This window comes from Sphaerotilus sulfidivorans (genome assembly GCF_013426975.1).
Taxonomy (GTDB): Bacteria; Pseudomonadota; Gammaproteobacteria; order Burkholderiales; family Burkholderiaceae_C; genus Sphaerotilus; species Sphaerotilus sulfidivorans.
The window spans coordinates 1-55,492 of record NZ_JACCPY010000024.1 but is presented as its reverse complement, the minus strand read 5'-3'; the positions used below and the strand labels follow the sequence as shown (position 1 = coordinate 55,492).

Below are 55,492 nucleotides of genomic sequence, written 5' to 3'. Positions count from 1 at the left end.
CTTCATCAGCGCACGCGCGCTGCGCCGCGCCTCCCGGGCGCGCTCGCCCGGCGCGCTCAGCACCACCCAGGTCAGGTGCAGCTCGGGCACCTCGGCCAGCCAGCGCAGCAGCACGCCGCCGCAGCCGATCTCCAGATCATCGCTGTGCGCCCCCAGGCACAGCAGATGCAGCCGCTGGCGCCCGGCGGCTGGATCGAGCCTCAGCATCAGGCCGCCCCCTGCAGGCGCTCGTCCTTCCAGACCATCCACGGGCACTCGCCGCGGCCTTCCATGCGGTCGTAGGTGATCTTGTCCTTGAAGGTGTCCATCGCCTGCCAGAAGCCGCGGTAGCGGAACACGCCCAGGCGGCGCTGCGCGATCAGGCGCTGGAACGGCGCCTCCACCAGCTCGTCGCCCTCCTCGATCAGATCGAAGATCTCGCGGCGCAGGCAGAAGAAGCCGGCGTTGATCCAGAAGGGGCTGGCCTCGCTCATCGGGCCGAAGGAGGTCACCAGGCCGTCCTCGTCGCCGTGCAGCGTGTGGAAGCTCTGCGGCGAAGGCACCGCGACGAAGCTGGCGGCGGCACCGCGCGCGCGGAACTCGGCGATGTGGCGGTCCAGCGGCAGGTCGCTCAGGCCGTCGGCGTAGTTGGCCAGGAACTCCTCGTCGTCGCCGAGGTGCTGGCGCACCCGCAGCAGGCGCTGGCCGATGTTGGCGTGCAGGCCGGTGTCGACGAAGGTGATCTTCCAGTCCTGCAGGTCGCTGCGCATCAGCTCGATGCGCCGGCCGCCCTCGCTGAGCACGAAGTCGTTCGACAGGCACTCGTTGTAGTTCAGGAAATAGTCGCGGATCAGGTCGCCGCGGTAGCCCAGGCAGAGGATGAATTCCTTGTGGCCGAAGTGCGCGTAGTAGCGCATCAGGTGCCACAGGATCGGCCGCACGCCGATGTTGACCAGCGGCTTGGGGATGGTGTCGGAATGCTCGCGCAGCCGCGTGCCGAGTCCGCCGCAGAACAGGACGACTTTCATGTCGGAGTGCCTTTCGGGGTCTGGGAGCCAGGGATCGTGAAGGCCGGAGCGGGCTCGTCCGGCGCGAGATCGCGCAGCAGCCCGGCCTGCTGCAGCGCCTCGGCGGCGGCCTCGATCGCCTCGAAGGGCAGCCGCGCGCGCTCGGCGATGGCCAGCAGGTCATGCGCGCCGTCGGACTGGCTCAGCACCCACAGCAGCGCGTGCTCGAAGGCGCCCGGCGCGTGGCCGCCGGTGCTGCGGTAGAGCCCGCGCCGGCCCAGCCGCGGCTCGCCGAAGGGGCTGAGGTTGAGCAGGCGGCGGTTGCCGTCGAGCACCTGCGCCAGCCGCGCCAGCGCCTGCAGCGCGCCGGCCAGCGCCTGCGGGCGCAGCAGCGTCATGTCGTCGGCGCTGCAGTGGTATTCGGGGTAGCCGCCGTTGACCGAGCGGGTCAGCCGGCCCACCGGCAGGTCGAAGCCGGGCGAGCCGTACTGGCGCTCGTCGTAGCCGTAGGGCTCGAAGTCGAGCAGGCGCGCGCCCTCGATGCCGGCCAGCACATGCGCGGCGGCGCGGTCGGTCAGCGTGTCGCCGCGGCGGCTGCGCTTGTACTGCAGCGGCGCGCCGTCGCCCAGCAGGCCCAGCACCAGGCCGGCGCGCACCCGCGGCAGCACTTGCGGGCGCAGCGCCAGCCAGGTCAGCGAGCCGATCGTGCCGGGCGCGAAGATGAAGCGCCAGGTGTGGCGCGGCCGGCTGCGTCCCAGCGCCCGCGCCAGTTCGACCGCCACCGCGATGCCGGCGAGGTTGTCGTTGGCCAGCGAAGGATGGCAGACATGGGTGTGGACCAGGATCTCGTCGTCGCTCTGGCCGGGCACGACGAACTCGGCCAGCGTCAGGTGGCCCGGCGCCAGCGTGCTGTCGACCACCACCTCGTAGGGGCCGGGCCCGAGGCGCTCGCGGTCGCGGTGGCGCAGGCAGAAGGCCCAGTGCTCGCGGTAGTAGCTGGTGCGGTAGGGAATGTCGTCGGGCCGATCGGGCAGCGAGTGCAGGTGCGGCTGCAGTTCCTCCAGCGTCATCTGCCGGCGCACCGGCACCGAGTAGCTCATCAGGTGCAGGTTGTGGGCGCGGAAGTCGACGACCCGCCGGCCGGCGGCATCGGCGATCCAGGCGTCGCGCACATTCCACTCGAGCGGCACCTCCCAGTCGTGCACCGGCGTGCCGCTGGGCACCTCGGTGCGCTGCAGCGGCAGGCCGCCCTGCGTCTCGATCAGGTCGAGCGTGGCGCGCACGCCGGCGCCCGTCAGGCTGCGGCACAGCGGATACATCGCCTCGGCCAGGCGCCAGGCCTGCGCGCCGGCCTCGGCGGCGCCGTCGGCCGAGCGCAGCTCGTCGAGCAGCAGCGCCATCAGCGGCCCTCCCCGCCGGCCGACCAGCGCCGGCGGTGCGCGTCGGCGTCGAAGTCGGGCGCGTCGCGGTCGCGCTCGGAGATCGCCGCGACCGGCAGCGGCCAGGCCACGCCGAAGGCCGGATCGTCCGGGCGCACGCCGGCGGCGCAGTCCGGCCGCCAGGCCTCGTTCATCATGTAGTGGACCTCGGTGTCGTCGACCAGGGTCTGGAAGCCGTGCGCGACGCCCGCCGGCACCACCAGCGATTGACGGGTGTCGGCATCGAGCTCGACCGCGACATGGCGCAGCCAGGTCGGCGAGCCGGGCCGCAGGTCGAGCAGCACGTCGAGCATGCGCCCGCGCGCGCAGCGCACCACCTTGGCCTCCTGCGCCGGCGGCCAGGCGAAATGCAGGCCGCGCAGCGTGCCGGCGCGGCGGTTGAAGGACGCGCTGGTCTGCATCACCGCCAGCCGCGCCTCGTCCAGGCCGGCCGCGCGCAGCGTGTCGCGGCACCACAGCCGCGCGAAGCCGCCGCGCTCGTCCTCCAGCGGCTGCGGCTCGAGCCGGAAGGCGCCCTCGATCGCCAGCGCGACGCAGCGCAGCGTGCTCATCGCGGCACCTCCGCGCCGACATGCACGCCGACATCCAGCCCCAGATGCGCCAGGAAGGCGTCGATCTGGTCCAGGCAGATCCGGCGTGCGCCCTCGCCCGCCTGGTGGCGCAGATGCCACTGCGCGACCCAGTCCAGCGCCTGCGGCGTCGCCAGCCGGCAGCGCCAGCCCAGCTGGCGCGCGGCCTTGCTGCAGTCCAGGCGCAGCTCGGGCTCCTCGGGCGGACGCTCGCCCGGCGCCTGGGTCCAGGCCGGCGACAGCGCCCAGTGGCGGGCGACGCCCTCGGCCACCTGCGCGACGGTGACCACCTCGTCGGAGGGCGGTCCGAAGTTCCAGTCGCCGGCCGCCCGATGCGGCTCGCGCAGCAGCCGCTCGGCCAGGCCGAGGTAGCCGTGCAGGCAGTCGAGCACATGCTGCCAGGGCCGCACGCCGGCCGGGTTGCGCAGCGCCACCGGCTGCCCGGCCTGCGCCGCGGCGATGATGGCCGGCACCAGCTGGTGCGGCGTCCAGTCGCCGCCGCCGATCACGTTGCCCGCGCGTGCCGAGGCCACCGCGACGCCGTGCTCGGCCCACCGCTCCGGCGGGAAGAAGGAGGCGACGAAGGACTGGGTCACCAGCTCCGAGCAGGCCTTGCTGTTCGAGTACGGATCGCGCCCGCCCAGCGCCTCGTTCTCGCGGTAGCTCCAGAGCCAGCGCTGGTTGTGATAGACCTTGTCGGTGGTGACGTTGACCAGCGCCAGCGGCCGCGTCAGGCCGGCGCGGCGCACCGCCTCGAGCAGGTTCGCGGTGCCCATCACATTGGTCGAGTAGGTGCCCAGCGGATCGGCATACGAGTCCAGCACCACCGACTGCGCGGCCATGTGCAGCAGCACCTCGGGCGCGAAGTCGTGCACCGCCGCCGCCAGCGCCGCGGCATCGCGCACGTCGCCGGTGACGGTGCGCAGGTCGGCGCCGACGCCGGCCAGATCGAACAGGCTGGGCGTGGTCGGCGGCGGCAGCGAGAAGCCCAGCACCTCGGCGCCGAGCCGGTGCAGCAGCAGCCCCAGCCAGGCGCCCTTGAAGCCGGTGTGGCCGGTCAGCATCACCCGGCGGCCGCGCCAGAAGGCGGGATCGATGACGGCTGCGTTCATGGCGTGATCACCTCGAGCTGCGGGATCGGCACGATGAAGCGCCCGCCCCATTCGCGGATGTAGCCGTGCTGCGCGACGATCTCGTCCTTCAGGTTCCACGGCAGGATCAGCACCTCGTCGGGCCGCGCCTGGCGCAGCGCCTCGGGCGCGAGGATCGGGATGCGGGTGCCGGGCGTGTACTTGCCCTGCTTGTAGGGATTGGCGTCGACGGTGAAGTCGAGGAAGTCGCTGCGGATGCCGCAGTAGTTCAGCAGCGTGTTGCCCTTGCCCGGCGCGCCGTAGCCGACCACCTTGCGGCCGGCCGCCTTCGCCTCGATCAGATGGGCCAGCAGCCGGTGCTTGACCTGCCGGACCTGCTCGCCGAAGCCGAGATAGCGCTCGATCGCGTGATAGCCCAGCGCCCGCTCGCGCTCGCGCATCTCGGCCACACGTTCGCCCACCGGCAGCGCCGCGTTCGTGGCGTGGTGCGCGTGGATGCGGATCGAGCCGCCGTGCGTCGGCAGCTCCTCCACATCGTGCAGCACCAGGCCGTGCGCGGCGAAGATGCGCTCCACCGTCGAGAACGACAGGTAGCTGAAGTGCTCGTGGTAGATGGTGTCGAACTGGTTGCGCTCGATCAGCCGCATCAGGTGCGGGAACTCCATCGTGATGACGCCCGCGGGCGCCAAGAGCGCGCGCAGCCCGCGCACGAAGTCGTTGATGTCGGGCACATGGGCCAGCACGTTGTTGCCCAGCACCAGGTCGGCGGCGCCGAACTCGGCCGCGATCGCCCGGCCGGTGGCCTCGCCCAGGAAGTCCACCCGGGTCGGCACGCCGCGGGCCTCGGCGGCGCGCGCGACATTGGCCGCCGGCTCGATGCCCAGCACCGGCACGCCGGCGGCGACGAAGTGCTGCAGCAGGTAGCCGTCGTTGCTGGCGACCTCGACGACGCGGCTGTGCGCACCCAGCCGGTAGCGCTCGGTCATCTGCGCGGTGTAGCGGCGCGCATGCTCGACCCAGCTCGACGAGAAGGACGAGAAGTAGGCGTACTCGCCGAAGATCTCGTCCGGCGCGACGAAGGCCGGCAGCTGCACCAGGAAGCACTGCTCGCACACGCGCGCATGCAGCGGATAGAAGCGCTCCATCTCGCCGAGCTGGTGCGCCTCGATGTGGGTCTGGCACAGCGGGCTCAGGCCCAGGTCGACGAAGCTGGTGCGCAGCGGCGTGCCGCAGAAGCGGCAGGCCGGCAGCAGGCGGTCCGCCCTCGTCGGATCGTTCGTGTCGTCAGTCGTGTCGTCGTTCATGGCGGACTTCTTCTCGGCAATCGGATCAGGAAATGGAGCGGCGACGCCAGCGGTCCAGCGCCTCGCGCAGCGGCTGCGCGCCGTTCATCACCGCACCGGCCATCGGCGCGGGCAGGAAGAGCGCGCCGGCCGCCCAGGCCAGCAGCGCGGCGCGCTGCGCCTCGCCATAGCCGGGACAGTGCTGCAGCGACGCGCGCATCAGCGCCCACAGGCTGTCGGCGCTGTCGTCGGGAAAGGGATGGGACTCGCGCGCCCAGCGCCACGAGGTGATGCGGTGGCGCACATGCGTGGGCAGCATCAGCGCCGGCGCGTCGATGCAGAAGCCCGAGCGCTGACGCAGCAGCTCGAGCGTGCGCTCGCGGCTGTCGACCACCAGCCGCACCTCCTGGCCAACGCTGCCGCTGTAGTTGCCGCGGTAGCCCGGCGCATCGCGGTCGGCCGGCTTGCGGTGCAGCCGGTAGCTGCCCAGCGGACGCTCGACATGGACCACACGGCCGTGGAAGGGCGCGGTCAGGAACGGCACGGTGTCGGTGCAGATCGGCCAGTCCTTCGGATCGACCGGGAAATAGGGCGCGACCGCACGCAGCCGATAGAGATTGCCGCTGCCGGGCGGGCCGGCGTAGTGGCCGAGCCGGCGGATGATCGGCACCACATCGCCGTGGTGACTGAGATAGGGCATGGTGCCGCCGAGCGGCCGGCCCTCGGCGTCGATCAGGCGCAGCGCGTACTGGACCTTGGCGGTGTGGTCGTCGGCCGCGGCCAGGCAGGTGGCGATCGCGTCAGGATCGAGCAGGTCGTCGGCATCCAGCCAGACGATCCACTGGCCGCGCGCCGCCGCGATGCCGAGGTTGTAGCCCTGGCCCTGGCCGATGTTGACCGGCTGGCGCACCACCCTCACCCGGTCCGCATAGCGCGCGATCACCTCGGCCGAATCGTCGGTCGAACCGTTGTCGACGACGATCACCTCGCAGCCCGGCGCGGTCTGCGCCAGCGCGGATTCGATCGCTGCGGCCACGAAACGGCCGTAGTTGTAGTTCAGGACGACGATCGAGACCGCCGGACCGGACACGGCGGCCGCAGAGGCGGAAGCAGAAGCGGAAGCAGGCATCGGGGACTCTCTGATGGCACTCATGGTAACCGTGTGTTACTCATGAATCATTATCTTCAGAGACTGTCCACAGGGAAGCCATCCCGCGACAGAGTCCCCCGGTTGACGGGGCGCGGCGGTGCCGGAAGTCCAGAAAGCGGCAGGGCGCCCGACCGCGTCAGCAGTCGGGCGCCCTGCCCAGGAGATCAGATCAGACCGGCAGCGCCACGCCGGTCAGGCCGGCGTGGCGATCTGGCCGTCCGACACTCAGTCGTCGTTGCCGCCGAAGATGCCCAGCAGCGACAGCAGCGACTGGAACACGTTGTACAGGCTCAGGTAGATGCCCAGCGTGGCGGTGATGTAGTTGGTTTCCTCGCCGTTCTCGATGCGCTTGAGGTCATAGAGGATGAAGGCCGAGAAGATGCCGATCGTCAGCACCGACAGCGTGATCATCAGCGCGCTCGACTGCAGGAAGATGTTGGCGATGCCGGCCACCAGCACCATGATCATGCCGATGAACAGGAACTTGCCCATCGACGACAGGTCGCGCTTGATCACCGTCGACAGCGTGGCCATGCCGAAGAAGATCAGGCCGGTGCCGGTGAAGGCGGTCATGATCAGGCCGGCACCGTTGGACAGGCCCAGCACCGTGCCGATCAGGCGCGACAGCATCAGACCCATGAAGAAGGTGAAGGCCAGCAGGATCGGCACGCCGGCGGCCGAGTTCTTGGTCTTCTCGATCGCGAACATGAAGCCGAACGCGCCGGCCATGAACACGATCAGGCCGACCAGCGGCGACATCGCGCGGGTCAGGCCGGTGGCGACACCCAGCCAGGCGCCCAGCACGGTCGGGATCATCGACAGCGCGAGCAGCATGTAGGTGTTGCGCATCACGCGGTTGCGCTCGGCGGCGCTGGGCATCGCGACAGACGCGAAACCGTGGTTCTGGAACAGGTCGGACATGGCAGTAGCTCCTTCGGAGACAGCGGAAAGACAGGAACCGATCACGACGGATCAGTGGATGCAGAGGCGACCCGGAAGGATGACGGACCCCGGGCGGTCACGGCGATCAGCGTCGGGCGTGCGGCGCGCCGGCGGATCGCGGCTCAGGCGCTCAGGCGGGGTGGACGCAAGGGCCCGTCGAGATAGGGCGAAGCCTGGGGTCGGCCCTCGGCCGGGTGCAGCGCCCGCTGCAGTCCGCGGCAATGCGGCTGCGGCAACAGCCCCGGCAGCGGCGGGACATCGGCCAGTTCGGCCACCGGGTCGGACTCCTGGGCCGGATCGGTGCGATCCGGCAGCGCGGCCGGCGGCGTGCCCTCGTCGGCCCGCAGAGGGCGGTCGGCTTCGGCACGGCAGTCGGCATCGGCCTGGGCGACCAGCGTGACGGTCGCGACTGCAGCCTGTGCCCCGCCAAGCAGGCCGGCGCACAGCAGCATCAGCACAGCGAACAGGGACATCAGTCGACGGAACATGGGATCAAGTGTAGCGGAGCCGCGCTCACCGTGTCGGCGCCGGGGCTGCAGCCAGCACCGGAGAAGCGGTCGCCGCGTCCGGGTGTTCCCAGCGACGGCGCGCGGCCATCACCATGTTCGGATAAGGCGCCTTGCCCCGGCTGCCGTTGTAGCGCCCCAGCGCCATGAAGAGATCGCCCCGCTCGCGATCGAGGTAGTGGCGCAGGATCACGCAGCCGAAGCGCAGATTGGTCTGCATGTGGAACAGCCGCGAGGCGTCGCCGTCGCCGATCGTGCGCGCCCAGAAGGGCATGACCTGCATGTAGCTGCGCGCGCCGACCACCGAGATCGCGTACTTGCGGAATCCGCTCTCCACCTCGATCAGCCCGAGCACCAGCGCGGTATCGAGGCCGGCGCGCCGGCTCTCGTACCAGACCGTCTCGAGGAATTCGCGGCGGACGTTGAAGTCGGGCTTGCGCCGCGCCAGCCGCTCGCTCATGGCGCCCAGCCAGCGCAGATGCGCCAGCCGTGCCTCGGTCGAGACGAACTCGAGCCGGGGCGGTGCGCCGTTGCCGGCCACCGCCGCCGCCAGCGCGGTGCGCACCGAATCGGCCAGCGGCTCCTCGAGCTGGCCACCAGCCTGCGCGGTCGGGCTGATGCCCAGCCCGGCCAGCGCCGGTCCGGCACCGATCAGCCAGGCGCGGCGGCGACAGCTCATGCCTTCAGGCGACCCTTCACGAAGGCGACGACCTCGGCGGCCGCCACCTTGGTCGCGGCCTCGTCGCGCCGGCCCTGGTACTCGACCTGGCCTTCCTTCAGGCCGCGGTCGGACAGCACCACGCGGTGCGGCACGCCGATCAGCTCCCAGTCGGCGAACATCGCGCCAGGGCGCTCGCCGCGGTCGTCGAGGATCGCGTCGATGCCGGCAGCCTGCAGTTCCTCGTGCAGCGCGTCGGCGGCGGCCTTGACGTCGGCCGAGCGGTCGTAGCCGATCGGGCAGATCGCCACGGTGAACGGCGCGATCGCGTCCGGCCAGATGATGCCGCGCGCGTCATGGCCCTGCTCGATGGCCGCGCCCAGGATGCGGGTCACGCCGATGCCGTAGCAGCCCATCTCCATCAGCGCCGGCTTGCCGGTCTCGTCCAGGAAGGTCGCGTTCATCGCCTTCGAGTACTTGGTGCCGAGGTAGAAGACATGGCCGACCTCGATGCCACGCTCGATCGCCAGCACGCCCCGGCCGTCCGGCGACGGATCGCCCTCGACGACGTTGCGCAGGTCGGCCACCAGATCGGGCTCGGGCAGGTCGCGGCCCCAGTTCACGCCGGTCAGGTGGTAGTCCTCCTCGTTGGCGCCGCAGCAGAAGTCGCTCATCGCGGCCACCGAGCGGTCGGCGATGATCTTCACCGGCTTTTTCAGACCGACCGGGCCCAGGTAGCCCGGCTTGCAGCCGAAGTGCTCGTCGATCTCGGCCAGCGTGGCGAAGCGGAAGCCGTTCTTCAGGCCCTCGATCTTGCCGACCTTGACCTCGTTCATCTCGTGGTCGCCGCGCAGCAGCAGCAGCCAGACGGTCGAGCCGACGATGTCGCCCTGCTCGTTGCGCGTGTCGGTGGCCAGCACCAGGCTCTTGAGCGACTTCGTCAGCGGCAGGCCCAGGAAGGCGGCGACATCCGCGCAGGTGCTCTTGCCCGGCGTCAGCGTCTTGACCATCGCGGCAGACGGTTCGGCGCGCGGCGCGGCCGGGGCCACGGCCTCGGCCAGCTCGATGTTGGCGGCGTAGTCGCTGGTCGGGCAGTAGATGATCGCGTCCTCGCCGGTCTGGGCGATGACCTGGAACTCGTGGCTGAGGTCGCCGCCGATGGCGCCGGTGTCGGCCGCCACCGCGCGGTAGGTCAGGCCGAAGCGATCGAAGATGCGCTTGTAGGCGGCGAACATCGTCTCGTAGCTCCTGGCCGCGGCCTCGGGGCTGCGGTCGAAGGAGTACGCGTCCTTCATCGTGAACTCGCGCCCGCGCATGATGCCGAAGCGCGGCCGGCGCTCGTCGCGGAACTTCGTCTGGATGTGATAGAAATTCTTGGGCAGCTGCTTGTAGCTGCGCAGCTCCTGGCGCGCGATGTCGGTCACCACCTCTTCGCTGGTCGGCTGGATGATGAAGTCGCGGTCATGCCGATCCTTCACCCGCATCATCTCCGGGCCCATCTTGTCGAAGCGGCCGGTCTCCTGCCACAGCTCGGCCGGCTGCACCACCGGCATCAAGAGCTCGACGGCGCCGGCGCGGTTCATCTCCTCGCGGATGATGCCCTCGACCTTGCGGATCACCCGCAGCCCCATCGGCATGTAGTTGTAGATGCCCGCGCCCAGGCGCTTGATCATGCCGGCTCGCATCATCAGCTTGTGGCTGATCACCTCGGCATCGGCGGGCGCTTCCTTCAGGGTGGCGATGAAGAACTGGGAGGCTTTCATGGGGTGGTCGGTACGCGGACGGGTACTGAGTGGAACCTCTGGACGGGCGACGGGAGCCCTTGTCCCTGCTCGGGTGATCCGCGGGCTTGCGCCAATCGGACCCGGTGCAATAATGGGTTCAACGTGAAAATTGGGGTCTGATTATGCTCGACCGAGAAGGCTTCCGGCCCAACGTCGGCATCATCCTGCTCAACCAGCGGAACCAGGTGTTCTGGGGCAAGCGCATTCGCACCCACTCCTGGCAATTCCCGCAGGGCGGCATCAAGCATGGCGAGACGCCGGAGCAGGCGATGTTCCGAGAGCTCCACGAGGAAGTGGGGCTGCATCCTGAACATGTGCGCATCATCGCGCGCACACGAGACTGGCTGCGCTACGAGGTGCCCGAGCACTACATCCGCCGCGATGCACGCGGTCACTACAAGGGGCAGAAGCAGATCTGGTTCCTGCTGCAGCTCATGGGCCGGGACACCGACATGAACCTGCGCGCGTCCACGCATCCGGAGTTCGACGCCTGGCGCTGGCACGACTACTGGGTGCCACTGGATGTGGTGATCGAGTTCAAGCGCAATGTCTACCAGATGGCGCTGACCGAGCTGGCGCGCTTCATCCCGGCGCGCCCGAACCATCACAACCGCTATCTGCGCCACGGCATGCGCTCGATGCGCCGCGAGGACGGCGCCGAGCCTCGCGCCAGCACGGCCCAGCTGCAGGGCGACACCGCGATGAGCGATCTGCCGCCGCTCGAGTTCAAGCTGGGGACGTCCTGACCGGCGGGCGCCGGTTCAGCAGCACCAGCCCCAGGCAGATGCCAACCAGCGCCAGCAGCAGGGCTGGCGTGATCGGCTCGTCGAGCAGCAGCCCGGCGCTGAGCGTGCCGAACACCGGCGTGAGCAGCACGAAGGCCTGGACCTGGGTCGCGGGATAGCGGGTCAGCAGCCAGAACCACAGCAGATAGCTGGCGAAGGTCACGATCACGCCCTGATAGACCATCGAGCCGATCGCCAGCAGGCTCCAGGACTGCGGCCAGGCATCGCCATGGACCAGAGCGGCCAGCGGCGACAGCAGTGCCGCCACCCCGAGCTGCCAGGCCAGCGTGACCTCGGACGGCGCGCTGCGCAGCACCGACAGCCGGATCGTCACCGTGGTCAGCCCCCACAGCACCGCGGCCACCAGGATCATCAGGTCGCCACGCCAGGTGGTGCCGGCTGCGGTGAGCGAAAAACCCTCCCCGAAAGCCGCCGCCAGCGCAGCAAAGGCGATCAGCAGCCCGACGGACTGCAGCGGCATCAGCCGCTCGCCCCGGTGCAGCGCCGCCAGCACCAGCGCGACGACGAAGGGCGAGGTATTGATGAAGACCACGCCGCGCGCGGCGGTGGTGTGCTGCAGGCCGACGAAGGCCAGCGCGAACTCGGTGGCGAACAGGAAACCGGCCAGCAGCCCCGGCCGCAGGCTCGGGCCGAGCCCGTCCCAGCGCAGGCCGCGCCAGCGCATCCAGCCCAGCAGCAGCACGAAGGCGACGATGCTGCGGATCGAGACCTGCACCAGTGCCGGCACCTCCGGCAGCGCCAGCTTGATCGAGACCTGGTTGAGCCCCCACAGCATGCAGCACAGCAGCAGGCTCAGGACGGCGACAAGATCGAGATGGGAGCGTGCGGGCATGGGCAAACGACAGAAAAGTGTGGAGTCAGCCGATAGGCCGGATTCTGTGCGGCGGGTTGCCCCGCCGTGACCGCCATTCCTCTGGGCCGCCCGTCACCGGAACGGCTCGATGCCACCTACCCGCCAGCTCAGCGGGCCGCGTCATAGCTGGCCTATTTGGTGTTGCTGCGCGCAGAGATTGCCCGTTTCACCCGGACCGAACCGGCTCGTCTCTGTTGCTCTGATCCTCACCTCGCGGTGGAGAGGTGTTACCTCCTGCGCTGCCCTGTGCAGTCCGGACCTTCCTCCAGTGCGACCTTTCGATCCTTGCACCAGCGGCGGTCTGGCTGACTCCACGGCCGGGATTGTCCCACAAGCGCAAGACAAGGGCGGGCGAGGCCGGACACAGGCGCGCCGGCCGCCGCGTGGCGCTCAGTAGCGCCGCGTGCGGGACAGCGCGTCGACCCGCGCCTGGCAGGCCGCGATCACGCGGCGCAGTTCCTCATGCTGCGCCGCGCAGCGCTGCAGCTGCTGGCGATCGGCCAGATGGGCCTCGAGCAGCTCGCGGTAGGTCAGGCCGGCCTTGAGCGGCTGCGGCGTCGGGCAGGCGCTGTCGACGCCGGTCGGCAGCACGCACTTCGGTGCGACCGGCGCAGGCGGCACCGACGGACTCGAGGCGCAGCCGCCCAGGCCCAGCGCGGCCAGCAGCACGAGAGCCGAAGCAGGCGACAGCATGGCGGCTCTCATCAGCGCGCCCGGCTGCCGTTGCCGGCCACGCGGTTGAGCGTGCGCAGCGCCTCCGGCGGCACCGGCGCCGACAGGCAGCTCATGCCGGCCGCGTTCTGGCGCAGCTGGCCCTGCAGCAGCACCAGCTGCAGCTCGCGCTCGCGCAGCTCGTCGCGCAGGCGGCCGGAGCCGCCGCCGCCAGCCGCCGCCAGCGCCTTGCGCACCCGCAGCAGCTCGGCATCGGTGTCGCGGCGACGCTGGGCCAGATCGGCCAGCTGGGCCTGGCTGTCGTCGAGTGCCTCGATCATCTCGACCTTCTGCTCGTCGAAGGACACCTGCAGCTCGCGCAGGCGCACTTCGAAGGCGGCCTCGCGCGAGCGCAGCTCCTCGGCCAGTGCGATCTGCGCCTGGCGGTGGCGTGCCTCGCTGTCGCGCATCTGGGTCTCGAGCCGGGCGGCGCGGTGCTCGGCGGCCTGCCGGTCGGAGGAGCCGATGCCATGGCCGATCCAGCCGGACACCAGCAGGGCCGCGGTCGTCGCGATCAGACGCAGCTTGTCGGACATCGATGAACTCCAGAATGATGATTTTGCATTTCAGGTCGGATTGTCATCCCGGCCGACGGGTGCGCATGGTAGGCAAGACCCGGAACCGCAGCGGTGACGATTCGTGAGAGGCCGCGCCGCTCAGCGCTCCTTCGTGAACGACTGCCCGAGTGCGGCCGGCGCCTGCGCGCGGCCGAAGAAGCCCGCCAGCAGCACCACGGTGAACAGATAGGGCAGCGCCTGGATCAGCTCGACCGGCACTGCGCCCAGACCCGGCAGGACCGTGCCCTGCAGCCGGATCGCCACCGCATCGAGCAGGCCGAACAGCAGACAGGCCCACAGCGCGCGCACCGGATGCCAGTGGCCGAACACCATCGCCGCCAGCGCCATGAAGCCGCGGCCGGCGCTCATGCCGGGCGTGAAGCTGGCGTTCTGCGCCAGCGTCAGGAAGGCGCCGCCGATGCCGCACAGCACGCCGGCCAGCAGCACCGCGCGCCAGCGCAGCCCGGCCACCGAGATGCCGGCGGCGTCCACCATCGCCGGGTTCTCGCCGACCGCACGCAGCCGCAGCCCGAAGCGGGTGCGGTAGAGCAGCCACCACACCGCCGGCACCAGCGCGAAGGCCAGCCAGGTCAGCAGCGTGTGGCGCAGCAGCGCCTCGGCCAGCAGCGGTCCGATCAGCGGCCAGTCCTGCACCGCACGCGCCGCCTCGTCGAACAGCACGCCGAAGCGCCCTTCAGGCGGCACATCGGGCGTGCGCCCGCCGCGCTGGAACAGGTGCAGGCCGATGACCGCGGTCAGCCCGAGCGCCAGGATGTTGATCGCCACGCCGGAGACGATCTGGTCGCCGCGGAAGCGGATGCAGGCCAGCCCGTGCACCGCCGACAGCGCCATGCCGGCCGCGACCGCCGCCAGCAGCGCCGCCCCGGCCGGCCAGCCGAAGGCGCCGGCCACCGCCGCGGCGAAGGCCGCCGCCAGCAGCTTGCCCTCCAGGCCGATGTCGATGACGCCGGCGCGCTCGCTCAGCACCCCGGCCAGCGCGCACAGCACCAGCGGCACGCTGATGCGCAGCGTCGCGCCCAGCACCGAGGCGACGACGGTCGCCAGCTCCTGCAGCTCGCTCATGCGCCCTCCCCGGCCGGGGCGACCCGCCGCGCCCGCAGCGTCCACAGCGCCCACAGGCGCGCCACCAGCGGCCGCAGCATCAGCGCCAGCGCGCCGCAGAACAGCACCACCAGGCCCTGCACCGCGGTCACCATGTCGCGCGAGAAGGTCGGGATCTCGAAGGCCAGCTCGGAGCCGCCCTGCACCAGCGCGCCGAACAGCAGCGCCGCCAGCACGATGCCGGCCGGGTGGTTGCGCCCCATCAGCGCCACCGCGATGCCGGTGAAGCCCGCGCCGGCGACGAAGTCCAGCAGCAGCCGGTGGTGCACGCCCAGCACCTCGTTGATGCCGACGCCGCCGGCCAGTGCGCCCGAGCCCATCAGCGCGATCAGCGTCAGCCGCACCGACGACAGCCCGGCATAGTGCGCCGCGCCCGGCGCGTGGCCGAGCGTGCGCAGCGCGTGGCCCAGCCGGGTGTGCCACAGCAGCACCCACAGCCCGGCCGCGCACAGCAGCGCCAGCCCGAGCGCCGCGTTCAGCGGCGTGGCCGGCGCGTTCACGCCCAACGCGGCCAGCAGCGCCTGCGCCTTCGGCAGGCCGACGCCCTCGGCCAGCGCCCGGCTCTCCACCGACGGATTGCCCGGCACCGCCAGCACGTTCACCAGCAGCCAGACCAGCAGCGCCGAAGCCAGAAAGTTGAACATGATCGTCGTGATGACGATGTGGCTGCCGCGGCGCGCCTGCAGCCAGGCCGGCACCGCCGCCCAGGCCGCGCCGCCCAGGGCGGCCGCCGGCATCGCCAGCAGCAGCACCGCCCAGCCCGGCAGCCAGCGGTCCAGCGCCAGCGCGACAACGCAGGCCAGCAGCCCGCCGACCGAGGCCTGGCCCTCCGCGCCGATGTTGAACAGCCCGGCATGCGCGGCCAGCGCCACCGCCAGACCGGTGAAGATGAAGTTGGTCGCGTAGTGCAGCGTGTAGCCCCAGGCCAGCCCGGAGCCGAAGGCGCCCTCGACCAGCAGCCGCATCGCCTGCGCCGGGCTGTGGCCGAGCAGCGCCACCAGTGCACCCGCCACCGCCAGCGCCAGCAGCGCGTTGAGCAGCGGCAGCACGCCGAAGTCGATCCAGCGCGGCAGCGGCGCCCCGGCGGCTGCGGTCGATCCGCTCATGCCGCGATCCCTCCCTGGCCCATGCAGCGGCCGATCGTCACCTCGTCGGCGGCGTCACGCGCCATCTCGCCGGTGATGCGGCCCTGCGACATCACGACGATGCGGTCGGCCAGCGCCAGGATCTCGTCGAGTTCGGTCGACACCAGCAGCACCGCGCAGCCGGCATCGCGCAGCCGGCGCAGCGCGCGGTGGATGGTCTCGATCGCGCCGATGTCGACGCCGCGCGTGGGCTGGCCGATCAGCAGCAGGCGCGGCGCGCGGCGCAGCTCGCGCGCGATGACCAGCTTCTGCTGGTTGCCGCCGGAGAACTTCGCCGAGCGCCAGGCCGGGTCGGGCGGGCGCACATCGAAGTCGGCCATCATCCCGGCGCACTGTGCGCGCATCGCCCGGTGGTCGAGCAGGCCCAGCACCGCCGGCCCGCGGGCGATCGCCGCGTCGTCGGTGTAGCCGAGCGCGGCCGACTCCCAGGCCTCGAAATCCAGCACCAGGCCCAGGCGGTGGCGGTCCTCCGGCACATGCGCCACGCCGAGCTGGCGCAGCCGGTGCGGATCCAGCGGCCAGACGCCCGCAGGGCGCTCGCCGTCGGCCGCCAGACGGATCTCGCCCGACTGCAGCGGCCGCAGCCCGGCGAGCAGCTCCAGCAGCTCGCTCTGGCCGTTGCCCGAGACGCCTGCCACGCCGACGATCTCGCCCTGGCGCAGGTCCAGGTCGATGCCAGAGAGCCGCGCCACGCCCTGCGCATCGCGCCAGCCCAGGCCCCGCGCGCTCAGCACCACCGCACCGGGCTGCGCCGGCGGCCCCTCGCGGCCGAGCCGGACCTTGCGCCCGACCATCAGCTCGGCCAGCTCGGCCTCGGTGGTGGCGGCCGTCTCGCGGGTGGCGACCACCTCGCCGGCACGCATCACCGTGACCCGGTCGGTCACCGCCAGCACCTCGCGCAGCTTGTGCGTGATCAGCAGCACCGTGGTGCCGCGGCGCTTCAGCTGGCGCAGCATGCGCATCAGCTGGTCGGCCTCCTGCGGCGTCAGCACCCCGGTCGGCTCGTCGAGGATCAGCACCCTGGCGCCGCGGTACAGCGCCTTCAGGATCTCGACGCGCTGCAGCACGCCCACCGGCAGCTCGCCGGCCACCGCATCCGGGTCGACCTCCAGCCCGAACTCCGCCGCCAGCCGCAGCACCTCGCGCCGCGCCGCTGCCAGGCTGGGCGCCAGCACGAAGCCCTGCTCGGCGCCGAGCACGATGTTCTCCAGCACGGTGAAGCGGTCCACCAGCATGAAATGCTGATGCACCATGCCGATGCCGGCGGCGATCGCATCGCGGGCGCTGCCCGGTTTCAGGGCATGGCCGTCCACCTCGATGGTGCCCTCGTCGGGCGGGTGCAGGCCGTAGAGAATGCCCATCAGCGTCGACTTGCCGGCGCCGTTCTCGCCGATCAGGCCGTGGATCGAGCCGGGCGCCACCTCCAGCGTGACCCCGCGGCTGGCGTGCACGCTGCCGAAGCGCTTGTGGATGCCGCGCAGCGCGATCATGCGGCGCAGGCGCTGGCCATGGACTGCCCGGTGCTCAAGGCGCGATGCTCAGTAGCGGCAGGCGTTGTCCGCCATGTAGTCGGCGACCTTGATGCGGCCGGCGACGATGTCGGCCTGCGCCGCGTCGAGCTTCTTCTTCATCTCCGGCGTCACCAGCTTCGCGTTGTGCTCGTCCATCGCCAGCGCCACGCCGTTCTCCTTCAGGCCGAGCACCTGCACGCCCGACTGCCAGCGATTGTCCTTGACCGAGCGGGCGATGTTGAAGACCGCCACGTCGACGCGCTTGACCATCGAGGTCAGCATCGTGCCCGGGTGCAGGTGGTTCTGGTTGCTGTCGACGCCGATGGCCAGGCGGCCCTGGTCCTTGGCCGCCTGGTAGACGCCCACGCCGGTGCCGCCAGCGGCCGCGAAGATCACGTCGACGCCGCGCGAGAACTGGTTGCGCGCCAGCTCGCCGCCGCGGGTCGGGTCGCTCCAGGCCGCCGGCGTGGTGCCGGTCATGTTCGAGAGCGTCTCGGCCTTCGGATTGGCGTGTTTTGCGCCCTGCTCGTAGCCGCACTGGAAGCGGCGGATCAGCGGCACGTCCATGCCGCCGATGAAGCCGACCTTGCCCGACCGGCTCGCCATCGCCGCGGCCATGCCGGCCAGGAAGGAGCCCTCCTGCTCCTTGAAGACCACCGACTGCACATTGGGCAGGTTCACCACCATGTCGACGATCGCGAACTTCAGCTGCGGGAACTCCTTGGCCACCTTCTCCAGCGCCGAGGCCTGGGTGAAGCCGATGCCGATGATCGGGTTGGCGCCCTTCTGCGCCATGCGGCGGAAGGCCTGCTCGCGCTGGGTGTCGTTGGCGATCTCGAACTCGAGGTAGCTGCCGCCGGTCTCCTTCCTGAAGCGCTCCATGCCGTTGTAGGCGGCCTCGTTGAAGGACTTGTCGAACTTGCCGCCGGCGTCGTAGACGACCGCCGGCTGGGCCTGGGCCCGGGCGGCCGGCGCCGCCAGCAGCAGCGCCCCGGCCAGGGCGGCGGCCGTGGCCAGAAAGACAGGATTCAGGCGGAACGAAAAGGGGTCTGCAGGCATGGCGTCTCCTCGCGCAGGGTGACTGGCGTGACGGATTCTGCAATAGCCGTACCCGATCGTCCCCCCGGGGCTTGCCGGAGAGACAAGGCCGCAGGATCCGCCGGAGCCCCCCGGAATTGACATGCATCAACGGTGCTGCACCGCAGCATCAAGCTGACATCTTGTTCGGTCAGGCTGCTGGCATCCTGCATGACGGCAGCCACAGAACCCCCCGAGGACGCGCATGAACCCCTCTTCCACGCCTGACTCCGCCCCCCTGCCGACCGCACCGTCGGCGTCGCCCCTGCCGCTGGCAGGACGCCGCGGCCTGATCCTGGGCGTCGCCAACGAGCACAGCATCGCCTGGGGCTGCGCGCAGGTGGCGCGCGCCCAGGGCGCCTCGCTGGTGCTGTCGTGCCTGAACGAGAAGGCGCGCCCCTTCGTGCAGCCGCTGGCCGATGCGGTCCGGGCGCCGCTCTTCGATTGCAATGTCGAGACCGAGGGCGACCTGGAGCGGCTGGTGCAGGCCGCGGCCGATCACCTGGGCGGCCTCGACTTCGTCATCCACTCGATCGCCTGGGCGCCGCTGGCCGAGCTGCGCGGGCGCGTCATCGACAGCTCGGCCGCCGGCTTCGCGCGGGCGATGACGGTGTCGTGCCACTCCTTCGCCGCGCTGGCCCGGGCCTGCGAGCCGCACCTGTCGGACGACGCTGCGCTGATGACGATGAGCTACCTCGGCGCCGACGAGGCCATTCCGCACTACGGCCTGATGGGCCCGGTCAAGGCGGCGCTGGAATCGCTGGTGCGCTACCTGGCTGCCGAGCTGGGCCCGCAGGGCGTGCGGGTGCATGCGATCTCGCCGGGGCCGATGCCCACCCGCGCGGCCTCCGGCCTGCAGGACTTCGACGCGCTGATGGCCACCGCCCGCGCCGAGTCGCCGCTGCGCCGGCTGGTCACGCTCGAGGAGGTCGGCGCGCTGGCGGCCTTCCTGGCCGGGCCGGGCGGGCGCGGCATGAGCGGCCAGACGCTCTTCGTCGACGCCGGCTTCCATGTGGTGCGCTGAGCCCGCCTCCCTGGCCGACGCCCCGCCGCCTCGATGCCCTGACGCCCTGATGCCCTGATGCCCTGAGACCGCCATGAACCCGATCCCGTCCTCCGAACCGATCACCAACCTCACCTTCGACGAGCTGCCGCTGGGCGCACGCGCCCGGGTCAGCCGCACGCTGACGCAGGACGACATCGTCGCCTTCGCGCTGGTCTCGGGCGATGTGAACCCGGCCCATGTCGACCCGGAATACGCCAACGCGACCCGCTTCCACGGCACGATCGCGCATGGCATGTGGGCCGGCGCGATGATCTCCTCGCTGCTGGGCACCGAGTTTCCCGGCCCCGGCACGATCTACGAGGGCCAGACGCTGCGCTTTCACCTGCCGGTGCGCGCCGGCGACACGCTGACCGCCGAGGTCATCGTCACCGCGCGCGACACCGAGCGCCACCGCCTGACGCTGGACTGCCAGGTGACCAACCAGACCGGCGCCACCGTCGTCAGCGGCGAGGCGCTGGTGCGCGCGCCGATGCAGAAGGTCAGCCGGGCACGCGCGGCGCTGCCGCAGATGCACCTGTTCGATCCGGACGCCCGGCTGGCGCGCTGGATCGACGGCTGGGCGGCCGACCTGGCCGGGCAGCCGCCGGTGCAGTGCGGCGTGGTCCATCCCTGCGACGCCACCTCGCTGGCCGGCGCGCTGGCCGCCGCCCGGCGCGGCCTGATCGTGCCGTGGCTGATCGGCCCGGAGGCCAGGATCCGCGCGGTGGCCGAGCAGGCCGGGCTGGACCTGGGCGATGCGCGCATCGAGGCGGTCGAGCACAGCCACGCCGCGGCCGCGCGCGCCGCCGAGCTGGCCGCCTCCGGCCAGGTCGAGGTGCTGATGAAGGGCAGCCTGCACACCGACGAGCTGATGCATGCGGTGATCGCCACGCCGGCGCTGCGCACCAAGCGGCGCATCTCGCATGTCTTCCGCTTCGACATTCCGACCTATCCGAAGCCGATCCTGATCACCGACGCGGCGATCAACATCGCGCCGACGCTGGAGGACAAGGCCGACATCGTCGCCAGCGCGATCGACCTGGCGCGGGTGCTGGGCGTGGAGCGGCCGAAGGTCGCGATCCTGTCGGCGGTCGAGACAGTCAACCCGAAGATGGTCTCGACGCTGGACGCCGCGGCGCTGTGCAAGATGGCCGACCGCGGCCAGATCGCCGGCGGCCTGCTCGACGGCCCGCTGGCCTTCGACAACGCGATCTCGGCCGAGGCGGCGCGCATCAAGGGCATCCGCTCGGAGGTGGCCGGCGATGCCGACATCCTGCTGGTGCCCGACCTGGAGTCCGGCAACATGCTGGCCAAGCAGCTCGAGTATCTGGCGGGCGCGGCCGGCTGCGGCATCGTGCTGGGCGCGCGGGTGCCGATCGCGCTGACCAGCCGCGCCGACGGCGAGGCCTCGCGGCTGGCCTCGGCGGCGCTGGCCGCGCGGCTGGCGCTGGCCTGGCGGGAGCGGCGGCCGTGAGCGCCGCCGTCGCTGCGGCCCCGACGGAGGCGGCCGTCCTGGTCGTCAACGCCGGCTCCTCGACCCTGAAGTTCGCGCTCTACCCGCGCAGCGGCGACTCGGCGGCGGAGTTCGCCGCACATCCGTCCTTCGCCAGCGGCCAGCTCGACGGGCTGCAGCCCGGCGGCACGCTGCGGCTGTGCCCGAGCGGCGAGGTGCCGATCGAGCTGCCCTCGCCCGCCGACGAGCATGCACGCTTCGCGGTGGCGCTGCAGGCGCTTCAGCAGCATGTGGCCGAGCGGGCGCCGCAGGCGCAGCTCGTCGCGGTCGCGCACCGCATCGTGCATGGCGGCGGCGAGTTCGTCGCGCCGGTCGTGCTGGATGATGCGGCGCTGCAGCGGCTCGCCGGGCTGGCGCCGCTGGCGCCGCTGCACCAGCCGCACAACCTTGCCGGCGTGGCCGCGCTGCGCGAGGCCTTTCCGGCGCTGCCGCAGGTCGGCTGCTTCGACACCGCCTTTCACGCCAGCCTGCCGGAGCTGGAAACCCGCTTCGCGCTGCCGCAGGCGCTGCATGACGAGGGCATACGCCGCTACGGCTTTCACGGCCTGTCCTATCAGTATCTGATGCAGGTGCTGCCGGCCTTCAGCGCGCGTGCCAGCGGCCGGGTCTTGATGGCGCACCTGGGCAGCGGCGCGAGCCTGTGCGGCGCGATCGGCGGGCGCAGCGCCGCCACGACCATGGGCTTCTCGGCGCTCGACGGCCTGATGATGGGCAGCCGCAGCGGCGCGCTCGACCCCGGCGTGGTGCTGCACCTGTGGCGCCAGGGCTGGACCGAGGCCCAGGTCGAGAAGCTGCTCTACAAGGACAGCGGCCTGCTGGGCGTGTCGGGCCTGGGCGCGGACATGCGGCTGCTGCGCCGTCTGGCCGGCCAGGGCCGGACGCGCGCGCAGCTGGCGATCGACCTGTTCATGCACCGGCTGCGCCGCGAAAGCGGCGCGCTGGCCGCGGTGCTCGGCGGGCTGGATGTGCTGGTGTGCACCGGCGGCATCGGCGAGCATGACGCCGCCACCCGCGCGGCGATGGCCGAGGCGCTGCATTTCCTGGGCGTCTCGATCGATCCGCAGGCCAATGCCGCCGCCACCGGCGACACGGTCCGCGCCATTCACGCCGCCGACAGCGCGGTCGAGGTCTGGGTGGTGCCGACCGACGAGGGCCGGGTCGCCGCGCAGGCGGCCTGGGCGCTGCTGGATGCGGCGCACGACCCGGCGCCACCGGCACCCGACTCGCCCATGTCCCGCGCATCGCTCACCCCCTGATCACGACGGAGATCCACCGTGCACGCCGCTTCCCCGAGTCCTTCCCCCGATCCGGACACCGCCGCCGCCGCGCTGGACCGGGTGCTGATGGCGCGCTCGGCGCCGCTGACCTCCGGCCTGTCGCCGATCTCGCTGTCGCTGGCCTGGCAGGACTGGGCCCAGCATCTGGCCAGCCAGCCCGGCCAGGCGCTGCGGCTGGCCGCGCTGGCCCAGGCCGGCGCGGTGGAATGGGCCGGCCACTGCGCCAGCGGCCTGTGCAGCGACGACGAGACGGTGCGGCGCGACCCGCGCTTCGCCAGCGAGGACTGGCACGCCTGGCCCTGGAGCGGCCTGGCCCATGCCTACAAGCGCAGCGAGCGCTGGTGGGACGAGGCGATGCGCCTGGAGGGCCTGACCCGCCACCACGCCGAGGTGGTGCGCACCTTCGCGCACCAGTGGCTGGACCTGCTCAGCCCGAGCAACCTGCCCTTCAACCCCGAGGTGCTGCGCCGCACCCGGGAGACTGCCGGCGCCAACCTGATCCAGGGCGCGCAGCACGCGCTCGACGACTGGCGCCGCGACCACGGCCTGGCACCGCTGCAGCCACCCGAGCGCGAGTTCCGCCCCGGCATCGAGGTGGCGACCACGCCCGGCGCGGTGGTGATGCGCAACCGCCTGGTCGAGCTGATCCAGTACGCGCCTGCGACCGCCACCGTGCAGGCCGAGCCGGTGCTGATCGTGCCGTCGTGGATCATGAAGTACTACATCCTCGACCTCAGCCCGCACAACTCGATGGTGCGCTGGCTGACCGGGCAGGGCCACACCGTCTTCATCCTGAGCTGGAAGAACCCCGACGCCGGCGACGCCGACCTCGGCATGGACGACTACCTGCGCCTGGGCGTCTTCGACAGTCTGGCGCGCATCGCCGAGCTTGTCCCGGACGAATCGGTGCATGCCTGCGGCTACTGCCTGGGCGGCACGCTGCTGTCGATCGCCGCGGCCGCGCTGGCGCGCCCGGGCCAGGTCGAGGGCGCCGGGCGCCTGGCGCCGCTGGCCTCGGTGTCGCTGCTGGCGGCCGAGACCGACTTCAGCGAGCCCGGCGAGCTGGGCGTGCTGATCGACGAGGCGCAGGTGCAGCTGCTCGAGGCGGTGATGGCCGAGCGCGGCTTCCTGAGCGGGCGGCAGATGGCCGGCTCCTTCCAGTTCCTGCACTCGCGCGATCTGGTCTGGTCGACGCGGATGCAGGAATACCTGCTCGGCCAGCGCAGCCAGCCCAGCGACCTGATGGCCTGGAACGCCGACGTCACCCGCATGCCCGCGCGCATGCACGGCGAGTACCTCAGGCGCTGCTACCTGCACAACGACCTGGCCGAGGACCGCTATCCGGTCGAGGGCCGGCCGGTGTCGCTGTCGGACATCCGCCAGCCGCTGTTCGTCGTGGGCACCGAGAAGGACCATGTCTCGCCGTGGCGCTCGGTCTACAAGGTGCTGCGCCTGACCGAGACCGCGCTCACCTTCGTGCTGACCAGCGGCGGCCACAACGCCGGCATCGTCAGCGAGCCCGGCCACCCCAAGCGCCACTACGCGCTGCTGGCCTGCGGCGCCGAGGATCCGTGGATGAGCCCGGACGACTGGCAGCGCGCCGCACCGCGCCATGAGGGCTCGTGGTGGACCGCCTGGCACGACTGGCTGCTGGCGCACGGCAGCGGCCGCCAGGTGCCGGCGCGCGAGATCGCGCCCGAGGCGGCGCTGATGCCCGCGCCGGGCGCGCATGTGATGGTGCGTTACCCGGACTGAGCGCCCTGAAGATGAAGCGCAGATGAAGGCCGGGGGAAGGGCCGGCCGCCTGCGGTCAACGCCGCAGGTCTTCATGCCGTTGTGCGCGCCATGAACACCGCCCGCCTCGCCCGTCCGTCCCTCCTGCGCGCCGCGCGTCTCGTGCTGCTGGCCGCGCTCTCGGCCGGCACGCTCGGCCTGTCGGGCTGCGGCGGCGGCGTGTCGGTCGGGGTGGGCATCGGCATCGATGCAGGCAGCCACGACGCACCGCCCACCGTCTCGATGAGCATGAGCACCGCCAGCGGCGCCGGCGGCACCACCGTGCGGCTGACCGCCTCGCCCTGGGACGACTACGCGGTCACCCAGGTCGACTTCGAGATGGTCTACCCGGGTGGGGCGGTGCAGCACCTCGGCAGCGTGCGCCGTCCGCCCTGGGTGCTCGACATCTCGCTGCCCTACGGCACCGGCGGCAGCGTGCTGAGCCTGCGCGCCCGCGCCTGGGACGATGCGGGCCAGTCCGGACTGAGCGGCTGGAGCGGCATCAGCGTGTACTGAGCGCGGCCTGGCCGCAGGCGAAGGGCTGCACCGGCGTGGCCGGCGGCTTGTCCAGCAGCCAGACCTCGACGCGGCGATTGCGCTCGCGCCCGGCCTCGGTGTCGTTCGAGGCCACCGCCGCGGCCGGGCCATAGCCCTGCACCACCGCCGGGCGCACGCCGTAGGTCGACAGATCCGCCGCCACCGCGCGGGCCCGCTGCTGCGACAGGCCGATGTTGGCGCAGCGGTCGCCGCGGTCGTCGGAGAAGCCCAGCAGCATCAGCTGGCGCGAGCCGGCGCCATCGCGCTCGAGCAGCCGGGTGATGCGCCCGACATCGCGCAGCGCCTTGTTGTCGAGCTGATCGGAGCCGGGCCGGAAGCGCAGGTTGACCGCCAGCCGCTGCGCGCCGGTGGTCAGGCGGCGGTATTCGGCCGGCACATCGGTGGGCACCACCGCGGTGCCGGGGTCGGCCTCGGGCGCCTGGCCGATGAAGCCGACCGTCTGCGCCACCTTCTGGCCCTCGTCCGACACCGCGAAGTCGGCCAGCCGGCGCGCCAGCGGCTGCGCATCGCGGGCGACATAGAAATACAGCCGACGCGCCAGCGCATAGTCCTCGGTGGCCACGGTGAAGCGGCTCGGGCGCAGCGCCGCCCCCTGGCCGTCGGCCAGCGCCAGCGTCTTGGCCGCCTCGGCATAGGGCAGGCCGACAAAGCCGATCGCCATCGGATCGGCCGCCACCGCCGCGGCCAGCGCGCGGCTGTCCTCATGCCGGGTGGTGCCGGCGGCCAGCGCCTGCTTGTCCAGCACCAGCGCGCGGAAGGTGTCCCAGGTGCCGGACTTCTCGTCGCGGGCATGCAGGCGCACCGCACCGGCCGGCGCGCCCAGCGCCGACCAGTCGCCGGTGCGGCCGGTGAACAGGTCACGCAGCTGCGCCAGCGTGAGCTGCTTGAGCGGATTGCTCGGGTGCACGATCACCGCCACGCCATCGAGCGCGACGATGTACTCGCTGCCCTCGGCCGACAGATCGCCGAGCGCCTTCGTGGCCTCGCGCTCCTGCGCCTGGATCGGCCGCGAGGCCATGCCCAGCTCGGCCTGTCCCGCCGCCAGCGAGGCAAAGGCGGTCGAGGTGCCATGCGAGGCCAGCGCGACCGCCAGCCGCGCGCCATCGGACGGACGGCGTGCCTCGATGCGCAGCTCCTCCGGCGCGGTCGGGGTGGCGGACTGCTCGGTGTAGCCCTCGCGGGCCAGGAAGGCCTTGACCAGCGCCGGTGCCAGCGCGGCGCCGACCGTGTTGGAGCCGTGCAGGCGCAGCAGCGGTGCCGACGCCCCGGCCGCGGCCAAGGGCGGCGAGGGCTCGGCCGGCGCCGCACGGCTGCTCGCGCCGCGCTGCAGCAGCCAGCCGACCAGCGCGGCCAGCACCAGCAACAGGGCCAGCACCGGCAGCAGCCAGCGCCGTGCCGCCGCGGGCGACGCCGCCGCCGCAGGTGCAGCCGGCAGCATCAGCGCGGAGCCGCATTCGCTGCAGCGGCCCGCGCCGTCGGTCAGCGGCTGCGGCTGGCGGCGGGCGGCCAGTCCGCAGGCCTCGGGCAGATTGGTGCAGACACCTCGGTCCGGCGGCATCGCCGGGGGCGTCGTCAGGGGCGTCGTCGAAATCATGGATTCATCCCATCCTGTCGGAGAAGTTCGAGAGCGGCCGCCCCCGGGGCGGACCACGCCGGACCGAGCACGGCGACACGGCGTGCGATCACCTCGCGCAGCCGCGCCGAGGCCGGCACGGCCCCCAGCAGCGGCTGCAGCGCGTCGTCCAGCAGCCGCCGGCGCTCGTCGGCGTCGTCTTGCAGACGCGCCAGCACCGCCGGCCAGTCGGCGCCCAGCGGATGCAGCGCCAGCTCCAGGCCGAAGTCGTCAAGCTCGGCACGCAGCCAGCCCTGCGCGCCCCCGTCGCGCAGCAGATCCAGCGCCTCGGCCAGCAGCAGCCGCGCGGCCCAGGGCGGCACGGGGTTGGGCTGCGGCTCGGGCGGCGATTCAGGCGGCATCTCGGGCGACAGGTCCGGCGGCAGCGCCGGCACCGGCTCGGGCAGCTCGGCCAGCGGCACCGACAGCGCCAGCCAGACCAGCGCGGCCGCACGCGGCCCGAGCGCCGGCAACAGCGCCGCCGCCGGATCGATCCGGTCGCGCAGCGGTGCGGCCAGCGCACGCTGCTGCACCGCCACCGGCGCCGCCAGCCGGGGCTGCAGCCGCGCCAGATCCTGGCCGCGCAGGGCGTCATCCGCCCAGCGCCGCTGCAGCCACTGCACACCCGACTGCGCGACCGACGCCACCACCGGTGCGGCCACCGCGCGGTCGCAGGCCTGGCGCAGGGCCTCGCAGCCGCCGTCCTCGCCGATCTGGTGCGCCAGCGTCTCGAAGCGGGCCGTCTCGCCCAGGCGCAGGAAAAGATCGGCACGCAGCCGGCCCAGCATCTGACGCTGCTCCGGTCCGCTGCTGCCGACCCAGGTGCGCGCCAGCGCCTGCACCAGCTCGGGCCGGTCCAGGCGCTGCGGCCCGGTGGCAGGGTCGATCAGCAGGGCCTGCGCCACCGCTCGGGCCTCGGCCGCGAGGCTGGCCAGCGCCAGATCGACCGCCTCGACCGCCTCCTGACCGCGCTGCCATGCCGTCTGCAGCCGCTCGACCTGACGGAGTTCGCGCCGCGAGCGGGCGGCGGTGGTGCGGGCCTGCGCCCAGGCCTGCAGCGCATGGCTCCAGGCCGACAGATCCGGCACACGTGCGCCCCCGAACCAGCGCGACAGGCCGCCAGCCGGCGCTGGCGGCTCGTCCAGCGCGGCCTGCAGCCGGTCGGCCAGAGCCTCGTCCTGGCGCAGCTGCCGGGTCGCCGCCTCGCCCGCCTGCAGCAGGTGCTGCCGCACCTGCTGCGCCTGCGCCCGCACGCCCTCGAGCGAGAGGCGCCCGCTGCGCCAGTCCTGCCAGAGCCGGGCCTCGACCTCATCGCACCAGCCCTCGGCACGCTGCTGCAGCAGCGCCTCGTCGGCCCGCATCGCGGCCTCGACGCCGCGGCCGTCGAAGCCCTCGTGCACGCCCAGCGCGAACAGCCGGCGCAGCTCCGCCGCCTGCCGGGCCGGCTCGCACTGCTGCACCAGCCCCTGGTAGTGGAGCGCCAGCCGCTGCCACATCGCGCCGGACTGGGCTGCGCCCAGCGTCAGGCCGCGCTCATCCGGCAGCACCGGCAGATCGGCCAGCACCACGGCGGCCGGCGCTGCATCGCCCGGCAGACCCTGGCGCAGCAGCCGCAGCAGCTGCCCCAGCAGCACCTCGGACAAATGCGCGCGCACCGCGGAAAGATCGGCGCGGCACTCGCTCAGCGCCCAGCTGCGCAGCCGGCCGGCGGCCGGCGCCACAGGATCGACGGCATCCGTCGAATCGGCCAGGTCGGCAGAGTCGGCCTGCAGCGCCAGACGCTGCAGCAGCCAGGCGGCCATCGCCTGCGCATCGGCCTGACCGGCCGCAGGCACCCAGCAGACCAGGCCGCCTGCCAGCGGCAGCCGGTCAGCACCGGCGATCCGGTCGAGATGCAGCTCGACCTGCAGCCCGGGCTGGCACGTCCGCAGCTGCTGCAGGCGATCGGCCAGCGCCTGCGGCGACAGCTCCTGCGGCGAGAACACCAGATGCACCCGCTCCGGCGCCTGATCGGCCGGCCAGGGCGGCAGCGGCTCCTCGGCCTCCAGGCACCACCGCGGCGGCAGCGGCGCAGGCAAGGGCTCGGTCACCGGCAGGCCGGGCACGCGCGCCGGCGCCACCTGGTGGCGCCGCTCGAGCGCCTGCAGGATCTGCCGGGCGAACACACCGGTACCAAGGAGGACTTGTCGCATGGCTCGCGACTCTCCTGTCACGATGTGTCATGTTCATGACAGCGGCTCGCCAGCGCTGTCGCGCCCCCCGCACAGGCGGTACGACACGGCACCTCCTGGCGATTTGACTACCTGACCGTACCAGAGCAAGATGAGAAAATCGTAAAGAATTTCACGGATCATCGACCCCATCCTGAGCCGTCCCTGCTCGGATCGACCTTGTCGATCACGCCCGGAATCGGCCTGACGCCCAGCAGAACGATCTGCGAACAAGCACAAAAACCAAGTCCAAGGAACCCCCTCGAACCGGTGTGCCTAATAGATCAACAATCAACAATCAAACCGCAAAAATAACAGGCAGAAATGATTGAGAACGGATCGATTACGTAACCGAAGCTGGACCGCTGCGTTCTTGGACTATTTTTTCACCTGATCCTGCCGCTCACAAACCGACAACAAAGGGCACCCGCGCGGGTGCGCCCACATCATGCTTCATCGCCTCGATCGCTCTTCCCGGCCTGTCCTGCCCGCTCGGCAGGCGCCTGCCGTCGTGCTGGCCTGTGCCGGCGCCCCTGAAGGCGATCTGAACGCGGTGCGCTCGCTGGGCGAGCGCGGCATCACGGTGATCGTGATCGGCGAGTACGCGCAGCCGCCTTCACGCCATTCGCGCCACTGCACGGAGTTCCGGCATGTGCCGGACTTCACCCGCAATCCGCAGCGTCTGGCGCGTGCGCTGCGCGAGATCGAAGCCGAGCACGGCGTGGCGCCAGTGGTCTTCCCGACCGCGGATCCGGATCTGCAGGCGCTGCTGGAGGTTCTGCCCGGTCTGGGCGAGCGCATCCGGCCGGCGCTGGCCGCGCCCGACCTCGTGGCGCAGCTGGTGGACAAGGCGCGCTTCGACGAGCTGGCCCGGCAGCAGGATCTGCCGGTGCCGCGCACCCTGCGGATCGAGCGCATGGCACAGATCGAGGACATCATCGCCGGCGAGATCGCCTTCCCGATGATCGTCAAGCCGGCGCAGCCGGTGGCCTGGCAGCACCCGGGCGTGGAGCCGGCGGTGGCACGCGCCAAGGCGGTGGTGGTCGAGACGCCGGAGCGGCTGCGCGAGATCGCGCGGATGCTGGCGCCGCATGGCTTCCACATCATCGCGCAGGACTATGTGCCGGGCGGCGACAGCGAGCATTTCACCGTCGATGTCTACATCGGCCCGGACGGTGCGGTGCGCGCCAGCAGCTGCGGGCGCAAGCTGCGCCACGATCCGCCGCATGTCGGCAGCGGCTCCTACTGCGAGAACCTGCGCCTGCCCGAGCTGGAGATGCTCGCCGCCGAGGTGCTGACCCGCATCGGCTATCGCGGCGTGGCCAATCTCGACTTCAAGCGCCACGAACTCACCGGGGAGTACAAGCTGCTGGAGATCAATCCGCGGCTGAGCCAGTGGCACATCCTGACGACGCGCTGCGGCATGAACCTGCCCGAGATGGCCTGGCGCGATGCCTGCGGCCTGCCGGCAGCCGCGCCCTCGAAACGCCGCACCGGCCTGCGCTATCTCAACGAGAAAAGCGACTTCCGCGCCGCGCGCCAGTATGTGCGCGAGGGCGAGCTGAGCTGGTCGCGCTACCTGGGCACGCTGCTGCGTCCCGGCACGGTGCGCCAGCTCGCGCCGATGGACGATCTGGGCCCGGCGCTGCACCTGACGCGCGACTGGTTCGCGCAGAAGCTGGTCCGGCGCGCCCGGCCGGCAAGCCCGGCCGCGTCACGCCCATCGATGCAGACGATCTTCGAGGAAGCCGAGGATCCGGCCTTCAAGGGGCGCTGAAGCGCCAGTGCGCCCGCGCCCTCAGGAGGCGCCCAGTACCTCGAGCAGCGCATCGCCATAGGCCGCCAGCTTGCGGCCGCCCACGCCGCTGACCTGGCCCAGCTCGTCGAGCGTGCCGGGCTGGCGGCGCGCCATCTCGATCAGCGTGGCGTCGTTGAAGACCAGATAGGCCGGAATGTTGTGCTCGCGCGCAACGCCGGAGCGCCAGGCACGCAGCGCCTCGAAGCGCTCGAGCTGCTGTCCGACCAGATCGGCCGGTGCGGAGCGCGCGCCCCTGCCCGCGGCATCGGCGCCCGCACGGCCTCGCTTCGCGCGTCCGCGCACCGGCTCGGCCGGCACCCGCATCTGCAGCCGCACCTCGCCGCGCAGCACCGCGCGCGCCGAGTCGGTCAGCGCCAGCGTGCCGTACTCGCCCTCGGCCACCACATGGCCCAGCGCGACGAGCTGGCGCAGCACCGCGCGCCACTGCGCCTCCGACAGGTCCGCGCCGATGCCGAAGGTGCTCAGGCCGGCGTGGCCGTACTGGCCGACCTTGTCGGTCGGCTTGCCTCGCAGCACGTCGATCAGATGCACCGCGCCGAAGCTGCGCGGCCCCTGGGTCTCGCGGCCGTGCTGGGCGAAGCGGTAGATGCAGCTCAGTGCCTTGCGCGCGGCGTCGGTGCTGTCCCAGGTCGAGGGCGGATGCAGGCAGTTGTCACAGTTGCCGCAGGGGCCGCTGGCCTCGCCGAAGTAGGCCAGCAGGCGCACGCGGCGACAGTCATGCGCCTCGGCCAGCGCCAGCAGCGCGTCGAGCTTGCCGCGCTGCACCCGCTTGAACTCGTCGGCGGCCGGGCTGTCGTCGATCATGCGGCGCTGGTGCACCACGTCGGCCAGGCCGTAGGTCATCCAGGCGTCGGCGGGCTGGCCGTCGCGGCCGGCGCGGCCGGTCTCCTGGTAGTAGCCCTCGATGTTCTTGGGCAGGTCGAGGTGGGCGACGAAGCGCACGTCCGGCTTGTCGATGCCCATGCCGAAGGCGATGGTGGCCACCATCACCAGCCCTTCTTCGCGCAGGAAGCGGTCCTGGTGGTGCTTTCGGGTGCCGGCATCCAGCCCGGCGTGATAGGGCAGCGCCGGCACGCCCTCGCCCTGCAGCCAGGCCGCCGTCTCCTCCACCTTCTTGCGGCTGCCGCAGTAGATGACCCCGGCGTCGCCCTCGTGCTCGTCGCGGATGAAGCGCAGCAGCTGGGTGCGCGCGTTGTCGCGCTCGACGATGGTGTAGCGGATGTTGGGCCGGTCGAAGCTGCTGACGAACAGGCGCGCCGCCTGCAGCTGCAGCCGCTCGACGATGTCGGCGCGGGTGTGGTCGTCGGCGGTGGCGGTCAGCGCGATGCGTGGCACCGAGGGGAAGCGCTCGTGCAGCGCGCTCAGGCCCAGGTACTCCTCGCGGAAGTCGTGGCCCCACTGGCTGACGCAGTGCGCCTCGTCGATCGCGAACAGGCCCAGCAGGCCACGCTCGTGCAGCGACTCCATCATCGCCAGGAAGCGCGGCGTCAGCAGCCGCTCCGGCGCCACGTAGAGCAGCGTCAGCCGCCCAGCCAGCAGGTCGCGCTCGACCGCCGAGGCCTCCTGCGCGCCCAGCGAGGAGTTCAGGAAGGCCGCCGGCACGCCGACCTCGTCGAGCGCGCCGACCTGGTCCTGCATCAGCGCGATCAGCGGGCTGACCACCACCGTGACCCCCTGGCCGGCGCCATGGCGCACGATCGCCGGGATCTGGTAGCACAGACTCTTGCCGCCGCCGGTGGGCATCAGCACCAGCGCGTCGCCGCCGTCGATCACCTGCTCGACGATGTCCTGCTGCTGGCCGCGGAAGGCGGGATAGCCGAACACCTCGGCAAGCACGCGCCGCGCGGCGGCGACGGTGGGGGACGGCGGGTTCGGGTCGGACGCGTTCATGATCGGGCCGATGGTACGCGAGGCCGGCGTGCGCATCCGCTCACCCCGAATGGGGAGACGCACCTGCCGCCACGCCCGCCGCCGGTCGCGGCATGCCCCACAGCACCGCCATCTCGGTGTACATCGACGGGCTGACCAGCCGGGCCACCGCGCCCGACAGCAGCGCGCAGGCCATCAGGCTCAGCACCATCGCCTGGCCGGAGACCATCTCCATGACGATGATGAAGGCGGTGATCGGCCCCTGGGTGGTCGCCGACAGGAAGCCGACCATGCCCAGCGCCACCAGCGCGACCGATTCCGGCCGTCCGGCCAGACCGGCCAGCCGCGCGATGTCCTGCCCGAGCCCGGCGCCGATCGCCAGCGAGGGCGCGAAGGTGCCCGCCGGCACGCCACTCCAGGCCGACAGCCAGGTGGCGACGAACTTCAGCAGCGTGTAGAGCGGCGGCAGCCCGTCGTCGCCGTGCTCGAGCAGCGCGCGCGTCGGGTGGTAGCCGGCGCCGGCGGTCGCGCCCGATGTCACCAGGCCGATCAGGCCGACCGCCAGCCCGCAGGCGGCGGCAAAGCGCAGCGGATGCGAGGCACGCCAGCGGCTGACGCGGTCGCTGCCACCCTGCGCGCACAGCACCAGCAGCCGCGAGAACAGCCCGCCGGCCAGTCCGGCGGCCAGCGCCACCGCCAGGCCGGGCGCCAGCAGGCTCCAGTCCAGCACCGGCACCACCAGCGCGCCGAAATAGCTCTCGTTGCCGAAGACCGAGATCGACACCAGGCCGGCCAGCACGATCGCGGCGATCGTCAGATTGCTGTGGCGCAGGTCGCGCCGGCGGGTGAGCTGCTCGATCGCGAAGACGATGCCGCCCAGCGGCGTGTTGAAGGCCGCGGCCACCCCGGCGGCGGCGCCAGCCACCATCAGGTCGTGCGCGTCGATGCCGCTGCCGGGCGACAGCCAGCGCCGCGCGCCCAGCATCACGCCGGCGCCGACCTGCACCGTCGGCCCCTCGCGGCCGATCGACAGGCCGCCGAGCAGCCCGGCGCAGGTCAGCAGCAGCTTCTGCAGCGCCAGCCGGGGCGAGACCAGCGCCGAGACGCGCTCGGGCGGGGTGTCGTCATGCAGCGCGGCGAGCACCTGCGGAATGCCGGAGCCGCCGGCCTCGCGGGCGAAGCGGCGAGTCCACATCAGCACCGCGACCGTCAGCACCGGCGTCCACAGCAGCGCCAGCAGCGCGCCGGTCCAGCCCGAGCCCTGCAGCGCCACCCAGGTGCCGGTGGCCAGATCGGCCAGCGCGGTGAAGGCGGTCACCACCAGCCCGGTCAGCAGCGCGAACACCAGCACCACGCTGCGGTCGATCCACTGGCGCCCGGAGCGCATCTCGCGCAGCAGCGGCTCGATCAATGCACGCAGGGAACGGTCGGGAGGCAGGGACATCAGACGCGGGTCATCACCAGAGAGGGGGACGGCGCCGGGCGGCGCGGAAGACGGGCGGTGCGGCACAATTGTCCCCCAGTTCTCTACACACCACGGCCGCCGTCGCATCCGCCCGATGCCCCGGCCGGCCCCACCGTTCCAGGAGCGAGCGCCCATGGCCTCCGTCAACAAAGTCATCCTCATCGGCAACCTCGGCCGCGACCCGGAAGTGCGCTACGCGCCCAGCGGCTCGGCCATCTGCAACGTCACCATCGCCACCTCGCGCAACTGGAAGGACAAGGCCTCCGGCGAGCGCCAGGAAGAGACCGAATGGCACCGCGTCGTCTTCTATGACCGCCTGGCCGAGATCGCCGGCGAATACCTGCGCAAGGGCCGTCCGGTCTATGTCGAGGGCCGCCTGAAGACCCGCAAGTGGCAGAAGGACGGCGTCGACCAGTACACCACCGAGATCATCGCCGACCAGATGCAGCTGCTGGGCGGCCGCGAGGACGGCGCCGCAGGCGGCTCGGGCGGCGGCAACCGTGGCGGCAGCCGCAGCGTCGGGGGCGACTTCGGCGACGACGCCGAGTCCGGCTACACCCCGGCACCGGCCCCGCGCGCCCCGATGCGCCAAGCCGCCCCGGCCCCGCGTCCGGCCCCCCGCCCCGCCCCGGCCCCCGCGCCGAAGTCGTCGACCGGCTTCGACGACATGGATGACGACATTCCGTTCTGATTCCCGGCGACCCGCACCGTGACGGAGCCACGCTGGAGATCCTGATGCTGGACGCCCTCGTCATCCGGAACTTCCGCTGCCTGCAGGACTTCCATGTCAGCCGGCTCGGCCGGGTCAACCTGATCGTCGGCAGGAACAATGCCGGCAAGAGCACGGTGCTGGATGCGCTCCGAATCCACGCCGGCCGTGCCGGCCGGGAAGTGCTCGAGAGCATCACCCTGGCCCGCGACGAATCGCTGAAGGACCTGTTTCCCGGACATGGCTTCCCGGCGGGCGACGACTGGACCGATGCGATCCAGATCGGCGACCCCACCGACCCGGCATCCATGCTGCGCCTGCTGCACGCGCATGTCGGCGACACCGAGGAGCAGGTGCAGGCGGCCGACGGCGGCACCACGGTGCGCATCACCACGCGCCGGGTGCCGAAGCAGGATCTCGCCCGCTTTCCCGGCCGGACCGAGCAGGCCTTGTTCGTCCTGCTGCAGGACCGGCCGCTGGCCACGGTCTTCCTGGATTCGGAGCGTCGCGTGCCGGACCCGCTGCCCGCCGTGCCCTGCGGACTGGTGCGCACCCGATGGATGTCGATGGACGAGCTCGCCGCGCAGTGGGACCGCATCGTGTTCACCGAGCACGAGGACATCGTCCGGCGGGCGCTGAGGCTCATCACGCCGGAGTTCGAGAACCTCACCTTCGTCCAGATCGGCAGCCCTGCCGGCGGACATCGCAGCGCCAAGGTCAAGCTGTCGAACACCGGTTCTCCGGTCGCGCTGAAGAGCCTGGGCGACGGCATGCAGCGCATCCTGCAGATCGCGCTGCAGCTGGTCTCGGCACGCGGCGGGCTGCTTCTGGTCGACGAGTTCGAGAACGGTCTGCACTACAGCGTGCAGGAACAGGTCTGGTCGCTGCTGTTCGAGATGGCCGAGCGGCTCGACCTCCAGATCTTCGCCACCACCCACAGCTGGGACTGCATCGAGAGCTTTTCACGGATGGCCCGGCAGCGGCAAGACATCGACGGCGTGCTGTTCCGCATGGGGCGCAGCCTGCGCCGCAGCGACCACGGCCGGATCATCGCCACCGTCTTCGACGAGGCGGCGCTGCACGACATCACCCAGGCCGAGGTGGAGGTGCGCTGATGCCCGCGCCTGCACTGCCCAATCTGCTGCTCGTCGAGGGCACGTCGGACCAGCTCTTCTTCAGGGCCCTGTGCCGGACCCTGGGGCTGGACACCAGGACCACGGTCAAGGTGGCACCGCCCCGCGAGCTGCAGGCCTCGGCCTTCAATACCAAGCAGGGCGTGCTCAACCATCTGCCCGTGCTGCTGCGCCAGCTGGACGACGGGCAGCTCCGGCATCTGGGCGTGGTGATCGACGCGGACTCCCCGCCCGATGGCGGATTCCCGGCCACGCGGGACCGGATCACCCGGGACCTGGCGGGCTTCGGGTACAGCCTGAAGCCCGAACACCCGCACTCGGCCGGACTGCTGTTCGCCCACGACGACGGGCTGCCGGACATCGGCGTCTGGGTCATGCCCGACAACAGCGGCGACGGCACGCTGGAGAACTGGGTGCGGCGCAGCCTCCACGAAGGGGAGCAGCCGCTGTTCGACCATGCCTGCGCGGTCGTGAACGCCCTGCCGCAACCGCACCGGTTCAGACCGACGCAGCGCGCCAAGGCGGAAATGGCCACCTGGCTGGCATGGCAGTCCCGTCCGGGCTTCGGCATCGACCAGGTGATCACCTCGGGTCTGCTCGACCCGGACGGTCCGGACGGCCGCCCGCTGCGCGACTGGCTGCTCACCGTATTTCCCGCCTCACACCAGCCCGCCCCCCGGCCCTGACGCCCCCGCCACCCGCGCATCGAACACCCGCGCCAGCCGCGCCGCGTCCAGCCCGTACATGCGGCCGAGCAGGCCGGCGAGCAGCACGCGGTAGTCGTTGAGCACCGGCCAGTCGCGGCCCTGGTGCAGCGTGGCGAAGCCGACCGGCACCTGCTCGCCGGCGATGCGGCCGCCGCGCACGGCGCCGCCCAGCACCATCCAGGTGGTGCCGTGGCCGTGGTCGGTGCCGCGGCTGCCGTTCTCGCGGAAGGTGCGGCCGAACTCGCTCATCACCACGACCACGGTGTCGCGCCAGGCGGCCTCGCCCAGCTCGGCGGCGAAGCCGGCCAGGCCGCGGCCGAGTTCGCCGGCCCGCGTGGCCAGCGAGCCGGTGGCGCCGCCCTGGCCGACATGCGTGTCCCAGCCGCCGATGTCGACGAAGCCCAGGCGCCAGCGCTCGCGCATCAGCCGGGCGATGCGGCGGGCCTCACCCTCGAAGCCGCGTGCGGAGATCGCGCCGCGGCCGGCCGGCTCCATGCCCGGCGCCAGGTCCTGCTGCGCCATGCGGCGCACCTCCAGCCCGTCGTCGACCGCGCCGGCCAGCGCGGTGCCGGCGTACATCTGGCGCAGCCGCGCCGCCTGACGCGCATCGATGCCGGCCAGGCTGGCGCCGTCGAGCGCCTGGTTGGGCACCGCGATGTCGCCGCGCAGGATCAGCGGCAGCTCGCGCGTCAGCGCGATCACCTCGCCGCGGCCGGCGCCGATCTCGGCGGCCAGGCGGTTCATCCAGCCGCTGCGGCGCACCTCGGCGGGCGAGCCGTCGGCCGCGCCCATCTCCAGCCGGTCCTGCGTCTCGAAATGGCTGCGCGACAGGTCATGGATGCCGGTGAAGGGCACGAAGGCCAGCTCGCCGCGGGCGTAGAGCGGCAGCAGGCTGTCGCCCAGCGCCGGGGCCAGCGCCCAGTCGACCTCGCCAGGCAGGGCCAGCGCAGCCTCGGCACCGCCGCCCGGCCGGGCGATGGCGATGCGCGGGCGCGCCGTCAGGTAGTCGTCGCTGGCCGCCGGCACCAGCAGGCTGGCCATGTCGCAGGCGCCGCGCAGGAAGACCACCAGCAGCCGAGGCGAGTCTGCCGGCGCGGCCCTCAGCCGCCAGGGCGTGGCCAGCCCGGCCAGCGCGGCAGCGCCCAGCAGCCGGCGGCGGGTCGACATCATCGGGCGCGGGTCGGAACGCATCATGGATCTCCTTCGAATGAGCGAAGACATCGGCCGGCCCGCCCGCGCACTTCAGCCGCGCATGAACTCCGGCGCGGACAGCAGCAGCGCGTTGCGCTCCTGCGGGGTGCGGACCTGATCGAGCACGCCGCGGCTGCGCTCGCCCAGCGGCAGCAGCTGGCCGGTCTCGTCGAGCAGCGCGACCGGCCGCGGCGGCGCCGCAAAGGCCCGCGCCAGCGCACGCGCCACATCGAAGCGCGCCACCATCTGGCCGGCACCGGCCCAGGACGCCTCGTCGAGCGGATAGCCGTCGGGCGTCTGCCGGCCGAAAGGGCGCTGGCCGAGCCGGCCCAGCGCGCTCCACAGCGGCGCGGTGTCGAGCACCGGCACGCTCTCGCCCGCCAGCCGCGCGGCCGACACCACATAGAGCAGCGGCTCCTTGAAGCGCCTCCCCAGCGAGGCCTCGAACTCCGGATCGGCGAACAGCAGCGCCAGCACCGGCGCGATCGCGCCGTCCTCGTCGAGAAAGCGCCGGCCCAGGCGTTCGATCAACCCCGCCGAACCCGGCACGCCGAGCCAGAACAGCGCCAGCTTCGTGCAGAGATGGCGGGCGGTGGCCGGATGGCGCGCCAGCAGCCGCAGCGCCTCGACGATCTCCTCGCGACCACGCCCGCCGGCCAGGCGCCGGCCCAGCAGCGTCTTGTCGCCGTCGTCATGGCGCGCCGGGTTGAACTCGGCCAGGCCATCGCGCCAGTGCTGCGGCTGCTGCGCCGGCTTCATCTTCGGCAGCTGGCCCGGCTCGGCCAGGCTCAGGCCCAGGCCGCTCAGCACCCGGGCCAGCTCCTGAACGTCGCGCTGGGTGTAGCCGCCGTCCACGCCCAGCGTGTGCAGCTCCAGCAGCTCGCGCGCGTGGTTCTCGTTCAGGCGCCCGGCGGCGCTGGACTCGTTGTCGAGATAGCGCAGCATCGCCGGCTGGAAGGTGGCGGCCTGCAGCAGATCCTCGAAGCGGCCGAGCGCGCGCTCGCGCAGCGCCTGCTCATGGTCGCCGACCAGCGCCCGCAGATTGGACTTGGCCGCGGCAACGCTGAAATGGTTGCTCCAGAACCAGGTCATGCGCTCGCGCACCCCGTGGGGCGAGTGCAGCGCCAGCAGCAGCGTGCGGTCGACCGCCTCGCGATGCAGCTCGTCGAGCCGGCGGTTGGCAGCCTGCCGGTCCTCGCTGCGGCGCAGCTGCTCGATCTGCTGCAGCCGCGCCAGCGGACCCATCGTCACGATCGACATCGCCTCCAGCCGCGCCTGCACCGGTGCGGGCAGGCCTTCGCCGGACGCGGGCCGCAGCAGGCTGGCGATCATGCGGCGGCGCCCGCGCTCGTGCCAGCGCAGCGCGGTGGCGGCATCGATGCCCCAGCCCAGCCGCTCGGCGCAGGCACGCTCGGACGGCGGCAGCCGCGGCGGCGTCCGCGGCCGGCCCGAGGGCGCCGAGACACAGCCGGCCAGCATCAGCGCGCCCGCACCCAGGCCCTGCCGCAGCAGCAAACGCCGTACCGGATCCTGAGCTTCTGATGAAGCCGGCAATTTTTGCTGCATTGCAGCATCAGCATCAGGGGTTCTGCACATCGACAAGCTCAAGACCAAGGGTTGCCCCGTATATTGACGTCATGAATACCCCCCCGGCTTCCCCGACACGGCAGCGCGCCTGGTGGCGCTGGGTGCCGATCCGCCGGCTGGATGCCTCGCATCGCAGCCGCATCGAACGCCATCTGCTGGCACTGAGCGCGCATGACCGCTATCTGCGCTTCGGCTACCCGGCCAGCGACGAGCGCATCCGGCAGCATGTGGCCTCGATCGACTTCCAGCAGGATGAGGTGTTCGGCATCTTCGATCATCGCCTGCAACTGCTGGCGATCTCCCATCTGGCCTGCTGCGATGTGGCCGGAGCCCACCACGGCATGCGCCGGATGGCGGAGTTTGCCGTGTCGGTGGATCTGCGGGCCCGTGGGCGCGGCCACGGCACGCGCCTGTTCGACCATGCGGTGCGCCATGCGCGCAATCACGGCATCGACCGGATCTACATCCATGCGCTCAGCGAGAACACCGCGATGCTGCGTATCGCGCGCCAGGCCGGCGCCGAGCTGCGCAACGAGGGCGGCGAGACCGAGGCCTGGCTGCACCTGCCGCCCGACACGCTGATGAGCCAGCTCGAGGAGCTGTTCGCGCGTCAGGCCACCGAGCTGAGCTACCAGTCGCGGCGCGGCCAGCGCCAGTGGCGCCACCTGCTGGCGCTCGGCCGCCATCTGCTGCAGCCCGGGCGCTGAGCACGCCCTGCCCCGGCCGGACGACGGACGGCAGGTCTGCCCATGATCGACGGCTGTTGCAAACAGCAAATCTGTTGACATGGCGTTACATAATGGCACCCATGGGGTGCCAATTGCCGGTTCAGGTGGCCGATAGAGCGGCGTAGGCATCCACCGCCTTCACCTTGCAAACTCTCGGAACCTCCCATGCCCATCCAAGTCTGGATCCTCGCCCTCGCCGCGATCGCAGGCATCATCGGTCTGGCGGTACTGGTCCTGCGGCGCTCCGGGGCGGCCGCCAGCGGCAACGCCGAGCTGCCCACCGAATGGCCGCTGACCCAACGCCCCATCTTCTCGCCCGAGGAACGCGCGCTCTACCGCCAGCTGCGCACCGCGCTGCCGCACCACATGATCCTGGCCAAGCTGCCGCTGGTGCGCTTCTGCCAGCCCGAAGACCGCGAGGAGCTGCGCTACTGGTTCAACCTGCTCGGCCCGATCCATGTGAGCTTCGTCGTCTGCGCCGACAACGGCAAGGTGCTGGCCGCGGTCGACATCGAACGGCCGAGCCGGCCGGCCTCCAAGCGCACCGCGGCGATCAAGCTGGCGGTGCTCGACGCCTGCCGGGTGCGCTATGTGCGCTGCCGCGCCGACCAGCTGCCGACCGCGGCCGAGCTGCAGCTGCTGGTGCCCGCCAGCGGCGACAGCCAGCGCCCGGCGGTGCCGGGCAGCCCGGACGACACGACCGCGCAGCGCCGCTCGACGCTGGCCAACGCGGTGCGCAACGGCGCACCGGCCAACGGCGCGAGCAGCCAGTGGTATGAGTCGGGCTTCTCGCACGACTCCTTCTTCGCGCCGGAAACCCAGCGCGACCCCTTCGACGACTCGCCGCGCGCCACCCCAGCCGGCGCGCCCAACGGCACCGGCGCCGTGAATGGCCACCGCAGCTGGGCCGGCCAGTCGACCAGCAAGTTCAACCCCGGCGACTTCGGCCCGCCGGGCGACGCCGCCGGCGACATCGTCGGCAAGCGCTGACCCGCGGCGGGCGGACCCTGCCGCCGGCCCGGACGCGGCCGGTTCGCTAGGATGCGCCGATGACCGCATTCCCGCCCTCCCCCGATCTGCCCTATGCCGGCCTGACCCCGCACGCGGTGCTCGACGCGCTCGATGCCGCCGGCCTGCGCGGCGACGGCCGCATCCTGCAGCTCAATTCCTACGAGAACCGCGTCTTCCAGGTCCATCTGGAGGAAAGCCTCGACCCGCAGGCCGCACCGCCCGCAGTGGTGGTGGCGAAGTTCTACCGCGCCGGGCGCTGGAGCGACGCGCAGATCCTCGAGGAACACGCCTTCGCACGCGAGCTGGCCGAGGCCGAGGTGCCGGCCGTCGCGCCGCTGGCGCTGCAGGCGCCTCCCGAGGCCCCCGCCGCCCTGACGCTGCAGGGCCAGCCGCCGACGCTGGCCACGCTCGAGGGCTGGCGCTTCGCGGTGTCGCCGCGCTGCGGCGGGCGCTCGCCCGAGCTGGAGGATGCGTCGGTGCTCGAATGGATCGGCCGCTTCCTGGGCCGCCTGCACACGGTCGGCGCGCGCCGGCCCTTCGCGCAGCGCCTGACGCTCGACGGCAGCGCTGCGGCGCGCGCCTCGGTACAGTGGCTGATCGACGGCGACCGGCTGCCGCCGGACGCGCTGCACGGCTGGCATGACACCTGCCTGCGCGCGCTCGATGCGGTCGACACCCGGCTGCGGCGCCACGGCGCGCTCGAGCTGCTGCGCCTGCACGGCGACTGCCATGTCGGCAACCTGCTGTGGACCGCGGCCGGGCCGCATTTCGTCGATCTGGACGATGCGGTCAACGGCCCGGCGGTGCAGGACCTGTGGATGCTGCTGGGCGGCGACCGCCACGAGATGCAGACCCAGCTCGGCGCGCTGCTCGACGGCTACGAGACGATCCGCGAATTCGACCGCCGTGAACTCGCGCTGATCGAGCCGCTGCGCACGCTGCGCATCATCCAGCACAGCGCCTGGATCGCGCGGCGCTGGAACGATCCGGCCTTCCCGGTCGCCTTCCCGAGCTTCGAGAGCCCGTCCTACTGGTCGCAGCAGACGACGCTGCTGCGCGAGCAGATCGCGGCGATGGAGGACGAGCCGCTGGTGGCCTGAGCCGGGCAGCAGCGCTCAGGCCGCATCCCAACGCTCGGGACGCAGCGCCTCGCGCAGCACCGCCACCAGGGCCTCGCGCCAGACGCCGCCGCTGCCTGAACGGCCCGGCGCCTGCTGATCGACATCCCAGTCGCACAGCAGCTCGATCAGCGTGGCAAGCAACTCGGCCGATCCCTCCGGCTGGCCGCAGGCCTTCAGCGACTGCACCACGGTTTCGGACAAGCCCATCCGCTGCAGATCCGTCCAGTCCAGCGGGGTCTGCCAGGCCCGCGCGATCAGCACCGTCTGCAGGAAGTCCTCCGGCGAACCGGCGCGGCGCGACACCTCGGCCCGGCGGAATCTTTTGCGGATCATCATGTCGCGGATCGCCTGGGCCTCACGTTCGGCGGCAGCTTGACGGGCCGCCTGGGCCTCGCGGTCCGCCTCCGTCATGGGCGCACGCGGCATGTTCGTGCTCACGCTGGCGCACCGCATCACCCTTTGACCCGGACTGAAGTGGGCCCGACCGGGAGTCGCCATCTGCGGCACCACCTGCTGGCGCGGCATCGTCAGCACCGGGGGCACGTCCTGCCGCTCGTCGACCATCAGGAAACGCGTGCCCGAAGACATCAGCCGCGCGGCCAGCACCCGCTCGAGCAGCGCCGGCGGCAGCGCGCTGCCCGGCGCCTGGGCGTGCACCACCTGCGCCAGCTCGGCCGCGACCAGCATGCGCGGCAGCCTCTCCCCCACCTCGTCGAGCGCGCTCACCGGCAGCCGCGCCAGCTCGACCGGCTCGTCCGCCTGACCGAGGCGATCGCTCGGCAGGCCCTCGAGCACGAAGTCGCCCTCGGTCGGCAGCCGCTCCAGCCAGAGGCGCAGCACCAGCGTCTCGCCGGGAAAACCGATGTCCGGCGGCGCCGAGGCCCAGATCGGCTCGCCTGCATCCTGCGGCAGCCGCAGCCTCAGCCCGGTGCAGCCCGGCTCGCGCAGCCGCGCGAAAAGCCGCTGCATCGCGCCCCCGACCGCCTCGCCGTGGGTGACGAACTCGCTGGCGCCGCCGGTCTGCAGCGCCAGCTCGCGCAGCATCGCCTCCGGCACCGCCGGGCCGATGCCCACGACGAAGATGCGCTGCCGGCCCGCCCGCGCGGTCTCGATCAGCTCGGTGACGCCGTGGATCCGGCCGTCGGTGACCAGCAGCACGTCGCAGGGACCGTCGGCCGGCAGCGCCAGCACCGAGGCCAGCGCCCGGCTCATCTCGGTGCCGCCCAGATCGGCCGCCAGATGGTCGACCCACTCCTGCGCCGCCTGCAGGCTCGCCGGCGTGGTGGTCCACAGCGCGCGGCTGCGGTGCTGCACCTCGGTGCCGAAGCGCGACAGCGAGAACTGGTCGCCGCTGCGCAGCGACGCGATGCCATGGCGCAGGGCCTGCTGCGCGGACTGCAGGCTGGCGCCGCTCATCGAGCCGGAGCAGTCGATCAGCATCTTCAGGCGCATCGGCCGGCTGACCGGCGCCAGCGTCTCGGGCGGCGCGCCCGGAACCACCGGCATCGCCAGCAGCACCGGAATGCGGCCCGTCACCAGCGCCGCATCCGGCGCAGCGCGCAGCCCCAGCGACCGCCCCGGCAGCCGCTCCAGCACCAGCACCAGATCGCGGTCCAGCCAGCCCGGCTGCGCCAGCGTGACCGCGACGCTCCGGCCGTCGCCGGAGGGCTCGACCGCCAGCGCATGGCTCGGCGAGGACAGCCGCGCCCGGGCCAGCGGCCCGTGCAGGCGCAGGTCCAGCTCGAAGGGATATTCGACCGTCGGCGAGACCGGCGCGACCTGGTGAGGCTGCAGCCCGGCCTGCTGCTGGGGGTTGCCGTAGCGCGGCGCGATCACCGTCGGCACGATCAGGCGCAGGTGCCCGGCCTGGGGCTGCAGCTCGCAGGCCTGGCCCAGCCGCAGCACGCACTCGGCGCCGGGGCGCAGATGGCCGAGGTTGAGCGAGAAGGAGCCGTTGCGGTTGGACTCGAGCATCACCGCGCTGCGCCCCTCGCACAGCGCCTGCTCATAGCCGATGTCGGCCTGCGCCGCGGGCACGATGCGGCCGGTGAGCCGCTGCCCGTCGAGCTGCACCTCGATGTCGAGCAGCACCGCGCCGGCCGGCAGCGCGAAGGTGTGGATCACCTCCAGGCTCTCGTCGGTGTCGTTGCGGAAGACCAGCTCCAGCGTCGACTCGAACAGCAGGCCGCGCAGCTCGCCGCTCACCCGCGCCCCGCGCAGCAGCGGCAGGGACGGCGATCGCCGGTGACGCTCGGCCGGCAAGCCAGGGGAATTCTGGAACGGGTTCGATGCGGTGGGCTGGGTCAAGCGCTGCTCCTTGGTCGACGGTCAGGGGGGCGGCTGCGCTCCCGCTCCGATCGGTCCCAGCGCCTCGTCCCAGGCCGCCATGACCGCACGCACGAAGACGCGCAGCTGTTCGGACGACACGCCGGCCCGGCCGGGGTCGATGACGAGCGCGACCCCGTCGGCCACCGTCAGATGGCTGCACACCGTCACCGTGCCGGGCGAAGGCGCGCGGGCGGGCAGCTCCGGCGTCTCGCCATGCAGCAGCTCCCGGATGCGCTCCAGGGACAGGCCGGCTGCGCTCCAGCGCCGGATCTGCAGCAGCTGCTCCAGATGCCGTGCGCCGTAGCGCGCCGCCCGCGTCTCGCCGACCGGACGGTCCACCAGCCCGAGCTGCACGTAGTAGCGCACCGTCCGGGCCGGCAGATCGACCAGCGCGCACAGTTCCGCCAGCGTGTGGCCGGCAGCGTCGGGGGTCGTCGTCATGGCGCGATTATGATCACCACAAGTGTCACATTCAACTGTCTAAATTGAAACCAAAAAAACGCCGGCAGCGCCGGCGTTCGGAGATCTGGGGGCGACTGACTCAGCCCAGGATCAGCGCCTGGATGCGCTTGACGTGCGCCGCCGGATCGTCGAGCTGGCCGCCTTCGGCCAGCAGCGCGTTGTCGAACAGCACCTGCGCCAGATCGTCAAACTGCGCCGCACCTTCGGGCAGCGCGGCGAGCTTCTTCACCAGCGCATGCTCGGCGTTGACTTCCAGCACCGGCTGCGAGTTCGGCGCGCTCTGGCCGGCCTGCTTGAGCAGACGCGCCAGGTGGCCGCTCATGTCGCCCTCCTCGACCACCAGGCAGGCGGGCGAGTCGACCAGGCGGGTGGTGACACGCACATCCTTGGCGCGGCTGGCCAGCGCGGCCTTCAGGCGGTCGAGCGTCGGCTTGAAGGACTCGGCAGCGGCCTCGGCCTGCTTCTTCTCTTCCTCGTCCTGCAACTGGCCCAGATCGACCGCGCCCTTGGCGACGCTCTGCAGGCTCTTGCCCTCGAACTCATACAGGTGCGAGAGCATCCACTCGTCCACCCGATCGGTGAACAGCAGCACCTCGATGCCCTTCTTCTTGAAGATCTCCAGCTGCGGGCTGTTCTTCGCGGCGGCCAGGGTCTCGGCGGTGATGTAGTAGATCGCCTCCTGGCCTTCCTTCATGCGCGAGACATAGTCGGCGAAGGACACGCCCTCGTCGGCCTGCGTCGAGGCGAAGCGCAGCAGCTTGGCCAGGCGCTCCTGGTTGGCGTGGTCCTCGCCGATGCCTTCCTTCAGCACCGCGCCGAACTGCTTCCAGAACTCGGCGTACTTGGCCTTGTCGTCGGCGCTCTCGCTGTCGGCCAGCGATTCGAGCATCGACAGCACGCGCTTGGTCGAGCCCTCGCGGATCGCGCGCACGTCGCGGCTTTCCTGCAGCAGCTCTCGAGAGACGTTCAGCGGCAGGTCAGCCGAGTCGATCACGCCCTTGACGAAGCGCAGGTAGACCGGCATCAGCGCCTCGGCGTCGTCCATGATGAAGACGCGCTTGACGTAGAGCTTGACGCCGCCGCGCTTGTCGCGGTTCCACAGGTCGAACGGCGCCTTGGCCGGGATGTAGAGCAGCTGCGTGTACTCGGTGCGGCCCTCGACGCGGTTGTGCGTGTAGGCCAGCGGCGCGGTGGTGTCGTAGGTGAGCTGCTCGTAGAAGGCCTTGTACTCGGCGTCGGTGATGTCCGACTTCGAGCGCGTCCAGATGGCCGCGGCCTTGTTGACCGGCTCCCAGTCGTCGGAGACGACGTTCTCGCCCTTCTCGGCGTCCCACGACTCCTTGCGCATCAGCACCGGCAGCGAGATGTGGTCGCTGTACTTGCCGACGATGCTCTTGAGCTTCCAGGTGGAGAGGAACTCGTCCTCGCCCTCGCGCAGGTGCAGGATGATGTCGGTGCCGCGGCGCTCGCGCGTGATGGTCTCGACCTCGAAGTCGCCGGTGCCCTCGCTGGACCAGCGCACGCCTTCGGTCGCGGCCAGGCCGGCGCGACGGCTCTCGACCGTGATGCGGTCGGCGACGATGTAGCCCGAGTAGAAGCCCACGCCGAACTGGCCGATCAGGTTCGCGTCACGCGCCTTGTCGCCGTCGAGCTTGGCCATGAACTCCTTCGTGCCGCTCTTGGCGATGGTGCCGAGGTGGTCGATGGCTTCCTGGGCGGACAGGCCGATGCCGTTGTCGCTGATGATGATGCGCCGGGCCTCCTTGTCGAAGCCGATGCGGATCTCGAGATTGGGCTGATCCTCGAACAGCGAGGCATCGTTCAGCGCCTCGAAGCGCAGCTTGTCGCAGGCGTCCGATGCGTTCGACACCAGCTCGCGCAGGAAGATCTCCTTGTTGGAGTACAGCGAGTGGGTGACGAGGTGCAGCAGCTGCTTCACCTCGGCCTGGAAGGACAGGGTCTGTTTTTCCATGGTCGTGAGTCGTCTCGGAAGATCTCTGAGGAAATCGAAGGATTCGCCGGCCGCGGGCGGCCAAGGCTTCCGAGCATGAGGCCGGGCGAGCGCTTTTCAAGAGCCACGCCCGGACCCGTCCCCACCCCACCGGACCCGGGGGCGAATCCGAACGTGAATTTCTGGCGAATGTGAAAGCAATTGATACCGGCATGGCGAATTTGCACGCGCAGGTCACGTTTTCGAAGGGCGGCTGAGTTACAAGCTGACCCGACGCCGGCCCGCTGGATCACCCGGATCCGGGGCTTGCAATCCGTGATTTACAGCACGGAGCCGATCGCGGATCATGCGTTTTTCGCCTTCGGACCCTTGTCTACCTCCTTTCGCAACCGTCTCCGTCATCCTTGCCGTGGCAGCAGAAATTCTTCCTGATGGACCCGCCAGCACCCTGTCTGGCGTGGCACGCGTGCTGGTGCTCGCCGGCAAGCTGCCCTCGCGGATCGCGGAAGACCTGTCGCGGGTGGCGCGGGACCAGCGGCGCAGCTTCGTGTCGGCGGTGGTCGGCGCCAATGCGCTGAGCGCCTATGACCTGGCCTGCTCGCTGTCGCAGGTGCTCGGGCTGCCGCTGCTCGATCTCGACGCGATCGACATCAACCGGCTGCCGCAGAACCTGGTCGATGCCCGCACGCTGTCGCAATATCAGGTGCTGGTGCTGGGCCGGCGCGGCAGCCGGCTGTTCATCGGCGGCGCCGACCCGACCGACCAGGAAGCGGTCGACCGGATCAAGTTCGCCACCCAGCTCACGCCCGAGTGGGTGGTGCTCGAGTACGACAAGCTCGCCCGCATCGTCGACGCCAAGTCGACCTCGGCCGGCGATGCGCTCGACTCGATCGTGTCCTCCGGCGACTTCGACTTCGAGGTCGAGGAGCAGGATGCCGGCACCAAGGCCGACGACGAGGTCGCCTCCGCCGAGGTCGAGGACGCGCCGGTGGTGCGCTTCCTGCAGAAGATGCTGGTCGACGCGATCAACATGCGCGCCTCCGACCTGCACTTCGAACCCTACGAGAACACCTACCGGGTGCGGTTCCGCATCGACGGCGAGCTGCGCGAGATCACCCAGCCGCCGATCGCGATCAAGGACAAGCTGTCCTCGCGCATCAAGGTCATCTCCAAGCTCGACATCTCGGAGAAGCGCGTGCCGCAGGACGGCCGCATGAAGCTGAAGTTCGGCAGCAAGGCGATCGACTTCCGGGTCTCGACGCTGCCGACGCTGTTCGGCGAGAAGATCGTGATCCGGATTCTCGACCCGTCCTCGGCGCGGCTGGGCGTGGACGCGCTCGGCTACGAGCGCGACGAGAAGGAGCGGCTGCTGTCGGCGGTGCGCCGCCCCTACGGCATGATCCTGGTGACCGGCCCGACCGGCTCGGGCAAAACGGTGTCGCTCTACACCTGCCTGAACATTCTCAACCAGCCCGGCGTCAACATCTCCACCGTCGAGGATCCGGCGGAAATCAACCTGCCCGGCGTCAACCAGGTCAATGTCAACGACAAGGCGGGCATGAACTTCGCCGTCGCGCTGAAGGCCTTCCTGCGCCAGGATCCGGACGTGATCATGGTCGGCGAAATCCGCGACCTGGAAACCGCCGACATCGCGATCAAGGCGGCGCAGACCGGTCACCTGGTGCTGTCGACGCTGCACACCAACGACGCACCGACGACGCTGACCCGGCTGCTGAACATGGGCGTGCCGGCCTTCAACATCGCCGCCAGCGTGATCCTGATCACCGCGCAGCGCCTGGCGCGGCGGCTGTGCGAGAACTGCAAGGCACCGGCCGACTATCCGCGCGAGGCCCTGCTGCGGGCCGGCTTCGCCGCCGACGATCTGGACGGCAGCTGGCGGCCCTACCGGGCGATCGGCTGCTCGGCCTGCAACAACGGCTACCGCGGCCGCGTCGGCCTGTACCAGGTCATGCCGATCACCGAGGCGGTCCAGCGCATCATCCTCGCCCAGGGCAACGCGATCGACATCGCCGAGCAGGCGCGGCGCGACGGCGTGCGCGATCTGCGCCAGGCCGGACTGCTCAAGGTGCGCCACGGCGTGACGACACTGGAAGAAGTGATTTCCGTCACCAACCAGTGAGCCCGCGAGCATGGACCTGAGCCTGGGCCCGCGGCCCGCATCTTTTCCGTCAGCGCGCGTCTGACCCCTGCCAGGAGGCACACCGACAATGGCCACAGCGGCTGCGAATGCATCGAAGAAGGTCAAGGAATTCGTCTTCGAATGGGAGGGCCGCGACCGCAACGGCAAGGCGGTGCGCGGCGAGATGCGCGCCGGCGGCGAGGCGATGGTCAATGCCAGCCTGCGCCGGCAGGGCATCCTGGTCAGCAAGGTCAGGAAGCGCCGCATGTCCGGCGGCAAGGCGATCAAGGGCAAGGACATCGCCATCTTCACCCGCCAGCTCGCGACGATGCTGAAATCCGGCGTGCCGCTGCTGCAGGCCTTCGACATCGTCGCGCGCGGCAGCCCGAACCCGCGCCTGACGCGCATGCTCACCGACATCCGCAGCGACGTGGAGACAGGCACCAGCCTGTCGGCGGCCTTCCGCCGCCACCCGCTGCAGTTCGACGCGCTCTACTGCAATCTGGTCGAGGCCGGCGAGGCCGCCGGCATCCTGGAACAGCTCCTCGACCGCCTGGCGACCTACCAGGAAAAGACGATGGCGCTGAAGCAGAAGATCAAGTCGGCGCTGGTCTACCCGGTGGCGGTGCTGGTGGTGGCCTTCATCGTGGTCGCGGTGATCATGATCTTCGTGATCCCGTCGTTCAAGCAGATCTTCTCGTCCTTCGGCGCCGACCTGCCGACGCCGACGCTGCTCGTCATCGCGATGTCGGAGTTCTTCGTCGAGTACTGGTGGCTGATCTTCGGCAGCATCGGCGCGGGCATTTATTTCTTCATCGAGAGCTGGCGCCGCTCGCCGAAGATGCAGATGGCGATCGACCGGGCGGCGCTGAAGCTGCCGGTCTTCGGCGACCTGATCCACAAGGCCACCGTCGCGCGCTGGACGCGCACCCTCTCGACGATGTTCGCCGCCGGCGTGCCGCTGGTGGAGGCGCTCGACTCGGTCGGCGGTGCCTCGGGCAATGCGGTGTTCACCCTGGCCACCGAGCAGATCCAGCGCGATGTGGCCACCGGTGCGGCGCTGACCTCGTCGATGCAGGCCGCGGGCATCTTCCCGAACATGGTGCTGCAGATGGCCTCGATCGGCGAGGAATCGGGCTCGCTCGACCAGATGCTCGGCAAGGTCGCCGACTTCTACGAGCAGGAGGTCGACGAGGCGGTCAAGGGCCTGTCCAGCCTGATGGAGCCGATCATCATCGTCGTGCTCGGCTCGATCATCGGCGGCATCGTCGTGGCGATGTACCTGCCGATCTTCAAGCTCGGCCAGGTGGTCTGACCCACTGCGGGCCCTGACGAACACACGTCGTCGAACGGTCGTTCGGCGACGGGTTCTCGTGCGGAGTTCAGGGCGCTCGATCAGGCGAATACTGAAAAATCAAGGACTTGCATCGGCATCCAGAGCACCGGACCGAGGCCGGACGCACTGGCACGGCATCTGCAATGGCGAGGGTCTCTCTCACCCACACAGATGTCGCCATGCTGAAGAAGCTGATGAACTCCCTCGCGACCGGTCTGGTCGCGCTGACCTTCGCCGCCGCCGTGCACGCGCAGACGGCCACCCCGCCGGCCAGGCCGCGAAGGTGCCGGTCGACAAGCTGATCGCCGGCGTGCCGTGCGCGAGCTGGTGCCCAAGGCCGGCACCAAGTCCGACTGCCTGCAGCGCGAACAGCTGGCGCTGTGGTTCAAGGCCGTGCGCGAGCTGCCGAACCCGGTCCATGCCGCCTACCTGCAAGCCGCGCTGCTGACCGGCGCCCGCCGCGAGGAACTGGCCGGCCTGCGCTGGGAAGATGTCGATTTCCGCTGGTGCTCGCTGACCATCCGCGACAAGGTGGAGGGGCTGCGGGTCATCCCCCTGACGCCCTGCGTTTCGCACCTGCTGGCCGCGCTGCCGCGCCGGAACGGGTGGGTCTTCTCGTCGCCCACCGCCGCAGATGGCCGCATCACCGACCCGCGCGAGGCGCACGGCCGCGCCCTGGCCGCCGCAGGCCTGCCGCATCTGACCATTCACGGCCTGCGCCGGTCCTTCGGGACGCTGTGCGAGTGGGTCGAGATGCCCGCCGGCATCGCCGCGCAGATCCAAGGCCACAAGCCGAGCGCGACCGCCGAGAAGCACTACCGGCGCCGCCCCCTGGACCTGCTGCGCATGTGGCACCAGAAGGCCGAAGCGTGGATGCTGGAACAGGCCGGCTTGCCGGTGCCCAGCGCCAGCGAGGAACCCGCCCGCCTGCGCGTGATTGGTCAACAGGGATGAGCTTGATTCAACACCATTCAGTGTGTACGATACACAAATGACGAGTGCCGACCTGATCCGTGACCTGCGGCGTGCTGGCTGGGCGCTTGACCGCGTGGCGGGTTCACATCACATCTTCAAGCATCCCAGCCGGCCCGGAATCGTTGTCGTGCCGCACCCGAAGAAGGATTTGGGCATCGGCCTTGTGAAGTCCATCCGGCAACAGGCCGGCATCTGAAGGGGAACCTCATGCGCTATCCCATTGCCATCGAACCCGGCACCGACACGACCGCGTGGGGTGTCGTGGTGCCGGACCTGCCGGGCTGCTTCTCTGCGGGCGACACGCTGGAAGAGGCCATGATTCAAGCCGAAGAGGCCATCACGGCATGGGTGGAGGTCGCGATTGACTCGGGCGAGAGCATCCCGAAGCCGTCCCCCCTGGAGACTCTGCGCACCGCACATCCCGAGTTTGAAGGCTGGGTGTGGGCGCTGGTGAAGGTGGACCCCGCCATGCTGGACGAGACGGTGGAGCGGGTGAACATCAGCCTGCCGCGCCGCGTGCTGCACCGCCTGGACGACTTGGCCCGCCGGGCTGGTGAAACCCGGTCTGGCTTCATCGCCCGGATGGCCATCGAGGGGCGCGCACCGGTAGCGCCGGCCTGAGTTTCTGCCGCGGATAGGCCGGCCAGCCGAAGAGCGGGACACCTTCACCCGCCTGCCGTGGCGCCCCGATGAAGGGCGCCAGAAGGGGCGCGCTTGGACGACAAAACAACTCTACGAATACTGGGGCACTACTCTCCAAGCGCTGCCGCAGACATGCGTAAGCACATGGGTGACCGCGCATTGCTGCAGGACGTGGCAGCAGCCCCCGACAAGCTTCTGATTGAACCGTGCAGCCCCGATCTGGAGCGAATCGATGCGGTGCCGCACTGGAAGCTGGCTCGGTGGTTCGTCGGGCTCGGGCAGGTTCGCGGCGTGACGCCTGAATGGGCGAGTAGCTACGCGGACCGAGTGCCTGGTGAAGCTGGCACCCGGCTGAACCGTGCGTTCAAGATCTACCGAGCCAGCAAGTTGCTGTGGCCGGGCGATTTGGTGCTGGTCGCCGAGTTCATTCGGTGCCTGCCTGAGCTGGGATTGACGATGCACAGCGGCTCTGCCGCCCGTGCTGAGGCTGTGGCGGCCCCTGCGGCACCAGAGGCGCCCGACAGCGCCAGCGCGCCGGCTGCTGGGCTTACTCGGGCTGTGGCGGTGCCCGCTGAGTCCGTGAGGGTGCGCACGCCGAACGTGCGGCAGGCCATCGCTCCATACGTCGCCAAGCTGATGAAGGAGCATCCCGAGTACACCGCAGATGCCCTGTATCGGCGCATGAGGCGCGACGCTGGGGAGGATGGTTCGCCATTCGCCAAGCTGGGGGGCGGCGAACTGTTCTGCGTCGAGGCGAGCAGGCCATGCGGCATTTCCACGGTGGCAAGCGCGCTGACCGAGTACCGCAAGTCCATCAGAAGGCCACACGCGCCACGGTAGAGGCGGTAGAGCGGCCGTAGAGCCGGTAGAACTGGTAGAGGTCGGAATCCCTTCCACCGCAGAAATGCATACGGAAGACGAGAAATGGACCTCGAACCCGCTACCACTCCGACCGCGAAGAAGACCCTGGGCCGCCGCCCTCGCACCGCGCCGCGCATCTTCACGCCGCTGGTGCTGGAAACCCGGACCCACATCCCGACCGCAGACGCGGCGCATCACCTGAGCCTGTCGGAGCAGACCTTGCGTGCGTGGTCCTGCTTCGAGAATGGCCGCATCCGGCCGCTGCGCATTCCTGGCCGTCTGGGTCTGCTGTGGTCCGTGGCTGAGATCAAAGGTCTGCTGGGGCTGGCATGACTGCCGCCGCAGTCCTGCGCCTCAAGAAGCTGACCGGCGCCGGAATCGTCCTGGCTGCAGCTCGGCATAACCGCCGCGCCATTGCCGCCGAGCTGGGCGTCGCTTCGCACATTAACCCGGCCCGGTGCTGCCTCAATGTGCGCATGGAGGGGCCGGACACGCCCGAAGGCGTTGCGGAGCTGGCGCAGGCCCTCATGGGGGCTGCCGGGGTCGGCAAGCTGCGCCGCGATGCTGTGCGCGCCGTGGAGGCGGTGTTCTCGCTGCCGGCTGGCGGTGCGGGCGTTGACCCTGCCGCCTACTTCGCTGCCTGCGTGGCCTGGGCGCGCGAGCAGTTCGGGCCGGTGCTGAGTGCCGACGCTCACCACGACGAGGCGACGCCTCACGCGCATGTGCTGTGCCTGCCTCTCAAGGCCGGGCGCATGGTCGGCTCTGACCTCGTGGGCGGCCCGGCGAGGCTGCGCACGCTGCAGACCGCCTTCCATGCCGCCGTTGCGCAAGGCTTCGGCCTGAAGCGTGGTGCTGCGCGCCTGTCGGGCCTGAGCCGGGAGAAGCTGGCTGCCGCCGTCCTGGCGCACATGAAGGCTGCGGCAGACCCGGCCCTGAAGTCGGCTGCATGGCCTGCCATCCGTGACGCCATCGAACGCGACCCGCGACCGTTCGCGGAATCCATAGGGTTCGATGCCAGCCGAGCCAGCGAGGCCGCGAAGAGGCCGGCCCGAACGCTCGCCAGCATCATGACCAGCGTCGGCAAGGGTGCAAAGACCCGCGAGGCTGCAGAGCGCCGCGACCGGGCGCTGATGAGGTCAAAGCCTATAGGGTTTGAGGCCGGCGAGGGCCTGCCGGATAGGCCGGAAGGCGGGCCGCCGAAAACACGAACCATAGGCTCTGTAGGGTTCACTCTCGCCGCGGGGGTTCCTGACCGCTCCAACCGCCCGCATGAGGTCATCTCGAGCAGCAGCGCCAGCCCCACCGAAGCGCACGCATCCGGGGGTGTCTCGTGACTGCTGCCGACCTCGCGCAAGCCGTCGTGCATGAGCTGCAGCGCCGCGCCGACCCGGCGACCCGCTCGCCTTCCTGGCCGGGCGTCCTGGCCGCCATCAACACCGACCCGCGCCCGTTCGCTCGCGCTCTTGGCCTGCTGGCCGTGACGCCGCGCGCTGGTCGCACCGGTCACTGAATCGAGGAACAGACATGACAACCAACGTGACCGCTGACACCCGCCAAGCCTTCGAGCGCCTTCGCCGCCTCTCCGCCGAACTCGATGGCATCTCCGTGGACTGGCAACGCTTCGCCCAGCTTGCCGAGCAGTCCGGGCCGGCACCTGACCGAGTCGGACAGATCGACGCACTGGCCGCCGTGCTGGTCGGCGCCGGACTGCAGCGAGCCGATACCCAGCGTGCGGTCGGCCTGCTGCTGGCGCTGCCGGCGGCAGAAGCTGCGATTGCCAGCGCCAGCCCGCAAGCCTTCGCCGCGCTGCTGCGTGATCTGGCGGCGGATGGCGATGCGGAGGGACTGGCGCTGGCACTGCACGAGGGACCGGCCGATCCACACCGCTATGCGGCCCATGTCCGCGAGTTGGTCGAGTCCATCGGGGTGGCGGACTGCGACGATCTGGGGGCACTCAAGGTCCGTGCGGTCATGGCTGCGGCGAAACCCGGTTGCGTCATCGGCGAAGAACTGGCCGGTGCCATCGTGGACGCCATCGATGCATGGGCCCGGCTGAAAGTCGAGACGCCCGAGCAGCGCGCCATCCGCGAAGCCTTCAATGAGGCCCGGCGCCTGATGGACCTGCACGGCGACCGCGACCCGCGCACGATGGATGCCGTCATCAAGGCCCTGGAGTGGCAAGACCCGGGGTGCTGCGCCCGGATGCTCGCGCAAGGCGGCCTCACGATGCCGGCCCCCACGCACTGCGCAGAAGACGGAACCCGGCTCTACAGCCTCGACAGCATCGCCGACGCGCTGGGCGCCAATGTGGGCGAGCTGCAGGCCGTTGCCGAGGACATGGAAGCGGTCGTACGTATTCACCCCCCCTCCTTGACACCCCCAGCCTCACGCATCCCGGCAAGTTCAACTTGCCAGGACACCACGCACAGAAGGTCAGGAAGGTGAGCGCCGCCGCCGCGCTCAGCCGCCCGGCAGCAGCGACGGCACCGGGCCGGCGCCCAGCCAGGCGCGCAGCGCCTGCTCCATCCAGTCGCGCAGGTCGCGGCCCTGGCGGCGGCAGCTCTCCATCGCCGAGAAGCCCCGGGCGACGAACTGCTGCCCGCGCATGGAGCGCGTCGGGCCGCTGATCTTGCGCTTGAGCACCACCGTGCGCAGCGCCTGCTCGGCGGCGTTGTTGGTGGGCTCGACGCCGGGGTGGCGCAAGAAGGTCCACAGCGAGACCTCCTGCGCGAGCAGGTTGGCGCAGGTCTGCGCGGTGCGCCGGCAGCCTGAGCGCGTGATGCACCCGGGCCTGCAGCCCCGCGCCGAGTTCGCGCCAGCAAAACAGCCCCCGACCCACAAGCGTACGTATTCACGCCCCCCTCCTTGACACGCCCACCCAGCCCGTCAACCCGCTGAAGCCCGCGTAGACAGCACGGGTGCGAGGCGGGAGAGTCAAGCCCGATGAACCCGCCCCCATCGCCCACACCCGAAGACCCGCCCGCCAAGCCGCAGACGCTGGCGCAGTGCCATGAAGTGATCGACACGCTGGGCCAGCAGCTGGCGCAGCTGCGCGAGCAGGTGGCGTGGCTGCAGGAGCGGGTGAAGCTGGACTCGCGCAACTCGTCGAAGCCGCCGTCGTCGGATGTGGCGGGCACGAGCCGGCCGCGCCGCAGCAGCGAGCGCAAGCGCGGCGGGCAGCCCGGGCACAAGGGCACATACCGGACGCTGCTGGACGAGGGCGAGGTCGACGCGGTGCACGAGTGCCCGCCACCCGAGGTGTGCGAGTGCGGCGGGCCG

The 55,492-nt window shown here is 71.2% G+C and carries 52 protein-coding genes, 1 other RNA gene and 1 pseudogene (1 of these 54 cut by a window edge); 25 read left to right on the top strand and 29 right to left on the bottom strand.

Annotated elements, in window-relative coordinates; genetic code table 11:
• The 11 genes from HZU84_RS14050 to HZU84_RS14000 form a co-directional block, all read right to left on the bottom strand.
• Positions 1–207, bottom strand: the 5' portion of a protein-coding gene (locus tag HZU84_RS14050; protein WP_149502571.1) for a PIG-L deacetylase family protein. The gene continues 444 nt to the left of window position 1, outside the view; only the first 207 of its 651 coding nucleotides appear in the window; its start codon is at positions 205–207; the stop codon falls past the left edge of the window.
• On the bottom strand, positions 207–1,007 hold the full coding sequence (locus tag HZU84_RS14045; RefSeq protein WP_149502570.1) for a sugar phosphate nucleotidyltransferase: 801 nt from the start codon (positions 1,005–1,007) through the stop codon (positions 207–209). Before HZU84_RS14045 ends, HZU84_RS14050 begins: the two co-directional genes overlap by 1 nt.
• Positions 1,004–2,386 (bottom strand): DUF4910 domain-containing protein, encoded by a 1,383-nt coding sequence (locus tag HZU84_RS14040; RefSeq protein WP_149502569.1) that lies wholly within the window; start codon positions 2,384–2,386, stop codon positions 1,004–1,006. Before HZU84_RS14040 ends, HZU84_RS14045 begins: the two co-directional genes overlap by 4 nt.
• Positions 2,386–2,976 carry a dTDP-4-dehydrorhamnose 3,5-epimerase family protein gene (locus tag HZU84_RS14035; protein ID WP_149502568.1) on the bottom strand — a complete coding sequence of 197 codons (591 nt, stop codon included), beginning with the start codon at positions 2,974–2,976 and terminating at the stop codon, positions 2,386–2,388. The genes HZU84_RS14040 and HZU84_RS14035 overlap by 1 nt, the downstream gene beginning before the upstream one ends.
• Entirely contained in the window at positions 2,973–4,106 is a 1,134-nt protein-coding gene (gene rfbG, locus HZU84_RS14030) for a CDP-glucose 4,6-dehydratase (protein ID WP_149502567.1), read from the bottom strand. Before rfbG ends, HZU84_RS14035 begins: the two co-directional genes overlap by 4 nt.
• Positions 4,103–5,389, bottom strand: a complete 1,287-nt coding sequence (locus HZU84_RS14025; protein ID WP_149502566.1) for a class I SAM-dependent methyltransferase — start codon at positions 5,387–5,389, stop codon at positions 4,103–4,105. The genes rfbG and HZU84_RS14025 overlap by 4 nt, the downstream gene beginning before the upstream one ends.
• 25 nt (positions 5,390–5,414) lie before the next feature.
• Entirely contained in the window at positions 5,415–6,497 is a 1,083-nt protein-coding gene (locus HZU84_RS14020) for a glycosyltransferase family 2 protein (RefSeq protein ID WP_149502565.1), read from the bottom strand.
• A gap of 246 nt (positions 6,498–6,743) precedes the next feature.
• Positions 6,744–7,439: a Bax inhibitor-1/YccA family protein gene (locus tag HZU84_RS14015; RefSeq protein ID WP_149502564.1), complete on the bottom strand. Its 696-nt coding sequence runs from the start codon at positions 7,437–7,439 to the stop codon at positions 6,744–6,746.
• Between the two features lie 143 nt (positions 7,440–7,582).
• Entirely contained in the window at positions 7,583–7,933 is a 351-nt protein-coding gene (locus HZU84_RS14010) for a hypothetical protein (RefSeq protein ID WP_180692963.1), read from the bottom strand.
• A 40-nt stretch (positions 7,934–7,973) separates the two neighbouring features.
• Positions 7,974–8,645 (bottom strand): lytic transglycosylase domain-containing protein, encoded by a 672-nt coding sequence (locus tag HZU84_RS14005; protein WP_149502562.1) that lies wholly within the window; start codon positions 8,643–8,645, stop codon positions 7,974–7,976.
• Positions 8,642–10,387: a proline--tRNA ligase gene (locus tag HZU84_RS14000; RefSeq protein ID WP_149502561.1), complete on the bottom strand. Its 1,746-nt coding sequence runs from the start codon at positions 10,385–10,387 to the stop codon at positions 8,642–8,644. The genes HZU84_RS14005 and HZU84_RS14000 overlap by 4 nt, the downstream gene beginning before the upstream one ends.
• 143 nt (positions 10,388–10,530) lie before the next feature.
• Here HZU84_RS14000 and HZU84_RS13995 point away from each other — a divergent pair, with 143 nt between their 5' ends.
• Positions 10,531–11,154, top strand: a complete 624-nt coding sequence (locus HZU84_RS13995) for an RNA pyrophosphohydrolase (protein WP_149502560.1) — start codon at positions 10,531–10,533, stop codon at positions 11,152–11,154.
• Here the strand turns inward: HZU84_RS13995 and HZU84_RS13990 are convergent.
• The 8 genes from HZU84_RS13990 to HZU84_RS13955 all read right to left on the bottom strand — a co-directional run bounded on the left by HZU84_RS13990 (position 11,135) and on the right by HZU84_RS13955 (position 18,172).
• A complete protein-coding gene (locus HZU84_RS13990; RefSeq protein ID WP_149502559.1) occupies positions 11,135–12,046 on the bottom strand; it encodes a DMT family transporter in 912 nt (303 codons plus the stop codon). The genes HZU84_RS13995 and HZU84_RS13990 overlap by 20 nt on opposite strands.
• 17 nt (positions 12,047–12,063) lie before the next feature.
• Positions 12,064–12,380: RNase P RNA component class A (gene rnpB / locus HZU84_RS13985), an RNA gene on the bottom strand.
• A gap of 77 nt (positions 12,381–12,457) precedes the next feature.
• Positions 12,458–12,760: an Rz1-like lysis system protein LysC gene (lysC, locus tag HZU84_RS13980; protein WP_149502558.1), complete on the bottom strand. Its 303-nt coding sequence runs from the start codon at positions 12,758–12,760 to the stop codon at positions 12,458–12,460.
• Positions 12,761–12,771: 11 nt separating this feature from the next.
• A complete protein-coding gene (locus HZU84_RS13975; protein ID WP_149502557.1) occupies positions 12,772–13,314 on the bottom strand; it encodes a hypothetical protein in 543 nt (180 codons plus the stop codon).
• A gap of 120 nt (positions 13,315–13,434) precedes the next feature.
• Positions 13,435–14,418: an ABC transporter permease gene (locus HZU84_RS13970; RefSeq protein ID WP_180692962.1), complete on the bottom strand. Its 984-nt coding sequence runs from the start codon at positions 14,416–14,418 to the stop codon at positions 13,435–13,437.
• Positions 14,415–15,563 carry an ABC transporter permease gene (locus HZU84_RS13965; RefSeq protein ID WP_149502556.1) on the bottom strand — a complete coding sequence of 383 codons (1,149 nt, stop codon included), beginning with the start codon at positions 15,561–15,563 and terminating at the stop codon, positions 14,415–14,417. Before HZU84_RS13965 ends, HZU84_RS13970 begins: the two co-directional genes overlap by 4 nt.
• On the bottom strand, positions 15,560–17,092 hold the full coding sequence (locus tag HZU84_RS13960) for an ABC transporter ATP-binding protein (RefSeq protein WP_149502555.1): 1,533 nt from the start codon (positions 17,090–17,092) through the stop codon (positions 15,560–15,562). The genes HZU84_RS13965 and HZU84_RS13960 overlap by 4 nt, the downstream gene beginning before the upstream one ends.
• Positions 17,093–17,140: 48 nt before the next feature.
• Complete coding sequence (locus HZU84_RS13955) at positions 17,141–18,172, bottom strand: BMP family lipoprotein (RefSeq protein ID WP_149502554.1); 1,032 nt, start codon at positions 18,170–18,172, stop codon at positions 17,141–17,143.
• Positions 18,173–18,395: 223 nt separating this feature from the next.
• Between HZU84_RS13955 and fabI the strand changes: the two genes are divergently transcribed.
• The 5 genes from fabI to HZU84_RS13930 all read left to right on the top strand — a co-directional run bounded on the left by fabI (position 18,396) and on the right by HZU84_RS13930 (position 24,314).
• Positions 18,396–19,214 carry an enoyl-ACP reductase FabI gene (fabI, locus tag HZU84_RS13950; RefSeq protein ID WP_149502553.1) on the top strand — a complete coding sequence of 273 codons (819 nt, stop codon included), beginning with the start codon at positions 18,396–18,398 and terminating at the stop codon, positions 19,212–19,214.
• Between the two features lie 73 nt (positions 19,215–19,287).
• Complete coding sequence (locus HZU84_RS13945; protein WP_149502552.1) at positions 19,288–20,709, top strand: bifunctional enoyl-CoA hydratase/phosphate acetyltransferase; 1,422 nt, start codon at positions 19,288–19,290, stop codon at positions 20,707–20,709.
• Positions 20,706–22,004, top strand: a complete 1,299-nt coding sequence (locus HZU84_RS13940) for an acetate/propionate family kinase (RefSeq protein WP_149502551.1) — start codon at positions 20,706–20,708, stop codon at positions 22,002–22,004. The genes HZU84_RS13945 and HZU84_RS13940 overlap by 4 nt, the downstream gene beginning before the upstream one ends.
• Before the next feature lie 18 nt (positions 22,005–22,022).
• Positions 22,023–23,780: a PHA/PHB synthase family protein gene (locus HZU84_RS13935; RefSeq protein WP_244954408.1), complete on the top strand. Its 1,758-nt coding sequence runs from the start codon at positions 22,023–22,025 to the stop codon at positions 23,778–23,780.
• A gap of 90 nt (positions 23,781–23,870) precedes the next feature.
• Positions 23,871–24,314 (top strand): DUF4175 domain-containing protein, encoded by a 444-nt coding sequence (locus HZU84_RS13930; protein ID WP_149502550.1) that lies wholly within the window; start codon positions 23,871–23,873, stop codon positions 24,312–24,314.
• Here the strand turns inward: HZU84_RS13930 and HZU84_RS13925 are convergent.
• Entirely contained in the window at positions 24,301–25,950 is a 1,650-nt protein-coding gene (locus HZU84_RS13925; RefSeq protein WP_149502549.1) for a substrate-binding domain-containing protein, read from the bottom strand. The genes HZU84_RS13930 and HZU84_RS13925 overlap by 14 nt on opposite strands.
• Positions 25,947–28,160, bottom strand: a complete 2,214-nt coding sequence (locus HZU84_RS13920; RefSeq protein ID WP_149502548.1) for a hypothetical protein — start codon at positions 28,158–28,160, stop codon at positions 25,947–25,949. Before HZU84_RS13920 ends, HZU84_RS13925 begins: the two co-directional genes overlap by 4 nt.
• A gap of 529 nt (positions 28,161–28,689) precedes the next feature.
• Between HZU84_RS13920 and HZU84_RS13915 the strand changes: the two genes are divergently transcribed.
• The gene (locus HZU84_RS13915; protein WP_149502547.1) at positions 28,690–29,955 is read left to right on the top strand and encodes a carboxylate--amine ligase; all 1,266 of its coding nucleotides are present in this window, start codon (positions 28,690–28,692) and stop codon (positions 29,953–29,955) included.
• Between the two features lie 21 nt (positions 29,956–29,976).
• On the opposite strand, the gene recQ is transcribed toward HZU84_RS13915, so the two are convergent.
• Both recQ and HZU84_RS13905 read right to left on the bottom strand, forming a co-directional pair.
• Positions 29,977–31,887, bottom strand: a complete 1,911-nt coding sequence (recQ, locus tag HZU84_RS13910) for a DNA helicase RecQ (RefSeq protein WP_149502546.1) — start codon at positions 31,885–31,887, stop codon at positions 29,977–29,979.
• Between the two features lie 40 nt (positions 31,888–31,927).
• Positions 31,928–33,310, bottom strand: a complete 1,383-nt coding sequence (locus HZU84_RS13905; RefSeq protein WP_149502545.1) for a chloride channel protein — start codon at positions 33,308–33,310, stop codon at positions 31,928–31,930.
• Between the two features lie 154 nt (positions 33,311–33,464).
• Here HZU84_RS13905 and ssb point away from each other — a divergent pair, with 154 nt between their 5' ends.
• From ssb to HZU84_RS13890, 3 genes are read left to right on the top strand one after another with little or no spacing between them, the layout of a single operon-like run.
• Positions 33,465–34,022 (top strand): single-stranded DNA-binding protein, encoded by a 558-nt coding sequence (gene ssb / locus HZU84_RS13900; RefSeq protein ID WP_149502544.1) that lies wholly within the window; start codon positions 33,465–33,467, stop codon positions 34,020–34,022.
• A 44-nt stretch (positions 34,023–34,066) separates the two neighbouring features.
• Positions 34,067–35,155: an AAA family ATPase gene (locus tag HZU84_RS13895; protein WP_149502543.1), complete on the top strand. Its 1,089-nt coding sequence runs from the start codon at positions 34,067–34,069 to the stop codon at positions 35,153–35,155.
• Positions 35,155–35,859, top strand: a complete 705-nt coding sequence (locus HZU84_RS13890) for a DUF3226 domain-containing protein (RefSeq protein ID WP_149502542.1) — start codon at positions 35,155–35,157, stop codon at positions 35,857–35,859. Before HZU84_RS13895 ends, HZU84_RS13890 begins: the two co-directional genes overlap by 1 nt.
• Here HZU84_RS13890 and HZU84_RS13885 read toward each other — a convergent pair.
• Both HZU84_RS13885 and HZU84_RS13880 read right to left on the bottom strand, forming a co-directional pair.
• Positions 35,833–37,047: a DUF1501 domain-containing protein gene (locus HZU84_RS13885; protein WP_149505131.1), complete on the bottom strand. Its 1,215-nt coding sequence runs from the start codon at positions 37,045–37,047 to the stop codon at positions 35,833–35,835. The genes HZU84_RS13890 and HZU84_RS13885 overlap by 27 nt on opposite strands.
• A 75-nt stretch (positions 37,048–37,122) precedes the next feature.
• Positions 37,123–38,586, bottom strand: coding sequence for a DUF1800 domain-containing protein (locus tag HZU84_RS13880; protein WP_180692961.1), 1,464 nt, complete (start codon positions 38,584–38,586; stop codon positions 37,123–37,125).
• A 122-nt stretch (positions 38,587–38,708) separates the two neighbouring features.
• Between HZU84_RS13880 and HZU84_RS13875 the strand changes: the two genes are divergently transcribed.
• The 3 genes from HZU84_RS13875 to HZU84_RS13865 all read left to right on the top strand — a co-directional run bounded on the left by HZU84_RS13875 (position 38,709) and on the right by HZU84_RS13865 (position 41,497).
• Positions 38,709–39,365: a GNAT family N-acetyltransferase gene (locus HZU84_RS13875; RefSeq protein WP_149502540.1), complete on the top strand. Its 657-nt coding sequence runs from the start codon at positions 38,709–38,711 to the stop codon at positions 39,363–39,365.
• A 186-nt stretch (positions 39,366–39,551) separates the two neighbouring features.
• A complete protein-coding gene (locus HZU84_RS13870; protein ID WP_149502539.1) occupies positions 39,552–40,376 on the top strand; it encodes a DUF2726 domain-containing protein in 825 nt (274 codons plus the stop codon).
• 59 nt (positions 40,377–40,435) lie between these two features.
• A complete protein-coding gene (locus HZU84_RS13865) occupies positions 40,436–41,497 on the top strand; it encodes a serine/threonine protein kinase (RefSeq protein ID WP_149502538.1) in 1,062 nt (353 codons plus the stop codon).
• A 15-nt stretch (positions 41,498–41,512) separates the two neighbouring features.
• On the opposite strand, the gene HZU84_RS13860 is transcribed toward HZU84_RS13865, so the two are convergent.
• The 3 genes from HZU84_RS13860 to htpG all read right to left on the bottom strand — a co-directional run bounded on the left by HZU84_RS13860 (position 41,513) and on the right by htpG (position 46,280).
• Positions 41,513–43,825, bottom strand: a complete 2,313-nt coding sequence (locus HZU84_RS13860; protein WP_149502537.1) for a VIT and vWA domain-containing protein — start codon at positions 43,823–43,825, stop codon at positions 41,513–41,515.
• A gap of 21 nt (positions 43,826–43,846) precedes the next feature.
• Positions 43,847–44,287, bottom strand: coding sequence for a MerR family transcriptional regulator (locus tag HZU84_RS13855; RefSeq protein ID WP_149502536.1), 441 nt, complete (start codon positions 44,285–44,287; stop codon positions 43,847–43,849).
• Between the two features lie 100 nt (positions 44,288–44,387).
• Entirely contained in the window at positions 44,388–46,280 is a 1,893-nt protein-coding gene (gene htpG / locus HZU84_RS13850) for a molecular chaperone HtpG (RefSeq protein ID WP_149502535.1), read from the bottom strand.
• 325 nt (positions 46,281–46,605) lie between these two features.
• Here htpG and pilB point away from each other — a divergent pair, with 325 nt between their 5' ends.
• The 11 genes and pseudogenes from pilB (at position 46,606) to HZU84_RS13800 (ending at position 54,658) form a co-directional block, all read left to right on the top strand.
• A complete protein-coding gene (pilB, locus tag HZU84_RS13845; protein WP_149502534.1) occupies positions 46,606–48,399 on the top strand; it encodes a type IV-A pilus assembly ATPase PilB in 1,794 nt (597 codons plus the stop codon).
• A gap of 88 nt (positions 48,400–48,487) precedes the next feature.
• A complete protein-coding gene (locus HZU84_RS13840; protein ID WP_149502533.1) occupies positions 48,488–49,714 on the top strand; it encodes a type II secretion system F family protein in 1,227 nt (408 codons plus the stop codon).
• Positions 49,715–49,914: 200 nt separating this feature from the next.
• Positions 49,915–50,037, top strand: a complete 123-nt coding sequence (locus tag HZU84_RS20640) for a hypothetical protein (protein WP_256365868.1) — start codon at positions 49,915–49,917, stop codon at positions 50,035–50,037.
• 7 nt (positions 50,038–50,044) lie between these two features.
• Positions 50,045–50,689, top strand: a pseudogene (locus tag HZU84_RS13835) (tyrosine-type recombinase/integrase); the annotation flags it as partial.
• Between the two features lie 37 nt (positions 50,690–50,726).
• Positions 50,727–50,906, top strand: coding sequence for a type II toxin-antitoxin system HicA family toxin (locus tag HZU84_RS13830; protein WP_149502531.1), 180 nt, complete (start codon positions 50,727–50,729; stop codon positions 50,904–50,906).
• An 11-nt stretch (positions 50,907–50,917) separates the two neighbouring features.
• Complete coding sequence (locus HZU84_RS13825; protein ID WP_149502530.1) at positions 50,918–51,331, top strand: type II toxin-antitoxin system HicB family antitoxin; 414 nt, start codon at positions 50,918–50,920, stop codon at positions 51,329–51,331.
• 93 nt (positions 51,332–51,424) lie between these two features.
• The gene (locus HZU84_RS13820) at positions 51,425–52,192 is read left to right on the top strand and encodes a hypothetical protein (protein WP_149502529.1); all 768 of its coding nucleotides are present in this window, start codon (positions 51,425–51,427) and stop codon (positions 52,190–52,192) included.
• An 84-nt stretch (positions 52,193–52,276) separates the two neighbouring features.
• Positions 52,277–52,546: a hypothetical protein gene (locus tag HZU84_RS13815; protein ID WP_219340951.1), complete on the top strand. Its 270-nt coding sequence runs from the start codon at positions 52,277–52,279 to the stop codon at positions 52,544–52,546.
• A complete protein-coding gene (locus HZU84_RS13810; RefSeq protein ID WP_149502528.1) occupies positions 52,543–53,547 on the top strand; it encodes a plasmid recombination protein in 1,005 nt (334 codons plus the stop codon). Before HZU84_RS13815 ends, HZU84_RS13810 begins: the two co-directional genes overlap by 4 nt.
• The gene (locus HZU84_RS13805) at positions 53,544–53,723 is read left to right on the top strand and encodes a hypothetical protein (protein WP_149502527.1); all 180 of its coding nucleotides are present in this window, start codon (positions 53,544–53,546) and stop codon (positions 53,721–53,723) included. The genes HZU84_RS13810 and HZU84_RS13805 overlap by 4 nt, the downstream gene beginning before the upstream one ends.
• Before the next feature lie 14 nt (positions 53,724–53,737).
• The gene (locus tag HZU84_RS13800) at positions 53,738–54,658 is read left to right on the top strand and encodes a hypothetical protein (RefSeq protein WP_149502526.1); all 921 of its coding nucleotides are present in this window, start codon (positions 53,738–53,740) and stop codon (positions 54,656–54,658) included.
• A 15-nt stretch (positions 54,659–54,673) separates the two neighbouring features.
• Here the strand turns inward: HZU84_RS13800 and HZU84_RS21130 are convergent, their stop codons facing one another.
• Positions 54,674–55,054, bottom strand: coding sequence for an IS66 family transposase (locus HZU84_RS21130; RefSeq protein WP_149502525.1), 381 nt, complete (start codon positions 55,052–55,054; stop codon positions 54,674–54,676).
• 102 nt (positions 55,055–55,156) lie between these two features.
• Between HZU84_RS21130 and HZU84_RS13790 the strand changes: the two genes are divergently transcribed.
• Positions 55,157–55,492, top strand: a 336-nt coding sequence (locus HZU84_RS13790; protein ID WP_257644608.1) for a DUF6444 domain-containing protein, incomplete at its 3' end; no start/stop codon positions are given.

Excerpts from the sequence above, each read along its gene's own strand:
- HZU84_RS14045 (WP_149502570.1), bottom strand. The coding sequence starts at position 1,007 with ATGAAAGTCGTCCTGTTCTGCGGCGGACTCGGCACGCGGCTGCGCGAG.
- HZU84_RS14040 (WP_149502569.1), bottom strand. The coding sequence starts at position 2,386 with ATGGCGCTGCTGCTCGACGAGCTGCGCTCGGCCGACGGCGCCGCCGAG.
- HZU84_RS14035 (WP_149502568.1), bottom strand. The coding sequence starts at position 2,976 with ATGAGCACGCTGCGCTGCGTCGCGCTGGCGATCGAGGGCGCCTTCCGG.
- rfbG (WP_149502567.1), bottom strand. The coding sequence starts at position 4,106 with ATGAACGCAGCCGTCATCGATCCCGCCTTCTGGCGCGGCCGCCGGGTG.
- HZU84_RS14025 (WP_149502566.1), bottom strand. The coding sequence starts at position 5,389 with ATGAACGACGACACGACTGACGACACGAACGATCCGACGAGGGCGGAC.
- HZU84_RS14020 (WP_149502565.1), bottom strand. The coding sequence starts at position 6,497 with ATGCCTGCTTCCGCTTCTGCTTCCGCCTCTGCGGCCGCCGTGTCCGGT.
- HZU84_RS14015 (WP_149502564.1), bottom strand. The coding sequence starts at position 7,439 with ATGTCCGACCTGTTCCAGAACCACGGTTTCGCGTCTGTCGCGATGCCC.
- HZU84_RS14010 (WP_180692963.1), bottom strand. The coding sequence starts at position 7,933 with ATGTCCCTGTTCGCTGTGCTGATGCTGCTGTGCGCCGGCCTGCTTGGC.
- HZU84_RS14005 (WP_149502562.1), bottom strand. The coding sequence starts at position 8,645 with ATGAGCTGTCGCCGCCGCGCCTGGCTGATCGGTGCCGGACCGGCGCTG.
- HZU84_RS14000 (WP_149502561.1), bottom strand. The coding sequence starts at position 10,387 with ATGAAAGCCTCCCAGTTCTTCATCGCCACCCTGAAGGAAGCGCCCGCC.
- HZU84_RS13995 (WP_149502560.1), top strand. The coding sequence starts at position 10,531 with ATGCTCGACCGAGAAGGCTTCCGGCCCAACGTCGGCATCATCCTGCTC.
- HZU84_RS13990 (WP_149502559.1), bottom strand. The coding sequence starts at position 12,046 with ATGCCCGCACGCTCCCATCTCGATCTTGTCGCCGTCCTGAGCCTGCTG.
- lysC (WP_149502558.1), bottom strand. The coding sequence starts at position 12,760 with ATGCTGTCGCCTGCTTCGGCTCTCGTGCTGCTGGCCGCGCTGGGCCTG.
- HZU84_RS13975 (WP_149502557.1), bottom strand. The coding sequence starts at position 13,314 with ATGTCCGACAAGCTGCGTCTGATCGCGACGACCGCGGCCCTGCTGGTG.
- HZU84_RS13970 (WP_180692962.1), bottom strand. The coding sequence starts at position 14,418 with ATGAGCGAGCTGCAGGAGCTGGCGACCGTCGTCGCCTCGGTGCTGGGC.
- HZU84_RS13965 (WP_149502556.1), bottom strand. The coding sequence starts at position 15,563 with ATGAGCGGATCGACCGCAGCCGCCGGGGCGCCGCTGCCGCGCTGGATC.
- HZU84_RS13960 (WP_149502555.1), bottom strand. The coding sequence starts at position 17,092 with ATGATCGCGCTGCGCGGCATCCACAAGCGCTTCGGCAGCGTGCACGCC.
- HZU84_RS13955 (WP_149502554.1), bottom strand. The coding sequence starts at position 18,172 with ATGCCTGCAGACCCCTTTTCGTTCCGCCTGAATCCTGTCTTTCTGGCC.
- fabI (WP_149502553.1), top strand. The coding sequence starts at position 18,396 with ATGAACCCCTCTTCCACGCCTGACTCCGCCCCCCTGCCGACCGCACCG.
- HZU84_RS13945 (WP_149502552.1), top strand. The coding sequence starts at position 19,288 with ATGAACCCGATCCCGTCCTCCGAACCGATCACCAACCTCACCTTCGAC.
- HZU84_RS13930 (WP_149502550.1), top strand. The coding sequence starts at position 23,871 with ATGAACACCGCCCGCCTCGCCCGTCCGTCCCTCCTGCGCGCCGCGCGT.
- HZU84_RS13925 (WP_149502549.1), bottom strand. The coding sequence starts at position 25,950 with ATGATTTCGACGACGCCCCTGACGACGCCCCCGGCGATGCCGCCGGAC.
- HZU84_RS13920 (WP_149502548.1), bottom strand. The coding sequence starts at position 28,160 with ATGCGACAAGTCCTCCTTGGTACCGGTGTGTTCGCCCGGCAGATCCTG.
- recQ (WP_149502546.1), bottom strand. The coding sequence starts at position 31,887 with ATGAACGCGTCCGACCCGAACCCGCCGTCCCCCACCGTCGCCGCCGCG.
- HZU84_RS13905 (WP_149502545.1), bottom strand. The coding sequence starts at position 33,310 with ATGTCCCTGCCTCCCGACCGTTCCCTGCGTGCATTGATCGAGCCGCTG.
- ssb (WP_149502544.1), top strand. The coding sequence starts at position 33,465 with ATGGCCTCCGTCAACAAAGTCATCCTCATCGGCAACCTCGGCCGCGAC.
- HZU84_RS13895 (WP_149502543.1), top strand. The coding sequence starts at position 34,067 with ATGCTGGACGCCCTCGTCATCCGGAACTTCCGCTGCCTGCAGGACTTC.
- HZU84_RS13890 (WP_149502542.1), top strand. The coding sequence starts at position 35,155 with ATGCCCGCGCCTGCACTGCCCAATCTGCTGCTCGTCGAGGGCACGTCG.
- HZU84_RS13885 (WP_149505131.1), bottom strand. The coding sequence starts at position 37,047 with ATGTCGACCCGCCGCCGGCTGCTGGGCGCTGCCGCGCTGGCCGGGCTG.
- HZU84_RS13875 (WP_149502540.1), top strand. The coding sequence starts at position 38,709 with ATGAATACCCCCCCGGCTTCCCCGACACGGCAGCGCGCCTGGTGGCGC.
- HZU84_RS13870 (WP_149502539.1), top strand. The coding sequence starts at position 39,552 with ATGCCCATCCAAGTCTGGATCCTCGCCCTCGCCGCGATCGCAGGCATC.
- HZU84_RS13865 (WP_149502538.1), top strand. The coding sequence starts at position 40,436 with ATGACCGCATTCCCGCCCTCCCCCGATCTGCCCTATGCCGGCCTGACC.
- HZU84_RS13855 (WP_149502536.1), bottom strand. The coding sequence starts at position 44,287 with ATGACGACGACCCCCGACGCTGCCGGCCACACGCTGGCGGAACTGTGC.
- htpG (WP_149502535.1), bottom strand. The coding sequence starts at position 46,280 with ATGGAAAAACAGACCCTGTCCTTCCAGGCCGAGGTGAAGCAGCTGCTG.
- pilB (WP_149502534.1), top strand. The coding sequence starts at position 46,606 with ATGCGTTTTTCGCCTTCGGACCCTTGTCTACCTCCTTTCGCAACCGTC.
- HZU84_RS13840 (WP_149502533.1), top strand. The coding sequence starts at position 48,488 with ATGGCCACAGCGGCTGCGAATGCATCGAAGAAGGTCAAGGAATTCGTC.
- HZU84_RS20640 (WP_256365868.1), top strand. The coding sequence starts at position 49,915 with ATGCTGAAGAAGCTGATGAACTCCCTCGCGACCGGTCTGGTCGCGCTG.
- HZU84_RS13830 (WP_149502531.1), top strand. The coding sequence starts at position 50,727 with ATGACGAGTGCCGACCTGATCCGTGACCTGCGGCGTGCTGGCTGGGCG.
- HZU84_RS13825 (WP_149502530.1), top strand. The coding sequence starts at position 50,918 with ATGCGCTATCCCATTGCCATCGAACCCGGCACCGACACGACCGCGTGG.
- HZU84_RS13815 (WP_219340951.1), top strand. The coding sequence starts at position 52,277 with ATGGACCTCGAACCCGCTACCACTCCGACCGCGAAGAAGACCCTGGGC.
- HZU84_RS13810 (WP_149502528.1), top strand. The coding sequence starts at position 52,543 with ATGACTGCCGCCGCAGTCCTGCGCCTCAAGAAGCTGACCGGCGCCGGA.
- HZU84_RS13800 (WP_149502526.1), top strand. The coding sequence starts at position 53,738 with ATGACAACCAACGTGACCGCTGACACCCGCCAAGCCTTCGAGCGCCTT.